General features: G+C 23.7%; 59 protein-coding genes, 12 tRNA genes, 1 other RNA gene and 1 riboswitch (1 of these 73 cut by a window edge). Of the genes, 10 read left to right on the top strand and 62 right to left on the bottom strand.

Translation table 4 applies throughout. From position 1 onward, the window contains the following. Nucleotides 1-165 precede the first annotated feature (165 nt). From gpmI to AACL05_RS06835, 7 genes are all read right to left on the bottom strand, one after another. Nucleotides 166-1,701, bottom strand: a complete 1,536-nt coding sequence (gene gpmI / locus AACL05_RS06805) for a 2,3-bisphosphoglycerate-independent phosphoglycerate mutase (RefSeq protein WP_338985924.1) — start codon at nt 1,699-1,701, stop codon at nt 166-168. Between the two features lie 17 nt (nt 1,702-1,718). Further along, nucleotides 1,719-3,095 (bottom strand): hypothetical protein, encoded by a 1,377-nt coding sequence (locus tag AACL05_RS06810; RefSeq protein ID WP_338960988.1) that lies wholly within the window; start codon nt 3,093-3,095, stop codon nt 1,719-1,721. A gap of 41 nt (nt 3,096-3,136) precedes the next feature. After that, complete coding sequence (tpiA, locus tag AACL05_RS06815) at nt 3,137-3,886, bottom strand: triose-phosphate isomerase (RefSeq protein WP_338960991.1); 750 nt, start codon at nt 3,884-3,886, stop codon at nt 3,137-3,139. 16 nt (nt 3,887-3,902) lie between these two features. Beyond that, on the bottom strand, nt 3,903-4,652 hold the full coding sequence (nagB, locus tag AACL05_RS06820; protein ID WP_338960994.1) for a glucosamine-6-phosphate deaminase: 750 nt from the start codon (nt 4,650-4,652) through the stop codon (nt 3,903-3,905). Nucleotides 4,653-4,679: 27 nt separating this feature from the next. Continuing rightward, nucleotides 4,680-5,873 (bottom strand): N-acetylglucosamine-6-phosphate deacetylase, encoded by a 1,194-nt coding sequence (gene nagA / locus AACL05_RS06825; protein WP_338960997.1) that lies wholly within the window; start codon nt 5,871-5,873, stop codon nt 4,680-4,682. 131 nt (nt 5,874-6,004) lie between these two features. Further along, nucleotides 6,005-6,080: transfer RNA gene (locus AACL05_RS06830), tRNA-Phe, on the bottom strand. 96 nt (nt 6,081-6,176) lie between these two features. After that, the gene (locus AACL05_RS06835) at nt 6,177-6,629 is read right to left on the bottom strand and encodes a hypothetical protein (RefSeq protein ID WP_338985925.1); all 453 of its coding nucleotides are present in this window, start codon (nt 6,627-6,629) and stop codon (nt 6,177-6,179) included. 326 nt (nt 6,630-6,955) lie between these two features. On the opposite strand from AACL05_RS06835, the gene AACL05_RS06840 reads away from it, so the two are divergent. Then, nucleotides 6,956-7,906, top strand: coding sequence for an IS30 family transposase (locus AACL05_RS06840; RefSeq protein ID WP_338960236.1), 951 nt, complete (start codon nt 6,956-6,958; stop codon nt 7,904-7,906). 200 nt (nt 7,907-8,106) lie between these two features. On the opposite strand, the gene AACL05_RS06845 is transcribed toward AACL05_RS06840, so the two are convergent. From AACL05_RS06845 to AACL05_RS06860, 4 genes are all read right to left on the bottom strand, one after another. Then, a complete protein-coding gene (locus tag AACL05_RS06845) occupies nt 8,107-8,496 on the bottom strand; it encodes a hypothetical protein (RefSeq protein ID WP_338961002.1) in 390 nt (129 codons plus the stop codon). 114 nt (nt 8,497-8,610) lie between these two features. Next, on the bottom strand, nt 8,611-8,997 hold the full coding sequence (locus AACL05_RS06850) for a hypothetical protein (protein ID WP_338985926.1): 387 nt from the start codon (nt 8,995-8,997) through the stop codon (nt 8,611-8,613). Nucleotides 8,998-9,068: 71 nt separating this feature from the next. Continuing rightward, a complete protein-coding gene (locus AACL05_RS06855) occupies nt 9,069-9,404 on the bottom strand; it encodes a hypothetical protein (RefSeq protein ID WP_338985927.1) in 336 nt (111 codons plus the stop codon). 241 nt (nt 9,405-9,645) lie between these two features. Beyond that, nucleotides 9,646-11,013, bottom strand: coding sequence for a hypothetical protein (locus tag AACL05_RS06860; RefSeq protein ID WP_338961010.1), 1,368 nt, complete (start codon nt 11,011-11,013; stop codon nt 9,646-9,648). A gap of 422 nt (nt 11,014-11,435) precedes the next feature. Here AACL05_RS06860 and AACL05_RS06865 point away from each other — a divergent pair, with 422 nt between their 5' ends. After that, nucleotides 11,436-11,687 carry an ankyrin repeat domain-containing protein gene (locus AACL05_RS06865; RefSeq protein ID WP_338985929.1) on the top strand — a complete coding sequence of 84 codons (252 nt, stop codon included), beginning with the start codon at nt 11,436-11,438 and terminating at the stop codon, nt 11,685-11,687. A 67-nt stretch (nt 11,688-11,754) separates the two neighbouring features. Further along, nucleotides 11,755-11,889, top strand: a complete 135-nt coding sequence (locus AACL05_RS06870; RefSeq protein ID WP_338961014.1) for a hypothetical protein — start codon at nt 11,755-11,757, stop codon at nt 11,887-11,889. A 6-nt stretch (nt 11,890-11,895) separates the two neighbouring features. Here the strand turns inward: AACL05_RS06870 and AACL05_RS06875 are convergent, their stop codons facing one another. The 27 genes from AACL05_RS06875 to smpB form a co-directional block, all read right to left on the bottom strand. Continuing rightward, on the bottom strand, nt 11,896-12,531 hold the full coding sequence (locus tag AACL05_RS06875; protein WP_281749123.1) for a hypothetical protein: 636 nt from the start codon (nt 12,529-12,531) through the stop codon (nt 11,896-11,898). An 88-nt stretch (nt 12,532-12,619) separates the two neighbouring features. After that, complete coding sequence (locus AACL05_RS06880) at nt 12,620-14,107, bottom strand: VWA domain-containing protein (RefSeq protein WP_338961017.1); 1,488 nt, start codon at nt 14,105-14,107, stop codon at nt 12,620-12,622. 14 nt (nt 14,108-14,121) lie between these two features. Next, entirely contained in the window at nt 14,122-15,699 is a 1,578-nt protein-coding gene (locus tag AACL05_RS06885) for an AAA family ATPase (protein ID WP_338961019.1), read from the bottom strand. Nucleotides 15,700-15,721: 22 nt separating this feature from the next. After that, nucleotides 15,722-16,342 carry a hypothetical protein gene (locus tag AACL05_RS06890; protein ID WP_281749118.1) on the bottom strand — a complete coding sequence of 207 codons (621 nt, stop codon included), beginning with the start codon at nt 16,340-16,342 and terminating at the stop codon, nt 15,722-15,724. A gap of 330 nt (nt 16,343-16,672) precedes the next feature. After that, complete coding sequence (locus tag AACL05_RS06895) at nt 16,673-17,134, bottom strand: hypothetical protein (protein WP_338961022.1); 462 nt, start codon at nt 17,132-17,134, stop codon at nt 16,673-16,675. A gap of 234 nt (nt 17,135-17,368) precedes the next feature. Next, complete coding sequence (locus tag AACL05_RS06900) at nt 17,369-18,994, bottom strand: hypothetical protein (RefSeq protein ID WP_338961024.1); 1,626 nt, start codon at nt 18,992-18,994, stop codon at nt 17,369-17,371. Nucleotides 18,995-19,016: 22 nt separating this feature from the next. Then, entirely contained in the window at nt 19,017-19,628 is a 612-nt protein-coding gene (locus AACL05_RS06905; protein ID WP_338961026.1) for a hypothetical protein, read from the bottom strand. A gap of 229 nt (nt 19,629-19,857) precedes the next feature. Beyond that, on the bottom strand, nt 19,858-20,712 hold the full coding sequence (locus AACL05_RS06910) for a hypothetical protein (RefSeq protein WP_338961028.1): 855 nt from the start codon (nt 20,710-20,712) through the stop codon (nt 19,858-19,860). A gap of 7 nt (nt 20,713-20,719) precedes the next feature. After that, nucleotides 20,720-20,878: a hypothetical protein gene (locus AACL05_RS06915; RefSeq protein ID WP_338961030.1), complete on the bottom strand. Its 159-nt coding sequence runs from the start codon at nt 20,876-20,878 to the stop codon at nt 20,720-20,722. Nucleotides 20,879-21,109: 231 nt separating this feature from the next. Next, a tRNA-Asp gene (locus AACL05_RS06920) sits at nt 21,110-21,185 on the bottom strand. A 1-nt stretch (nt 21,186) separates the two neighbouring features. Further along, nucleotides 21,187-21,261 (bottom strand) — tRNA-Met (locus tag AACL05_RS06925). Between the two features lie 21 nt (nt 21,262-21,282). Continuing rightward, nucleotides 21,283-21,372: transfer RNA gene (locus tag AACL05_RS06930), tRNA-Ser, on the bottom strand. Between the two features lie 13 nt (nt 21,373-21,385). After that, nucleotides 21,386-21,462 (bottom strand) — tRNA-Ile (locus AACL05_RS06935). A gap of 7 nt (nt 21,463-21,469) precedes the next feature. Further along, nucleotides 21,470-21,546 (bottom strand) — tRNA-Met (locus AACL05_RS06940). A gap of 34 nt (nt 21,547-21,580) precedes the next feature. Continuing rightward, nucleotides 21,581-21,656, bottom strand: a tRNA-Ala gene (locus tag AACL05_RS06945). A 13-nt stretch (nt 21,657-21,669) separates the two neighbouring features. Continuing rightward, nucleotides 21,670-21,746: transfer RNA gene (locus AACL05_RS06950), tRNA-Pro, on the bottom strand. Between the two features lies 1 nt (nt 21,747). After that, a tRNA-Arg gene (locus AACL05_RS06955) sits at nt 21,748-21,824 on the bottom strand. Nucleotides 21,825-21,949: 125 nt separating this feature from the next. Next, nucleotides 21,950-22,025, bottom strand: a tRNA-Cys gene (locus AACL05_RS06960). A gap of 169 nt (nt 22,026-22,194) precedes the next feature. Beyond that, nucleotides 22,195-23,145 (bottom strand): IS30 family transposase, encoded by a 951-nt coding sequence (locus AACL05_RS06965; protein ID WP_338960236.1) that lies wholly within the window; start codon nt 23,143-23,145, stop codon nt 22,195-22,197. 157 nt (nt 23,146-23,302) lie between these two features. After that, nucleotides 23,303-23,719, bottom strand: a transfer-messenger RNA (tmRNA) gene (ssrA, locus tag AACL05_RS06970). 96 nt (nt 23,720-23,815) lie between these two features. Continuing rightward, nucleotides 23,816-24,250, bottom strand: coding sequence for a BspA family leucine-rich repeat surface protein (locus tag AACL05_RS06975; protein ID WP_338961032.1), 435 nt, complete (start codon nt 24,248-24,250; stop codon nt 23,816-23,818). Next, complete coding sequence (locus AACL05_RS06980) at nt 24,251-24,598, bottom strand: hypothetical protein (RefSeq protein ID WP_338961034.1); 348 nt, start codon at nt 24,596-24,598, stop codon at nt 24,251-24,253. Nucleotides 24,599-24,973: 375 nt separating this feature from the next. Continuing rightward, complete coding sequence (locus AACL05_RS06985) at nt 24,974-25,711, bottom strand: WD40 repeat domain-containing protein (RefSeq protein WP_338961037.1); 738 nt, start codon at nt 25,709-25,711, stop codon at nt 24,974-24,976. Continuing rightward, nucleotides 25,711-26,214, bottom strand: a complete 504-nt coding sequence (locus tag AACL05_RS06990; protein ID WP_338961039.1) for a hypothetical protein — start codon at nt 26,212-26,214, stop codon at nt 25,711-25,713. The genes AACL05_RS06985 and AACL05_RS06990 overlap by 1 nt, the downstream gene beginning before the upstream one ends. A 148-nt stretch (nt 26,215-26,362) precedes the next feature. Then, on the bottom strand, nt 26,363-26,932 hold the full coding sequence (locus tag AACL05_RS06995; RefSeq protein WP_338961042.1) for a hypothetical protein: 570 nt from the start codon (nt 26,930-26,932) through the stop codon (nt 26,363-26,365). A gap of 11 nt (nt 26,933-26,943) precedes the next feature. Further along, nucleotides 26,944-27,612 (bottom strand): hypothetical protein, encoded by a 669-nt coding sequence (locus AACL05_RS07000; RefSeq protein ID WP_338961044.1) that lies wholly within the window; start codon nt 27,610-27,612, stop codon nt 26,944-26,946. Nucleotides 27,613-27,638: 26 nt separating this feature from the next. After that, a complete protein-coding gene (gene smpB, locus AACL05_RS07005) occupies nt 27,639-28,070 on the bottom strand; it encodes an SsrA-binding protein (RefSeq protein WP_338961046.1) in 432 nt (143 codons plus the stop codon). 276 nt (nt 28,071-28,346) lie between these two features. Here smpB and AACL05_RS07010 point away from each other — a divergent pair, with 276 nt between their 5' ends. Then, a complete protein-coding gene (locus AACL05_RS07010) occupies nt 28,347-28,739 on the top strand; it encodes a hypothetical protein (RefSeq protein ID WP_338961048.1) in 393 nt (130 codons plus the stop codon). Here the strand turns inward: AACL05_RS07010 and AACL05_RS07015 are convergent, their stop codons facing one another. From AACL05_RS07015 to AACL05_RS07035, 5 genes are all read right to left on the bottom strand, one after another. Continuing rightward, nucleotides 28,740-29,354, bottom strand: coding sequence for a hypothetical protein (locus AACL05_RS07015; protein WP_338961050.1), 615 nt, complete (start codon nt 29,352-29,354; stop codon nt 28,740-28,742). Next, complete coding sequence (gene rnr / locus AACL05_RS07020) at nt 29,327-31,603, bottom strand: ribonuclease R (RefSeq protein ID WP_338961053.1); 2,277 nt, start codon at nt 31,601-31,603, stop codon at nt 29,327-29,329. The genes AACL05_RS07015 and rnr overlap by 28 nt, the downstream gene beginning before the upstream one ends. A 106-nt stretch (nt 31,604-31,709) precedes the next feature. Continuing rightward, complete coding sequence (gene secG, locus AACL05_RS07025; RefSeq protein WP_338961056.1) at nt 31,710-31,973, bottom strand: preprotein translocase subunit SecG; 264 nt, start codon at nt 31,971-31,973, stop codon at nt 31,710-31,712. A 364-nt stretch (nt 31,974-32,337) separates the two neighbouring features. Further along, nucleotides 32,338-33,963 (bottom strand): hypothetical protein, encoded by a 1,626-nt coding sequence (locus tag AACL05_RS07030; RefSeq protein ID WP_338985931.1) that lies wholly within the window; start codon nt 33,961-33,963, stop codon nt 32,338-32,340. Then, nucleotides 33,900-34,148, bottom strand: coding sequence for a hypothetical protein (locus tag AACL05_RS07035; RefSeq protein WP_338975855.1), 249 nt, complete (start codon nt 34,146-34,148; stop codon nt 33,900-33,902). Before AACL05_RS07035 ends, AACL05_RS07030 begins: the two co-directional genes overlap by 64 nt. A gap of 635 nt (nt 34,149-34,783) precedes the next feature. On the opposite strand from AACL05_RS07035, the gene AACL05_RS07040 reads away from it, so the two are divergent. Then, the gene (locus AACL05_RS07040; RefSeq protein ID WP_338961060.1) at nt 34,784-35,665 is read left to right on the top strand and encodes a DegV family protein; all 882 of its coding nucleotides are present in this window, start codon (nt 34,784-34,786) and stop codon (nt 35,663-35,665) included. 49 nt (nt 35,666-35,714) lie between these two features. Here the strand turns inward: AACL05_RS07040 and AACL05_RS07045 are convergent. The 16 genes from AACL05_RS07045 to AACL05_RS07120 all read right to left on the bottom strand — a co-directional run bounded on the left by AACL05_RS07045 (nt 35,715) and on the right by AACL05_RS07120 (nt 51,386). Next, nucleotides 35,715-35,789: transfer RNA gene (locus tag AACL05_RS07045), tRNA-Trp, on the bottom strand. A 59-nt stretch (nt 35,790-35,848) separates the two neighbouring features. After that, complete coding sequence (locus tag AACL05_RS07050) at nt 35,849-36,310, bottom strand: Fur family transcriptional regulator (RefSeq protein ID WP_281748950.1); 462 nt, start codon at nt 36,308-36,310, stop codon at nt 35,849-35,851. 25 nt (nt 36,311-36,335) lie between these two features. Next, nucleotides 36,336-36,590 carry an acyl carrier protein gene (locus AACL05_RS07055; RefSeq protein ID WP_338961063.1) on the bottom strand — a complete coding sequence of 85 codons (255 nt, stop codon included), beginning with the start codon at nt 36,588-36,590 and terminating at the stop codon, nt 36,336-36,338. A gap of 60 nt (nt 36,591-36,650) precedes the next feature. Beyond that, nucleotides 36,651-37,124, bottom strand: a complete 474-nt coding sequence (locus AACL05_RS07060) for a hypothetical protein (RefSeq protein WP_338961065.1) — start codon at nt 37,122-37,124, stop codon at nt 36,651-36,653. A gap of 1 nt (nt 37,125) precedes the next feature. After that, complete coding sequence (locus tag AACL05_RS07065; protein WP_338985932.1) at nt 37,126-38,517, bottom strand: hypothetical protein; 1,392 nt, start codon at nt 38,515-38,517, stop codon at nt 37,126-37,128. A gap of 9 nt (nt 38,518-38,526) precedes the next feature. Next, complete coding sequence (locus AACL05_RS07070) at nt 38,527-38,883, bottom strand: MG284/MPN403 family protein (protein ID WP_338961069.1); 357 nt, start codon at nt 38,881-38,883, stop codon at nt 38,527-38,529. A 75-nt stretch (nt 38,884-38,958) separates the two neighbouring features. Beyond that, nucleotides 38,959-40,410: a proline--tRNA ligase gene (gene proS, locus AACL05_RS07075; protein ID WP_338961071.1), complete on the bottom strand. Its 1,452-nt coding sequence runs from the start codon at nt 40,408-40,410 to the stop codon at nt 38,959-38,961. Between the two features lie 6 nt (nt 40,411-40,416). After that, complete coding sequence (locus AACL05_RS07080) at nt 40,417-42,201, bottom strand: hypothetical protein (protein ID WP_338961072.1); 1,785 nt, start codon at nt 42,199-42,201, stop codon at nt 40,417-40,419. Between the two features lie 14 nt (nt 42,202-42,215). After that, entirely contained in the window at nt 42,216-42,917 is a 702-nt protein-coding gene (locus AACL05_RS07085) for an acetyltransferase (protein WP_338961074.1), read from the bottom strand. Nucleotides 42,918-42,967: 50 nt separating this feature from the next. Continuing rightward, nucleotides 42,968-44,491 carry a cardiolipin synthase gene (gene cls, locus AACL05_RS07090; RefSeq protein ID WP_338961075.1) on the bottom strand — a complete coding sequence of 508 codons (1,524 nt, stop codon included), beginning with the start codon at nt 44,489-44,491 and terminating at the stop codon, nt 42,968-42,970. 101 nt (nt 44,492-44,592) lie between these two features. Continuing rightward, nucleotides 44,593-44,683, bottom strand: a tRNA-Ser gene (locus tag AACL05_RS07095). A gap of 201 nt (nt 44,684-44,884) precedes the next feature. Further along, nucleotides 44,885-47,491, bottom strand: a complete 2,607-nt coding sequence (gene nrdE / locus AACL05_RS07100; RefSeq protein WP_281748958.1) for a class 1b ribonucleoside-diphosphate reductase subunit alpha — start codon at nt 47,489-47,491, stop codon at nt 44,885-44,887. 18 nt (nt 47,492-47,509) lie between these two features. Continuing rightward, nucleotides 47,510-48,529: a class 1b ribonucleoside-diphosphate reductase subunit beta gene (gene nrdF, locus AACL05_RS07105; RefSeq protein ID WP_252319910.1), complete on the bottom strand. Its 1,020-nt coding sequence runs from the start codon at nt 48,527-48,529 to the stop codon at nt 47,510-47,512. A gap of 157 nt (nt 48,530-48,686) precedes the next feature. Continuing rightward, nucleotides 48,687-48,852: riboswitch (cobalamin riboswitch) on the bottom strand. A 189-nt stretch (nt 48,853-49,041) separates the two neighbouring features. Then, nucleotides 49,042-49,635 carry a dephospho-CoA kinase gene (gene coaE, locus AACL05_RS07110; protein WP_338985933.1) on the bottom strand — a complete coding sequence of 198 codons (594 nt, stop codon included), beginning with the start codon at nt 49,633-49,635 and terminating at the stop codon, nt 49,042-49,044. A 10-nt stretch (nt 49,636-49,645) separates the two neighbouring features. After that, entirely contained in the window at nt 49,646-50,584 is a 939-nt protein-coding gene (tsaD, locus tag AACL05_RS07115) for a tRNA (adenosine(37)-N6)-threonylcarbamoyltransferase complex transferase subunit TsaD (RefSeq protein ID WP_338961077.1), read from the bottom strand. Beyond that, a complete protein-coding gene (locus AACL05_RS07120) occupies nt 50,559-51,386 on the bottom strand; it encodes a purine-nucleoside phosphorylase (RefSeq protein ID WP_286642056.1) in 828 nt (275 codons plus the stop codon). Before AACL05_RS07120 ends, tsaD begins: the two co-directional genes overlap by 26 nt. A gap of 284 nt (nt 51,387-51,670) precedes the next feature. Between AACL05_RS07120 and AACL05_RS07125 the strand changes: the two genes are divergently transcribed. Both AACL05_RS07125 and AACL05_RS07130 read left to right on the top strand, forming a co-directional pair. After that, nucleotides 51,671-51,895 (top strand): hypothetical protein, encoded by a 225-nt coding sequence (locus tag AACL05_RS07125; RefSeq protein WP_338961078.1) that lies wholly within the window; start codon nt 51,671-51,673, stop codon nt 51,893-51,895. Between the two features lie 110 nt (nt 51,896-52,005). After that, nucleotides 52,006-52,191: a hypothetical protein gene (locus AACL05_RS07130; protein WP_338961079.1), complete on the top strand. Its 186-nt coding sequence runs from the start codon at nt 52,006-52,008 to the stop codon at nt 52,189-52,191. Nucleotides 52,192-52,707: 516 nt separating this feature from the next. Here AACL05_RS07130 and AACL05_RS07135 read toward each other — a convergent pair. Next, entirely contained in the window at nt 52,708-53,868 is a 1,161-nt protein-coding gene (locus AACL05_RS07135) for an Mbov_0401 family ICE element transposase-like protein (RefSeq protein WP_338961082.1), read from the bottom strand. A 73-nt stretch (nt 53,869-53,941) separates the two neighbouring features. On the opposite strand from AACL05_RS07135, the gene AACL05_RS07140 reads away from it, so the two are divergent. Then, nucleotides 53,942-55,465 (top strand): hypothetical protein, encoded by a 1,524-nt coding sequence (locus AACL05_RS07140; protein WP_338985934.1) that lies wholly within the window; start codon nt 53,942-53,944, stop codon nt 55,463-55,465. A 12-nt stretch (nt 55,466-55,477) separates the two neighbouring features. Here AACL05_RS07140 and AACL05_RS07145 read toward each other — a convergent pair whose 3' ends face one another. Beyond that, a complete protein-coding gene (locus AACL05_RS07145; protein ID WP_338960236.1) occupies nt 55,478-56,428 on the bottom strand; it encodes an IS30 family transposase in 951 nt (316 codons plus the stop codon). A gap of 453 nt (nt 56,429-56,881) precedes the next feature. Here AACL05_RS07145 and AACL05_RS07150 point away from each other — a divergent pair, with 453 nt between their 5' ends. Both AACL05_RS07150 and AACL05_RS07155 read left to right on the top strand, forming a co-directional pair. Continuing rightward, nucleotides 56,882-57,070 (top strand): hypothetical protein, encoded by a 189-nt coding sequence (locus AACL05_RS07150; RefSeq protein WP_338961085.1) that lies wholly within the window; start codon nt 56,882-56,884, stop codon nt 57,068-57,070. Next, nucleotides 57,030-57,176 carry a hypothetical protein gene (locus AACL05_RS07155; RefSeq protein ID WP_338961086.1) on the top strand — a complete coding sequence of 49 codons (147 nt, stop codon included), beginning with the start codon at nt 57,030-57,032 and terminating at the stop codon, nt 57,174-57,176. Before AACL05_RS07150 ends, AACL05_RS07155 begins: the two co-directional genes overlap by 41 nt. Here the strand turns inward: AACL05_RS07155 and AACL05_RS07160 are convergent. Continuing rightward, nucleotides 57,173-57,671, bottom strand: partial view of a hypothetical protein gene (locus tag AACL05_RS07160; protein ID WP_338985936.1) — the 3' portion only. The gene runs 1,529 nt beyond the window's last position; only the last 499 of its 2,028 coding nucleotides appear in the window; its start codon lies off the right edge, out of view; the stop codon is at nt 57,173-57,175. The genes AACL05_RS07155 and AACL05_RS07160 overlap by 4 nt on opposite strands.

Raw genomic sequence — 57,671 nt, forward strand, 5'->3', positions numbered from 1 at the left:
ATGTATAAATTTCCAAAATATAAAAACTAAATATAATAAACCCCTTATATTTATTTAAAAAAAATAAAAGGGGAAACACTATATTTAATTCATATATCTATATTTTAATACTTTTATATTCTTAAAACAAGCACTTATCAATAAAAAGAAAAAATCAATATATTTTTATTTAATAATTAAAGACTCACTTGTCATAACAGTTGGTTTAACTAAACCCAAAACGTCTAATAGCGTTGGAGCAATATTTGCTAAGCAACCACCTGATTTTAATTTTAATCCTGTTTTACAAAAAATAAATGGTACTGGTTGCGATGTATGTTTTTTATTAGGATTACCCTCTTTATCAATCATGATTTCAGCATTACCATGATCAGCAGTAATCATTAAAATACCATTCACTTTTTTTATTGCTTGATACAATTTTCCAAGACATTCATCAATAACATCAATGGCAGCAATGGTAGCATTTAAAACACCAGTATGACCAACCATATCTGGATTAGCAAAATTTAAAACCATAACATCATATATGTTTTTAGAAATTTCACTTTCTAAACGAGTAGTAATTTCGCGAGCACTCATTTCTGGTTTTAAGTCATAAGTTGCTACTTTTGGTGAAGGAATTAAAATTCTTGTTGATAGTGGATATTCAACATCAACACCACCATCAAAAAAATAAGTTACGTGTGCATATTTTTCAGTTTCAGCAATTCGTAATTGATGATATTGATTTTTACTTAATCATTCCCCTAAAGCATCAAGCATTGATATAGATGGAAAAATAACACCTTGTGGTTTAACACTTTTAGCATATTCCATCATTGAAATAAAAAAAGTATTTTTTAATGTTGGTATTTTCATACTAATATTAAAATCATATTTATTATTTGTTAATGCTGATGCTAATTGAATTGCACGATCAGGACGAAAATTAGCAAAAATAATGCTATCGTTATTAGTAATATTGCCATTATTAATTTCAGAATTATAAGCAGGCATAATAAATTCATCATTACGACCAGCACTATATTCTGCATTAACATAAGCAATAGGATCAATAAATGAAGCGCCTTCATGATTAACTATTACATCATATGCTATTTTTAAACGATCTCAACGTTTATCGCGATCCATAGCATAATATCTTCCTGAAATAGTAGCAAGCATACCAACACCTAATTGTTTCATAGTTTTTAATAACTGTTCAATATAAATTTTAGAAATATCAGCTTTTGTATCACGACCATCTAAAATAGCATGAACATAAACATTCTTAAAATTTTGTTGTTTAGCAATTTCTAATAATGCCAAAATATGATTAATATGAGCATGTACTCCACCATCACTTAGTAAACCAATAATATGAACATTACTATTATTTTTTTTGGCATGATTAATTGCTGACAATATTGTTTCATTTTTAAAAAATGTTTTATCATTTATTGACTTATTAATTAATGTTAATGACTGATAAATTACTCTACCGGCACCAATTTGTAAATGTCCAACTTCAGAGTTGCCCATTTGTCCTTCTGGTAAACCAACTACAAGGCCAGAAGCTGAAACTTCAGTATGCGGATAAGTTTTTAATAAATAATCCAAATTAGGTTTTGTTGCAGAACTAATGGCATTAGTTGCACTAGATTTTGCAATACCAAAACCATCTAAAATACATAGTAATATTGGTTGTTTTGTTTTCATAAATTTCACCTCATATTTTATTTAATAACTTGCAACTGATGTTTAAAATTATCAGATTTAAAAATAGTAATCATTTTAGTAATAAAATCAGTAATACATTGATAATGAACAGTACTCAAAATAACAATATCTTTTTTAAAGACTATTTTAATAGATTGCTTTTTAGTAATTTTAGTAATTATTGTTTTTAAATCACAAATTGATTTTAAATCTTCACTTAATAAAATAACCATACTAGGATTATCACTAATATTATTAGAAAGAAATAAAATAGTATTACTACTATTAGCTAATAAATTGTGTCCTTTAATTTCCATTAAATTATAATCTAATAAATCATTATTAAAAGAATAATGAGTAATTTTCAAATTATCAATGACTTCTGAATAATAACCATAAGCAAAAGTCTGCGATAAATTTTCTAATATATCTTGAGATACTATCCGCCATTTTGAAAATGACTTCAATAGTTCTTTATGAATTTTTTGTAATTGTCATAAATCTTGATAATTAGTAATATTAGTTATCGGTGCTATTGGTTGAATATTTTCAGGCTGATTAATTGCTCTAATTTTTTTATTAATAGCATTAATAGCAATAATGATTGGTTTTTTAGCATTAATAAAAAAGTTTTCAATTCGTTGTTTATTACCTGCTATTAATGTTATTTTTCGCTGATCTTTATTAGTTTTAATAGCAACAACTGCTATTTTTTGCAAATTAATAATTTCTTGTAATTCAACTTCATTAAATTTTTTTAAATAACTATATTCTTTTTTATTTTGCAATAAAATTAACTGTTCTAATGATAATTTTTGTTCTAATAAAGAATTAATGATACATTCACTTTGCAATATTTGTTTTCTATTTATCTTTAAATTATTAAGAACAACAATAAAATTTTGTTCAGTAATAGAAATAGAACTAAAATTAGAAGTTTTATAATTTAATTGTTTCATCAAACTATTTGTAAATAATTTAGCACCAATTTTATTATTAACTAATGATTGATGATGACTTTCATTGATGGTTAAATATAATGGAATATCGTTAATAACGATTGGTCCACTATTAACTTTAACTAAATGAATATAAGTATTAGGAATAAGAGTATTATTAACATCAATTACTTCACCAGTAAAATATTCATTAGTAATAATACCTTTGTCACTAACAATACTATCACTACTAGAAGCAAAAATAGTTTTAGTACAAATAATAAAGCCAATTTGTTCTAATTGATTAGTGTCTTCACCATTTTTACTAAACAATGCTAAAATTTCTGACTTATTCCTAAAAGCATTGACAAAAGTGGTTGCCGGAAAGGCACGATGTTTAATTTTTTTTGTTAGTTTTGTTCACATACTTTTAATTTGTATCTTTGATAATTCCATGTTTAGTTAACTCCTTATTTTTATTAGTAATTTAAATAGAGTTAAATTAGTAAATCAAAAAAAGATTGTGGTACTAATGAAGCACCTCCAACTAATGCACCATCAATGTCAGGTTCAGAAAGTATTAATTTAATATTATCGGGTTTTACTGAACCACCATACTGAATACGTACTTGTTCTGCAACATTTTTATTATATAATTCACTAATAAATTCACGAATCATTTTACAAACCGTTTGAGCTTGTTGAGCTGTTGCTGTTTTACCAGTACCAATTGCTCATATTGGCTCATAGGCAATTACTAACTTAGCAATATTTTCTACTTTAATATTTTTTAATGCTAACTTAATTTGATTTTTAATTACTTCATTAGTCTTTTTATTTTCATATTGGTTTAAAGTTTCACCACAACATAAAATTGGTATAATATTAGCATTAAATAGTGAATGTAATTTTTTATTTATTGGTTCATCTACTTCATTAAAATACATTCTGCGTTCAGAATGACCAATAATAACATGACTAACCATCATATCTTTTAGCATCTTAATTGAAATTTCACCAGTATATGCACCTTCGGTTTCATAATGACAATTTTGAGCTGCAATAATTAAAGCAGAAGTTTTATTCATTTTTAATAAAGGTAAATTAGTAAAACTAGCTGCTATTCCATAATCATATTTAATAGTTTTAGTTTTTAATAATTTATTAAATTCATTTAAAAAAAATTGAGTTTCTTCTATATTTTTATACATTTTTCAATTTCCAATAATAATCTTTTTACGTTCCATTTGTTTCTCCTTTAAGTTAATTTTTTTTTGATATAGTTGGCTTTAATAATGTTGCTGCTTCTTCATCAATAATAATTGTAACATCATCATGATTTTGTAAAAAAGTACATGGATAATTTGGAGAAACTTTACCTTCAACTAACTCTCGAATAGCTTGTGCTTTATTAGTTCCTGTAGCAATTAAAACAATCAATTTAGCTTGTAAAATAGTATGAATACCCATCGTAACAGCTTTGGTTGGTACATCTTCAACTTTAGAAAAAAATCTTTTATTAGCTTCAATTGTTTCTTTAGTTAAATTAACAACATGTGTTTTACTACTTGCAAGAGTACCTGGTTCATTAAAAGCAATATGACCATTAGTACCTAAGCCCAATATTTGTAAATCAATTGGTCCTTTTTCTTTTAATAATTTTTCATACTCTTCCACATTTTGGTCTAAATCACCAATACCTTTAGGAACATACGTATTTTTTAAATTAAGACTTTTAATATGATTAAATAATTGATGATTCATAAAATAACGATAACTTTTTACATGATCTGGAGTTAAACCAACATATTCATCTAAATTAAATGTTACGACTTTTGATCAATCTCTTTTGTTATTTTTTGCATCTGCTATTAATAAATCATATGTTTCAATTGGACTACTTCCCGTTACCAATCCTAAAATAGCATTTGGTTTAACTTTAATAATATCAATAATAATTTTACTTAATAATTGAGCAACCTCAGTTTTATCTTTTAAAATAATTAATTTCATAATTTAAAAACCCCTTACATTACTTACTTATTCTTGCTGATATGCAATTTTTCCTTCACATATTGTTAAAAAAATATCATTATTCTTAGTTAATACAATAATATCTGCTAATTTACCAATAACAATATCACCCGTTTTATTTGCAATTCCTACTTGTTTAGCACTATTATAAGAAGCCATTTTGATGCAATCTTGTCAATTATTATTAGTAATTTTTAATAAATTTTTAAAACCAGCAATCATTGTTGCAATGCTGCCTGCTAATTTTCCGGTTGCTTCAACAGTAACCTTACTATTACTTTTAATGACAGGTAATGGTCCCAATAAATACTTACCATCAGGCTGTCCTTTCGCACTCATGGCATCAGTAATCATACAAATTCCATCGGCACCTTTAATTTTATATGTTATTGCTAAAATATCAATATCAACATGAATTCCATCACAAATTAACTCAGTAACTAATTGATCATAATATAATGATGCCGGAACAACACCAGGATCACGATGATTATAGGGGCTCATTGCATTATAAAGATGGGTAATATGCGTTAAACCACATTCAACAGTTTTAGTTATTTCTTTAAAAGTAGCATTACTATGACCAACACTAGGAATAATGTTATTTTTAATTAATGAAGAAATAAAATTTGAATTTTTATTATTTAAATTAGGATCTATCTCAGGAGCATAACCAATAAATTTTAAATTTTTGTTACTAATTATATTTCAAGATTTTACTAAATTAAGATCAGGAACATGAAGTAATGACGGAGTATGTGCTCCTTTTTGTAATTCTGAGATAAAAGGTCCTTCTAAATATGCACCAATAATTCGTGCCTTGTTACCTTTATTTTCTGTTTTCATATACTTAGCAAATACTGAAAGAACATTATCAATTTCTTTTTTGCTGGCAGTAACTGTTGCATAACAAAACTTTGTTACTCCCTCTTTTGGAACTAATTTTGCAAAATTATTAATTGATTCAATGGTACCATCCATTAAACTATAGCCATAACCTCCATGTACATGTAAATCAATAAAACCAGGTATTATTGTTTGATTATGACAATCAATAACCTGAGCATCTTGAAATTCATAATTATACTTTCCTTCATTAATTTGGAAAATTAAATTATCTTTAATTACTAAAAAACCATTATTTATTATTTTCTTAATGCTAATTATTTTCGCATTATTTAAAACTAAAATTTTAGACACTAATACCCTTCTTTCTAGAATTATTAATTGTTTAAAATTGCTAATGACACTATTATACCTAAAATTTTAACTTAAACCTAAATCTAAGAAAAATAATTAAAAAAAGGCTTAATTGCCTATATTTTAAATAATGGTGGCTCGAAGCGGATTCGAACCACTGACACTTCGCTCTTCAGGCGAATGCTCTACCAACTGAGCTACCGAGCCGTTACCTATACAATAATAGCATATAAAAGTAAAAAATAACAAGGGGTTAAAACTTATTTTTTAATTTATTTAAATATATATTTATTTTTTTACTAATTATCTTCTAATTACATATCTTCTTCAACAAGGTTTTTCAGTTTTTGGCATTAAGTAATTTGAGTCTCTTCTAATTTCTTCTTTTCAATTATTATTTGATAAATCAGTAGACTCATTTTCTTTAGCAATATTTGTTTGTAAAAATATATTATTACCAATAATATTTAATGATTCACTTCTTTGAAATTCATGATCACTACATACATCATTTACTAAACTTTTGACAATCTCACATAATTTTTTACAAGTATCTAATATCAATTTATATTTTTCTTTACCTTTTCATTTTTCAATTAATGATTCACAATTTTCAATAAATTTATCCTGTCATTCTTTAAACTCTTCGGAATTAATTGTCTTAGTTAAATCACCATCACAATAATAAGTTAATATTTCTTTTCAAACATTACGTCATACTTTTCTCATATTATTATGAGGAGTTTTAACTTTCAATTTTTTAATCAAAAAATCAAAATCTTGAATTTTATTTCTTCTTCAACAATTTAATAATGCAGTAATAATCGGAATTACTAATTGTTTATTATTTATTTTTTCTATTATTTCTTGTTTTTTATTTTCAAGATCTTCTAATCTAGTTATACGTTCTTTTTCTAATTCTTGTAAAATATTAAAATACTCTTGATATTCTTTTATTGCTTGTGAATATATTATTAAGCTGAGTTATACTTGTAAGTGCAAGTAAATAAAATTGCAAAAAATTCTCATATAAAAATTTCATAATGCTAAATTTAGTTTAGAAAAAAGTAAGGAGTTTTTATATGAGTTATAAACATCTTGGCATAGATGAAAGGATTTATATTGAGAATCAATTGAAATTTAAATTTAAAATTAGTGAAATAGCTAAAAATCTTAATCGAAGTATTAGTACTATTATTCGAGAAATTAATAGAAATAAAGATAATAATCATTATTTTTCATTAATTGCACAAAATAAAGCTGAAAATCGAAAACAATCACATATTAGTTTTCATAAGTTTAAAAATAAGAATTTAGTAAAATATGTACAACAAAAATTACTATTAGGTTGATCACCTGAACAAATTTATGGCAGAATTAAAAATTTTCATAAAGAGTGAGTTATTAGTTTTAAAACAATTTATACTTGAATTTATTTTGGAATGCTTGATAAAGTTACTAGTAAAAATTTAAGAAGAAAAGGTAAAAAACGAAAATCTAAAGAAAATCGTGGCAAGTTTAATGGTAAATCAATTAAAGAACGAGATATAAATGTTAATGATCGTATAACACTTGGTCATTGAGAAGGAGATACTATAGTATCATCACGAGGTAAAAGCAAATCATGTTTAATAACTTTAGTTGAAAGAGTATCACGATTTACTTTAGCAATATTAGTTAAAAACAGAACTACTAAAGTTATTAATAAAAATGTTAGTTATTATTTATCAATTCTTCCTAAAAACATTGTTAAAACTATTACTTTTGATCGTGGCAAAGAATTTTCAAATTGACAACAACTTGAAAAAAATTTAGATATAAAAATTTATTTTGCCAATCCATATTCACCTTGACAAAGAGGTACTAATGAAAATACTAATGGTTTAATTAGAGAAAAATTTCCTAAAAAATTTATTTTTTCAAAAACTAATAAAAATGAAGTTCATAAATTTATATTGTCTTTAAACCAAAGACCAAGAAAAATACTAAATTATCTTTCACCAATCGAATATTTGGATAGAAAAATAATTTAGTTGCACTTACCTTTACAATTTAGCTTAATTTAATTATTACTTCTCATTTGTTTATAAGTTTAATATCCATTTTAATCATTCTTTCCATTAGTTCAAATATATCTCTTATAACCCACTATTTAATCCGATAATTTATTTATGTTTTATAAATAAATTCAATATATATATATATAATTTTAATAATTTATTTTATTAATAACTTATGCTACAACTGTTTGTTTAGGAGAATGAAAGTCAATATCCATATCAATATTAATACTTTCACCGAAACTATCACTTGACTCACTAATGCCGCTTTCAGAAACAAGACATGTATCAGAATCTAATTGAGATGATAATGATTTATCATCATTAATAACTTTAATTTTGTATTTTTTTTGAAATTCAATATTTTTTAAAACATCTTTAAATAAAGTTACTGCAAAATTACTAATTAACTCTACTTTTAAACTATTAAATCCAAGATTTTTAATTACTTTTTCACATGTAGCAACAAATTCGACTTTTCACACTTCATATTCAGAAAACTTTAAATTTTTAGATTTTTTTTGTTCTAAATAAAATGCTAATAGTTTAGAAGATAAATCCAATTCTGCTTTTTTAAGCGCTGACTTATCTAGTGATTTAGTATAAAGATCTTTAAATTTTTTAAAAAAAATTCTTTTTCTGCAATCTTTTCACCTAATTTAATTTCTCAATTTTTGTTACTTTTTTAACTGTCTACATTTTCAAATCTTATAAAATCATATGTTTTTTATTTTTCGTAATTTCATATTATTTTTTTCTATTTTATCTGTAATAACTTTTATTTTTAAATCAATTTCTTTTAAAACCAATTCTTGATTATCTTTTAGATTATTATATTGTTCATTAACTAATTTATAACTGGCAAATGCTACTTGAAAACTTAATATTTCTTTACTATTAATTGTTTCATAAATAAATTTTTCCATTAAATTTTTTACTTTTATAACTTCCAATTCATGTTTGTTTTGAAAAGTTTCATCACGAAATACATCTAAAAATAAAGTTTGTACTGTATTAGTTATTATTTTAATATTTTCTAAATCAAATCCTTGTAATTCATTCATTTTTATATTAGCAAATTCAATAAATATATTTGCTCATTGTTTATATTCATAAAAATATAATCTTTTACCATTTAAAGAATTATCATCAAAATATAAGGATAATATTTTCCAATAAATATTATGTTCAGCAAATCGTAATTTTTTTCTGCTAAACTTCTTTTTGTTTTTAAAAATTGAATATTTTTTGACAAAAATCATTTTCTGATTTTATTTTTTAAATTTAATTCTCTATTATTGTTTGAATTTATAAAAGCATTATATCTATTTAAACAACTATAATATTGTTTTAAAATTTCATTTAAATCATTAAAAGATTTATTATATTTTTTCATTTGTTCATCTTTTTTTGCTTCTTTAATAAATTTTTCTGCTTTTTCTTCATTAAATAAGAAATCTAACTCTGACACTTAAATCTCTCCTTAACATATTTAATTTGTTTTTAATTAATATTGTTTGCTAATGAATTATATAAAAATAATAAAAAGCCACACTAATAAATTTAATTTATTAACGGGCTTAATTTTACAAATATATAATTCCTAAAAATAATACACCTATTATAATCATTTGTAAAGGGAAAATTATTATTAAAATCATAATTTATTTCTATTTTATACAATATATTTTGTTAAAATAAAAAAATAAACTTTACATATTAAATGGTCTATTTTCTAAATTTGTTACTACACTAGAGGTATTATTAATCAAACTTATATTTTCAGGAAAATCTTTTTCATTAATAACTATGATTGCCACTTCTTCTTGAAATTCTTTATTTGTAACAATATTTTTTTTAAAATTTTGAAGAATTTCAATAAAATTACTTAAATTTTTAAATTTCTCGCGTTCTGTAATATAAAATCTCTGGTTTTTACATACTTTAATAAAGTTATCTATTCATTTTTGAAATTCTTCATTTTTTATTTCTTTATTATGATTTGTTTCTTTTAAATATAAAATTAAAATAAGATTTCATATACCACGAATTGCAAAAATAAATTTAGAATGTTTATATTCTTCAATTAATTTAAGTGTATTAATTATTTCTTCTATTGCTACTAATTCAACTTCCATTTTTGATAAAGAAAAAGTATTATTTTTATTTTCTTTCTTTTTAATTTTATTTTTATATTGTTCATTTCTTTCAAGTAATTCTTTTGATATCTTTGTGACTGTATCAATAGTCTCTCTTATTTCATTTCTTTTAAGAAGAAACAATTTATAATCAACCAGTATATCGTATTTTTTAATAATTGATATTTCTCTAATATATTTTGGTATTTTTTTGGTAAAAATAGGTAATTGTTCCATATACGTTTTAAATATTTTAGTATTTATAATTTCAAGTGCATCATTAAAAAGATTAAAAGATATTACATCTTCTATTTCTAATTTAGACTTTTCTTTTTCAATATTTAAATTATATTTTCTTTGAAAAGTTTCATCACGAAATACATCTAAAAATAAAGTTTGTACTGCATCAGTTATTATTTTAATATTTTCTAAATCAATTCCTTCAAGTTCATTCATTCTTATATTAGCAAATTCAATAAATATCTTTGCTCATTGTTCATATTCAGAAAAATCTAACGTTTTGCCTTCTATAGTAGTATCATTAAAATATAATAACAATATTTTTAAATAAATAATATGTTCCATTTCCCGTTTTGGTGCATTATCACGTAGTTCTAATAAAATATTATGTATTTCTTCCAACATATTTGCTTTCTTTTCTAAGTTTTTTATTAAAAACATTTTTTTATTATTTTCCTTTTTTAAAAAATAGAATTTAATTTTTTTATTATCAGGAACTGTTTCTGTTCTTAATTGTTCTCTAATTTTTTCTTTATTTTTTAAAAATTCATCTAAATCATAAAAAAAATTCATATATTGACATTCACCATTTAATATGATTTCTTTATAATCATTAAAAAAAATCTTTATTTCATCACTATTTTTTAGTAAAATAAGAAATTTGTTTATTCTTTCTTTTTGTAAATGTTCTAATCTTGGCATTAAAATTTCTCCTCATAATAATGTTAATTTAAAATATAAATTATAATATTAAAAAACCTTATTAATAAATAAATCTATTAAAAGGCTAATTTTGCAAATATTATAATTACTATTGATAATACACTACTATAAAATAATAATTAAAATCAAACTATACAAAATACTTATTTTATAATCATTTATTTATATTCTTTAAATTATTTTTAATTAAATATTCAAAACCTTAAAAATACAAAAAAGCATATTAATTGATAGATTAAAAAAATAAATTATAATTTTATTAATTTAATAATTGTTTATTCCTATTATAGATATTTCTATAATAGGATTTTTATTAAATTACTAAAAAAAGGAGCATTAAAAGATATGACTAAAAATGAGAAATTAATGATTGCTATTGAAGAAGGTAATTTAAAAAAACTATGAAATTAGTAAAAAATGGCGCCAATGTCAATTATAGAAACTTTAAATATTCCATTTGTAAAAAACTTACCGGTAAAGTGACTTCTTATCCAGATAAAAATACTAGTGGTAATACTCCATTAATGAAAGCCGCCAAAAAAGGATATTTAAATATAGTTAAATTTTTACTAGAAAATAACGCTGATATTAATCATACAAATCAAAATGGTAAAACTGCCCTAATCCTAATTGCTGATAATAATAATATATAGGGAGTTAAGTTTCTAATAGAAAATGGTGCTAAAATTGAATGTATAGATAATTTTTGAGAATCTAGAAGTGAAAGAATATTTACAATCATGAATTTTAAACTCAAGTAAAAATGAAATAAATTCACCTAACTCTAGTAATCAACCAACAACAAATATCAAAAAAACAAAGTTTGCTAATGATCTAATTAAAAATCTAAAATAACTTTTATTATTTCTTAGTTTTAATATTTCTAACTTCTTTTAATTGTTTTTTTAACGTTTTTAATTGCAATTGTAAATCTTCATATGATGGTAAATCATCACTTTTAATTTCTTCTTTTTTGTTTTTACTATAATCATTAGTTTTTTTTGATAATTGTGGAGGATTAACTCATAAATTTTTTAAGCCATATCAAAAAATAGTAAGTAAACTTAAACCAATACCTGCTCAAGGAATTGTTCATAAATCTTTAAAAGGAATAGTTTGAAAATTTCTAATATTAAAGTAATTAAAAAGTACTAATACAAAAAGTATCAATACTAAGGTTATTAATAACATGTGTATAGCAAAAACTGATCTTGAAAAAGGTTTTTTAATAAAAATTAATGGTATTAAATAAGTTAAATTAAAAATCAATAATGTTCCAAAAGTATATAAAGAAACTATACTATCACTAGTCATTAATTGTTTATAAAAACTACTAGTGATTGGTTCTTTATTAACGATTAAAGTAATAATAATAGCAATATTATTTTTTAATGGAACACCCCAATTAAATAATGGAAAAATTGATAAACTAATTGTTACTGTTAAAACACTAATAATAACTAATGTTTTACTTAAAATTAAATTATTTTTTTTCATATTATCCATCTCTCATTATCAGTTTATTTTTTCACTCTAATAATATTTTATCATTATTAAAGCAAAAAATAACTATCAAAAATTAAAATTAAGATTTATTTTTAGTTTTAGCTAAATTTAATGCAATTTTTCGCGCAGCAAATGGATCACGAGGATCATAATGTCAATAATTAGTAAAATATTTTTTAAAATTATTAGGTAATGTTGAAGAATCAATATTAATAGCATGAAAACGATTAGCTTTTGCTTTTAGTTGTAACATTAAATTAATATTATTTTTAGTAATATTAGCAGATAAAAAATCAGAAACTACCAATAAGTCTGCATTATGATATGTCTTAGATTGCATAATTGTTAAAGCATGACTAATAGCTGGATTAATATTAGTATGTCCTTTAAAACTATGACCTAAAAAATGAATTAGATTGGGAATTGATGAAACTAAATTAGATAAGTCATAAGTTTCAAATTTACCAGAAAAATTAATCATATAGCACGGTCTTTTTTCTTGTAAAGCAATTTTACTAATAGCCAGCGCAATTGATTTTGCAATAATTTCTGGACTATGACTCATTGATTTAGATGTATCAATGCATAAGATAAAAGGGCCTTCACTTTCGGGAATTGGTACTTCTACAACTTCTTCAACAAGATGTTCAGTGGCAACTAAATCCATTGATTCAAACTCTGTAATTGCTAACTTTTCTTCAACAAATTTTTTATAAAAAATGGCATTTAACTCTGGAATAGCAAAATTAACTAATTCTAATGGTAATAAATGTTCTAAATCTTTACCCTCGGTAATTCCTACTATTTCTTCAGGCCATTTTCCTAATGGCTTTAATTCATATTCAATTTGTACTTTTTGATGAATCTGCTTTTCTGTTAAACCTGAAATTCCTTTTCAACGACCAAGTAGTCTAGCAATTTCAATAATAGCTGGATTCTTATTTAAAATTTCACCATATTGTATAATAGTATTTAAATTAATTTTTTTAAAATCATTTAAATCTCCTTCTCAAAATCGTCCAAAAAAATTTCAAGCAAAACCAATAATATGCCTTACTTCATTAATAATTTTAATATTATTACTTCACATTGTTAAATACTTTTGACGCATTTGCATAGTTTCAAATAACTTATAATTTACAATTCTTTGAACAATTAAACTTTCTCAATGTCTTGTAAAATTATCAAAAGTTAATTTACTATTAAGTTTACGATCCTTAAATTTTTCTTGAAAATAATGAAAATAATTAATCATTAGTGAATCAAGAGTTTTTGCCCTAGTGTAAATTTCTTGTCAATTATTTTTTAATCTATCAATACCATTAATCATAACTCAGAAATATAATCGTAATTCTCTTTTAATGATGGGACTAATAACAATATTTTTACTTTTTTCTAAAACTTCATTTAAATAAAAATGACTAATTTGTTGAACAAATTCCGGAGCTAATCAAGCAAAATTTCTTTTAAATCAAGCAAAACTACTTAAATTTGTTTCTGATAAAGACATTTTTTTTAATTTGGTTTCTAAAATTTGTGAAACATGGGATTCAATTAATTCTTCCATACTAATCACCTATTTTAATTAACATCAGAATTATTATTAGTGTCATTAACATTTGGGATAGTTATTGGTGAATCTTCAGTTAGTGATTCTGATGAAAGACTCTTTTCGGTTTCTGCTTCAGGTATTTGTGAAATTTTATCAAAAAATGCCATTTCTAATAGTGATTTAAATTGTTCATCAAAAAATATAGAATTAGTTTTACTTAAACGATGATATTCTTGTTCAAAATGTACTTTTAATTCATTAATTTGTTGCTTTAAATCTTTAATTTGACTATTAATATTTCCAAATTGTGATTTACTATCAGTATTAGTTAATTCAACTTGAATTATAGAATTATTTGTAATATTTATTAATTCACTAGAATTCTTTAATTGTAGTTCAAACTTCTGATTACCTTCCATTTTACTTAAACTTTTACCATAAAATAATTGAATATTATGACTTTTTTTATTACGTCGTAATAATAACTGAAAATCCTTTCTACTAATAAAACAAATTGGAAATTCATCACTATGTCATAATAAACGATAATATATACCTTTAATTTCTTCAGAAAATGGATTGGAGTAAATAGATGGTTGATTTTGACTATCTTTAATGTTTTCGGCATTATTACTTAATGTTTCCAATTCACTTTCCAGTTCAATCTGATTTTGTTTTAATGTGTAAGTTAAATCTTCACAATATGCTTCATTGAAAAGTTTTGTATATTCTTTTTCTTGATCTTCATTATCTCAAATACAGTAAGGAATAATCAATAAATCAGGCTTATCAGTAGTTGTTCTGCCATTATAATAAGCTGAAGCTTTTATTAATTTTGCAATTTTTTTTCATCTTCGATCAGAAATGTAAGCTTTACCATTAGTTGCTTCTGTTAAAATTTTACGAAAACGAGAAATAAAACTTAATGTTTCTTTGCTTAAAGTAACAGTAGTTTCCAATTCTTTTAATCACTTTTCATATTCAGATGTTTTAATTTGTAATTCAAGCGGAACTTTTACTTCTAAACTAGTAATACTTTCTAGCATATCATTAAAATTTTCTTCATTAGTTAAACCATAAACTATCATTCTAATAATAAAACGATCAAATAAAGGTTCTAAACCTTTACCGCTTTCTGGTAACTCATTGGAAGCTGAAATTAATAGTTTTAATGGTACTTTGATATCAACACCACCATTACGAAAGATTTTTTCATTAATAATAGTTAGTAAAGTATTTTGAATTGAAGGGCCTGCTTTTCAAATTTCATCCAAAAAAGCAATATCAACAGCAGGTAAATATTGATCAATAATTCTTACATAGTTACCTTTTAATAAATCTTTGATTGAGATTGGTCCAAAAATTTCTTCTGGAGTAGAAAAACGATTCATTAAATATTCAAAATTTCGCCCATCATGAAACGCATATTTAATTCGTCGTGAAATTAATGATTTAGCAATTCCTGGTAATCCTAATAAAAATATTGATTCTCCTGATAATAACGCCAAAATAGCAAGTTTAAAAACAGTTTCTTTTTCATAAACATCAGCGCTAATTACTTTAATTAATTGTTCAATTCGCTTAGAAAGTAAACTATCTGTATTCATTATATTCTCCTTTACTTATTATTTATTCGACACTTAATTCTCTTCTTACATCATCACTTTTAACAATTAATAAACAAGCAGCAATTAATCATAAAACAGTTATTAATAAAACAATAATCATAAATATTGGAACTTCTGCAGAAACAGTTTCATTTACTAATCCATTAACCACTAACAAAATTGTACAAAATACTTCTAAAACTATAAAATAAGCAATTGCTAAAATAATATAAACAATTGATCATCCAAACATAGCACTAGCAGTGCGACCAATCGCTACTGGTAAATAAAATATAAAATTAAATCCCAGAGTTATAATTAAAAATATATAAATTATATAAGTTGGGTTCATGTTACTACCTTTATTACTCAAAATTTGATTAACCAAATTGTTAGCTAAAAAATAAGAAAAAATTAAATGAAAACATGAAACTGTAAGTAACAAAATACGAGCAATATTTTCCATTTTTGAACTTCAATACATTCTTTTAAATTTAATACTATCACTTAATAACGGATTATAAGTAGTAAAACGTTGTTCTTCAATATCTTTAAATGATTGATTATCATTATTTGATTTGATAATACTATTATCAACATTTGACAATGGAGTATTTTTTAAGTCATCTTTTTTTTCTTCCATATATCTAACACCCCTTATTTTTTATTTATATTATAACTTATTTTAGGTATTAAAACTTAATAATAGTATCTGATATAAATCAAAATTATAAGCGTTTAATTTTACAAAATTATTAAATAAACATATTATCAAATTTAAATTTATTTTTTTAAGATATAATATGACAAAATTAAAAAACAAAAAAATAATTATTTAACTTTGACCATCCAAAATTAAATAATTATTAAAAATATTTTTTAAATAAATAAGAAATTATAAATCAATATATAAAATAAAATATTTTGTTGATTCACTAAAGATAATACTTAATATATTTTAAAAACAAAATACCTAATGAACATAATAACTGTTAATTATTTCACATTTTTGGATTGCATCTCAAAAATTATTATTTTTTATTTTTACTTTTAAACCAATAATTAAAAAAGTTAATGCAATAGTAAAAAATCCAAAAATTGGAGTTAAAATTATACAAAAAATAACTCCAATTTGTAACTGAACTCAATCATAATAACCATCATAATTATGAATTACTGATAAACATATATTTTCTTCAGAATGATTTAAAATATAATTTACACTCATATAATTTAATAAACTAAATCCATTTGTTATTTCTAGTGTTATTTCTATAATAAGTCTTTTTTCTTTATATAATTTAAGATTTTCAAAAAAACTTTTATCAAAACTTGAAAAACCAATTAACATTAAACCAATTACCATAATTAAAATAGTTAAAATAAATAAAAATAAGGTTGCTAATTTTAATTTTTTATATTTTTGCAATATCATTTATAATTTTCCTTTCAAAATAAAAACCCATTTGCTTTTATCTCAACAAACAATGGGTTAGAAACTACTATATTATTTATATTTTTTATACATAAGAATAATAACAAATTTATATTAATTTTACAATTAATAACCTATATAATTAAAACTATTTTATATAAGTAGTATGAATATTAAATTATAGTTATCAAAATTTAACCCATTTTCATAAAATCAACACTTATTTTTAAGTATTTAAATTCACTTTACTTTAAAAGTAAAATTAAAACTATGAGGTTTGGGAACATAGCCACTGCTTGTCAAATCTTTTCCAATATGAAATCTAATTTTTTTAATATCATCAGTCTTAATAATATCAGTTGCCTTTAATGATAAATTATTACCATCAATATCTAAAAAAGTAAAAGCAGTTAACTCATCAATTTGCACATTTAAAGCTTTAACAAAATATCCTTTAAAAGTAGCAAGTGATTTAATAACAAGATTTCAATTAATATTTGGATCAACCGTCGAATCAGGATAATCTAATAAGAAAAAAGTAGAATTATTTTTTGCAAATTGATACATTTCTTGTCAATATTTATTTTCTAAAAAAGTTTCTAGATCACCAATATTAACATAATCATTAACATTAATATTTTCAATACTATTATTTATTGAATTTGAAAAACCAAAATAATAACTCAATTCCTTATATTTAAAATGATTACCACTATTATCACTAGTCAATAATACATGTGGAGGACTATATTTTATTAATGATTCATCACTATCTACTTCTTCTTGTACCATACTAAAAGGAACAAAATCAATAGGCTTAACTTTAAAATAATCAATAACCCCTTCAATACTTGTTGGTTTTAACTCAATGAAATCATAAACAACATTTGGATTAGAAACATATGTTATATAAAAAGGCTTTAATGGAAAATTTGAAGAATATGAATAAAGGTTAACATATTCTTTGGAACTACTCACAGCATTACCAACATAATTTAATTCGGGATGATGAACTAATTCAAAATATGGTTTAATAGTATCTACATCATTAAAGTCAATATCTGGTAAAGGAATTGTTGATATTATTGGATAAAGATGAGTAGTACTAGCAAATTCTTCTTCATAATCATTAATAAATTTATTAATTTCATCTTCGATTGTTTTATAAACAACAGTATTATCAATTTTATCCGCATAATAAAAATTAGTTGGTAAATAACCATGTGTTCATTGTTCTTGCAAATAATCACTACCATTTGGAAATTTTCCTGAAATATGTTTACTAAATTTTCCTTCAAATTGATTAAACATCATAAATTTTTCATAAAATTTAGCAGTATTTTTAATTAATGCAATTACTGGTATTTTAAATTCAATAAATGAAGATTGTAACTTTAATTTTAAATCAAATTTAGTAACACCATCAGTTTGAATTAAACTCTTATCTAATTCATCATTACTATTAGGTTTATAAAAAGTGAAATCATAATTAGTAATATTAGTTGGAAAAAAACTATCTCATCAAGATTCTTTTATTAATAAATCAAAAACTTGTTTTTTTGATTCTTCTTCAAAAAATGGCAAACGTAAATTTTTATTACTACTATCAATTGGAACATCATTCATATCAACAACAATTGATTCTTCTGGAATATTTTGTTTAAAATAACCAATATTAAAAGCACTCTGCATAGCAAGAGCAATAAAAAAAGTACTAATTGCTAAACCAATTATCATAATTAAAGAAATAGTTATTGTCAGAAAAGTTTTTTTTACTTTTACTGGTTCTACTTTACCAGTAACGTATTTAGTAATATTATTTAGTTTTCTTCAATCATCATTATCTTTCTTTTTAGCCATATATTATTCACCTAAATTTCCATTATCTAAAACTTAATTCATACATTTTAATAATACTTTTAATTAAATATTTTTTATTTTCAATAGTATTTAATCATCAATGCAAAATAGCAATTCATCATAATAAGAGTGCTATAACCGCGAAAATCAATACTGTGATTCGATAAGGACTGTCACTATAAGAAAATATAAAAAAACTAATACCAATAATTATTAAATTAACAATAGAACCAAATATTAAAAAAAATAAACAACTTAAACCAATACCTCTAATAGTTTTAGATAAAAAAACGGGTAAAATCATAATTAAAATTATAAAAGCAAATAAAACAGTAACTAACATTGCTACTACTTTTAATATTGCACTTTGAAAAACTGGTGCTGATGGTATACCAGGAAGATTAGCAACCAATTGACCAAAACCAATGCCATTAAAAAAAATCAAACCAATTCAAAAAATTTGAATAATTAAAATAAATATTCGCGAAAAACCATCACCAAGACTAGTAAAATAAACTCTTGTTAAATTTAAATCTAATAATGAAGGTAAAGGAGTTTCCTTTAATTTCTTTAACTCTTTTTGACCAATAAGATTACTTGTAATTAAAAATTGTTTATCTAATGATTTATCCATATCTTTCACCCATCCTATAAAATAATTATAATGCATTTTATTTAAAAACTATATAGTTAACTTATATCCAAATTTTAAATCTATAAAATAATTAAATTATTATTTTAAAATAAATACAAACATAATTAATAATATCTATTTTAACTACAAGTAATATGAAAAATAAACAATAATTTTCAATAGTTATTGTTTATTTTAATAATATAGTATTGTTTAAATATTTTTTTGATTATATGGAGTGTCCAGAAATACTTACACTTGCTAAGTGTGACTGAGAATCTGATAAATCTATTGAATTTATTTGTTTTCACTTATCAACTTGATTATTTAGACTTTCTATATTTTCATCACATACAGATTGTAATTCAATATTATCCATAATTAATATTTCTTCTTCATTATTTATATTTATTAATTCTTGTGATTTATTTGCATTATTTCTTTCTAAGTTATTATTTGATTTAAAATTAGTTCTAATTTTTTTAAAAATAAAACCTATTAAGCCTCCAACTAAACAAAGAGGTAAAATAGGTAAAATTCAAAAAGACATTGAAACTAATTTATTGTTTTCAACTTGATCTGACTCTAATTTAAATGTTGCCAATTGTTCTTGATTAAATCATGAAATTTGTTCTTCTGACAATTCTGCTTTTTGTATTGGAGTTAATAACAAAATTTGTTCTAATGATAATGATTGAATTTGTTTTGGACGAAATGCTTGAATTTGTTTTGGACTAAATGCTTGAATTTGTTCTCTTGTCAATGACTGAATTTGTTTTGGACTAAATGCTTGTATTTGTTCTGGTGTAAATTCTGAAATTTGTTTTTTTGTTAATAATTGAATTTGGTGACTAGTATACATTTCTAAATTCAAACGAGTTGAACGTTTTTTTCTATTTAAACTTAATGAAGTTACTTTTATTGGTTTTAATGTAAATGTTTGAAATTGTGCTTTTGTGAAATGTGGTATTTGTTTGGCTGTAAATGCTTGAATTTGTTTTTTATTAAACACTTTAATATGTTTTTGGGTAAATTCTTGTATTTGTTCTGCCGTTAGTAACTGCAGTTGTTCTTTAGAACTCATTTCAATATTATATAAAAAATTTAATGATAAATATATTTTTTAAAATTGGTTCATTGATACCATTTTCTAATGTTAATGCATTATTCACTGGTATCAATGTCTCAACATTATTGCTACTTATAATACTTGAAGATGAGTTATTAAAGTTTAATAAATTGTTTGGCATATTTTTGCTCCTTTTTAAAAATTAAAAACTATTATAAAGTAATAGTTAAATTTAAATAAAATTATATTGATTATTTAAATTATACGTGTATTTTAATATTTTTAATTTACTTAATCAATCAAAAACTTTCTTCCATAATGAATAAAATAATTATTAATTACAACAATAAAAAAAGAGTAAGACCTTTTACTTACTCTCTAAATTAATACTGCTTATGTTTTATTTTCTAAATGGCGGTCTTGACGGGGATCGAACCCGCGATCTCCTCCGTGACAGGGAGGCGTATTAACCACTTTACCACAAGACCGTGGTTGCGGAGACTGGATTTGAACCAATGATCTTCGGATTATGAGCCCGACGGGATACCACTTCCCCACTCCGCGATGTATAAAATTTAATAATAATGGAGGAGGCTGAGGGATTCGAACCCTCGAGCACTTGCGCACTGACAGTTTTCAAGACTGTTCCCTTCAACCGGACTTGGGTAAGCCTCCGAGTATTTAAGTATGGTGGACCCTATCGGATTCGAACCAATGCTCGCCCGGTTATGAGCCGGGAGCTTTAACCAACTAAGCTAAGGGTCCTAGACTATGGTAGCGGGGATGGGACTCAAACCCATGGCCTCTCGGGTATGAACCGAACGCTCTAATCAACTGAGCTACCTCGCCAGTTTTAGTTTAAATATTTAAACCGATATATAAATGGTGGACCCTATCGGGATCGAACCGACCACCTCCTGCGTGCAAGGCAGGCGCTCTACCAAATGAGCTAAGGGCCCTTGTTTTTAATAATGGTCGGGAAGACAGGATTCGAACCTGCGACCTCTCGGTCCCAAACCGAGCGCTCTACCAAGCTGAGCCACATCCCGATGGTGCGCCTGGCAGGACTTGAACCCACAACCTTTTGATCCGTAGTCAAACGATCTATCCAATTGATCTACAGGCGCATTTAATTACTAAAATTTATAGTAACTCATAAATTTATAGTAACTCATTAAATCATTAAACCTAATCAATTATAACTTATTAAAAGTAATATTTACAAGTATATTTGCAAATATTATTAATATTTTGGAGGAGCCGATCGGATTCGAACCGACGATCAAAGTTTTGCAGACTTATGCCTTAAACCACTTGGCCACGGCTCCAAATATAATTAAAAAAATTTAAAGACTTTTCAATATTACCAAGACTAGTTACTATTTGCAACTTGTTTTACAATATTATTCATAAAATATTAAATATTTTTTTATTATTTATTTCACTAATTAAAATCTTATAAAGTTATTTATAGCTAAATTGTAAAGGTAAGTGCAACTAAATTATTTTTCTATCCAAATATTCGATTGGTGAAAGATAATTTAGTATTTTTCTTGGTCTTTGGTTTAAAGACAATATAAATTTATGAACTTCATTTTTATTAGTTTTTGAAAAAATAAATTTTTTAGGAAATTTTTCTCTAATTAAACCATTAGTATTTTCATTAGTACCTCTTTGTCAAGGTGAATATGGATTGGCAAAATAAATTTTTATATCTAAATTTTTTTCAAGTTGTTGTCAATTTGAAAATTCTTTGCCACGATCAAAAGTAATAGTTTTAACAATGTTTTTAGGAAGAATTGATAAATAATAACTAACATTTTTATTAATAACTTTAGTAGTTCTGTTTTTAACTAATATTGCTAAAGTAAATCGTGATACTCTTTCAACTAAAGTTATTAAACATGATTTGCTTTTACCTCGTGATGATACTATAGTATCTCCTTCTCAATGACCAAGTGTTATACGATCATTAACATTTATATCTCGTTCTTTAATTGATTTACCATTAAACTTGCCACGATTTTCTTTAGATTTTCGTTTTTTACCTTTTCTTCTTAAATTTTTACTAGTAACTTTATCAAGCATTCCAAAATAAATTCAAGTATAAATTGTTTTAAAACTAATAACTCACTCTTTATGAAAATTTTTAATTCTGCCATAAATTTGTTCAGGTGATCAACCTAATAGTAATTTTTGTTGTACATATTTTACTAAATTCTTATTTTTAAACTTATGAAAACTAATATGTGATTGTTTTCGATTTTCAGCTTTATTTTGTGCAATTAATGAAAAATAATGATTATTATCTTTATTTCTATTAATTTCTCGAATAATAGTACTAATACTTCGATTAAGATTTTTAGCTATTTCACTAATTTTAAATTTAAATTTCAATTGATTCTCAATATAAATCCTTTCATCTATGCCAAGATGTTTATAACTCATATAAAAACTCCTTACTTTTTTCTAAACTAAATTTAGCATTATGAAATTTTTATATGAGAATTTTTTGCAATTTTATTTACTTGCACTTACAAGTATAACTCAGCATAATTAATTATTAAATTAAATAATAAAAAAGCACAATTGTGCATTTAATTTATGGTGGAGATGGCGGGGATCGAACCCGCGTCCAAAAGTTAACTGACTAACTGTATCTACAGTTTAGTATAATTTAGAAAAATCACTATTTAATAATAAATTATACGAAATTATGAATAGCTAGTTAATGGAAATTCGAAAAAATTTATTAACATCATTTTTTCTAGTTTATCCTTATGATACGTTACTAATATTGATAAACTAGCTATTAGCAACGGTAGTATTTACTTCTTAAGTAATTAAGCAGGTAAAACTGCTTGATTTCCTAAACCAAATCCAAAGTTGTTTAACTTTGTTGTGAATCAGTTAGGTACTACGATTTTAGTTTGTTTTCCGGTTATGAAACCTCGTAGTATTATGGTCTACCAAACCACTGCCACAATTAGTTGTTCACTCCTGTCGAAACCAGAACATCCCCGTTAATATTATACATTACTTTCTAATATAAAGCAATTTTTGGTTTTCTTAAAAATTACTAACAATTCTTTCAAATTTTCATCATAAATTATAAAATCTAAAAATTAAAATTTGGCAATTTATCAATGCTATTACTAATTCGAGAATTAATAGCAAAATTATCATGAATTATTACTTTTGAAACATTTCATTGTGATAAATTTTGATCAAACGTTATTGCACCAGCAAACATAGAATGCATAGTTATTACATTTGAAACATCTCAACCCGAAATATCTTGATTAAATTTTCTTGCACCAGCAAACAAACCATACATATCTGTCACTTTATTTACATTTCAACTTGAAATATTTTGATCAAAAGCATGTGCATTAAAAAACATACCTCTCATAATTTTTACTTTTTCTACTCTTCAAACTGAAATATTCTGATTAAATGAAGTTGCATATGCAAACATATCACTCATATCTGTAACATTTGAAACATCTCAACCCGAAATATCTTGATTAAATGATGAAGCACTTTGAAACATCTATTTTGTACTTGTTATTTCTGATGGTAACTGATCTGGTACTTTTTGAATTGTTTTTGGCATTTTAACAGCTTGAATTTCTCCAATTTTATTTTCATAAAATCCAATTTGAACAATTTCAGTAGTTTTTATATCTGATAAGTCTATTTTACTAGTTGTTTGCTCTTTTCCATTACTATTAACGTAAATTGTATCTTGTTGTTGTATTATTGTATATTTATAACGATTTGATTGTCTATTTGAATTTGGTGATTTAGGTAATAAAATTTTTGGATTAGATTGTAATTTTATTTTCTTTTCTTTTTCATTTTCTTCCTCGTTTTTTGCTTCTATATCAGAAGTATACAAAATACCAGCAGTGGCTCCACCAACTAAAGTAGTACCACCAACAATGCAGTAATAATTTTCTTTTTTTTACTTTTTTCAGACATAAAAAAACCTCTCTTAAATTCTTAATTTTTTTATAATGGCATGACCATATTTTATATAATTTTATGTAATAAAGTATTTAATATGCTTAAATTTTATTTCAATAGTGATTTGTTAAAACATTTTAAAAATATTAAAAAAAATAAAAATCCCACTTCATAATTACATTTTATTTATGGTCTAAAAAATAATCATGAAATAGGTTATTTTATTATTTATTATATTAAATTCAATATTAAATCATATATAAATAGTTTTCTATAAAACTAAGAAATATTTTTATATATTAATATTTTAATTAAAATTTCAGGCTTTATATAAAATTCCTTGAGAACCACCAGCATAAATTGAACCATCTGGACCAACAGTTAAGGCAAAAATATGATCATTAGTATTTTTTATTCCAGATAATTCAGAAAATGAATCTTGCTGTGCTAATTTTTTATATACTTTATTTGAATCAATACTAGCATATAAATCATTATTTTTATCTAAGAGTAAACGTTTAATCTCATGATTTGGATTCGTTTCTAAAATTGCATTATACGTTCTATTTTTAATTTTATATACATTGCCAATTCAAGAACCAGCATAAACAATATTATCATTATCAACTACTAAACTACTTATCTGATTAGCATCTGATCTTTGCTCAAAAATCCTAAATTGACCACTAATTCCATCGGTTTTATAAATCTTACCACCATAATTAACACCAGCATAAATTGAACCATCTGGACCAATTGCTAAACTTCTAATATAATCTCCATTTGTCCCAGAAATCAAACTAACATTACCAGTTTGACCAATACTATATACACCAATGTCATTACCAGCATAAACAATACCAGTTGTTTTATTAATTGTTAAGCATGAAATTCAACGTGGTGAATTTTCTGATAATATAATTTTTGAAAAATTATGGATACCATCACTTTTATAAACTGCACCATTATCACTACCAACATAAACATTATCTTCGGCATCAACCACTAAATTTCTAAGAATTGAACCTCTTTCTATTTCTAACATTAACTCCAATCCCGTTGGTGTAAGCTTATAAACTTTATCTTCTTGTGTCCTAAAATATTACCTTGTGAATCAACACCCAAATCATAAATATTTTCATATGCTAATTTTTGAGGAACAAAATTAATAATATTATATTGTAAAGTTACTTCACCTACATAGTTATTCTTACCAATGATCGTAACAGAACTTACACTATATTTTTTAATATCAAAATTTTCAATAGTTAGTAATGCAGCTTTTTTATTTACTTCTTTAATTCCTATTAATAAACTCATTTTAGATGGCATTAGATCTTTTCCACTATTAACTTTTCCCAAATTATATTCAGTAATGATACCAGCTAAGTCAATTGCACTATATTGTTTTTCTAAAATTGTTTTATTTTTAATATTATTATTTTCAAATTTAGTTTTTTGTGAAGTTGTTTTTAAAACATCCTCAGTTAAATTTCCTATGGTTGTTGATAATGTTAAAGCACCTACTGCTGCTAATAATGTTTTCATATTAAAAACCTCCTTTTTATTTTTATAATTAATTTATAGAAACATTAAATTAATTATAAAAATAAAAAATAATTATAAATTAAATTTTAAAAAGAAACTACAAGTATTTTAATAATTAACACTTTAAATATAATATCTAAAAATAAACTTATTTTGTAATTAAAACATGATGCTTTTCTGTCACTCAATAATTTGAAGAAAATAACGTAATAAATATTAAACTAATAACAGTTAATAACGCAATACTATTACCAATATAAAACATTATTTCGTTATTTAAAGTAATTAAATTATAATTAATAAAACTATCGAGTAAATCAACACTACAAGTTAAAATAGCTATACATGATGCATAAATTCCTGTGATAGGCATTAATTGTCGATAATTTCAATCTAAAACCAAACTATATACAACAAAACTACAAATACCAAAAGCAATATTGGATAAAATTTGTGAAATCAAAACTGCGTAAATATTATTAGTTACTAAACTAACCATAATACTTACTATATAAATCCCAAAACCAAAATATAAAGCAATATTAGCACTGAAAAAATAATATAATCATCATCCCAATAAAAAAACACCAATTACTTGTGGCAAAGTAGTAAATAAAGTTTTATAAACATGCCATCTTTGATCAATATTACTTATTCTATAATTAAAAAATTGAGAATTCATTAAATAATAAATTAAATAAATAGTTAATCCAAACATAATTAAAATTATTATTTTTCATCGTGCATACCCATATTTTTTGGATCTTCTCGTAAAAGAAAAGACATGAAAAAAGTCAAAATGAAAAAACACAAAGCAGCAATAATGAAATAACTGATTTTTGAAATTGTAATAGTTGAAATATTAAACGTAAGCATATTAATTGGTATAATAATTAAACTTGCCAATAATCCCGGAACAATAAGTATAGTAAAAGTTAAAAAAGCATGTGATTTTACAAAATATTGTTCATTGAACATTAATTCATGAACTCCCAATGATGCAGTACTCATTCCTAACGAAATATTTAACAAAATCAAAGATCATAAATTTGGTACAATTAAAACTAAACAGCAAGTAACCAAAAGTCAACTATGCATTCATCAAATATACAACTTTCTTTTTTTAAATTTTGCAGTAAAAAAAGTAGCTGGTATAGCAAAAATAATTACAGTAAGCGAAATAATCACTGTAATACTAATTGCTTCAGTTACTAAATTAGTTAATGATAAAACTAAAAAATTATTAATAGCTTTTAAACTATTAATACCAAGATAAAGAAAAAAATAATAACTAATAAATAATCATTGCCACTTATTTATCTTTTGCTTAAAAAGAAAAAATAAATAAAAACTTGTAAATAAACAAAAGATTATTAAGAAAGGTAATCATATTATCATAGTTTTTTCCTTTCTTAATTAAATTATTATTTTTTGATTTGTCTTACTGCATCACGATTTTTAATGGTCTCTCTTTTATCATAATTTTTTTTACCACGAGCCAATGCTATTTCTAACTTTGCTCTACTTTTACTATTTAAATATATCATTGTTGGAACAACAGTTAAATTTTTTTGCTTTTGTTCTTGTTGAATTTTTTTAATTTCACGAGCATTTAAAAGTAATTTTCTTTTTCTTAATGGATCAAGTATATAACTAGTAGTAAATTTATAAGTATTAATGTTCATATTAATAATATAAGCTTCATTATTACTAAAAGTTACATAACTATCCTGTAAAGATACATTACCTAAACGAATTGATTTAATTTCAGAACCAGTCAAAACAATTCCCACTTCTAATTTTTCTAATAATTCATAATTAAAGTACGCTTTTTTATTTTTTGCAATTATTTTCATTGTTTCCACCATTATTTTCATAAACTTTATAATTAGATTATATAATAATAATTTCATAAATATCGAAATACTTACTTAAATTTGTTTTTTATTAAGAACATGCTATAATCTAATGAAGGTTAGATTAATCAATAGTTTTTCTAGCAATGATTAATGTAAAATTAAACATAAAATTAATATTTGTTGTATAGCGACCCAAGAAATAGATTTTATATTTGTTTTACGGGTTTTTGTTAATTTTATATATTAATAAACAACTGAAAGGAGTCTAAGGACATGGCAGGAGAGTTAAATACTAAAGTAACAACAGTAAAAAATAGTCAATTTTATCAAGGCGATTTGGGTTTTGATAAAAATAATAATGATAAAGTAATTATTTATAAAATTTTAACTGGTAAAAAACTTGAGGTTTGTAAAATTATTATTGATGAACAAAATCATATTTTAAAAATTTCTACTAAAACGGAAATTATTAATGAAGATGAATTTGAAATTTACACATTTGCTTTAGAAGCAGATACTGCTGATTTTATCTTAAAACTTATTGCTAAAAATCAAATTAATGTTGAAATTAATTATGCATTTATAAATAATATTGAAGATTCTTATAATATATCTGAATTAGACTCATTAGAAGAAAAAAAGAGAAAAATTAGGAAACTTTTTTAACTATTTATAAATTTCTTCTCAATTATAAACTGAACCATAACACAAAGCTTTAATTTTAAAATCATTGTTATTATTGATAATTTCTAAAATAGTTTGGGCAATAGAAATCCCTGAGGCAACTATATCATCAATAATAATAATGTTTTTTTTATTAAAAAAATTAATATATTTAGGTAATAAATGAATCTTATTAGTAATTTCCGTTTGTCTTTCGCTAACTTTTAATTTATTTTCTCAAAATTTACGGTAGTTATCAACTTGGAAAATATTATTAATAAATAATATTTTATAATTTAATTTTTTTTTAATAATTTTAACTAATTCAATTATTACTAATTCTAAACTACTAACTGAAGTAGGTTTTTTTGGCATCATAATAAAATAATCTAAATTTTCAAACAAATTAAATTTTTGACCAACTTCAAATAAATTAGTTGCTAATCTTATTACAATATTTTGTTCAATATTTACTTGCTTAATTAAGTTATAATCTTCATTAACTCATAATAAATCCGGATATTGTTTTAAACCTGGCGATTTAAAATAATTATAATAATAGCATTCAATGTTAAGATTGCTTTGTTGAATTAATCTTTTTTGCCCTTGTATTTTCATTTTTTTACTCCATTTTTCTTTTCACTTTTATTTTTTTTAACTTTACCATTTAGTTTTATCTTTTTTCTATATTTAAAATTATTTGCTTTATACATTTTTGATGATTGATTATTATTATTTTTATCACGGTTTTTATTTTGCTGACCATTTTCTTCTAAAATAAAATCAATAGTTCTAGCAACTTTATTTGCACTTTTTACAAGAACACTGACCTTTTGACCAAGAGCATACTGTTTTCGTTTTCTTTCACCAAACAAAATCATTGCTTTTTCATTAAAAATATAATAATCATCAGTCATATCTGCAATTCTAATTAAACCCTCAATTGTATTATCTAACTCAACAAATAATCCAAAACCAGTTACACTAGAAATTATACCTTCAAATTTATGACCAATAAATTGCATCATGTATTCTGCTTTTTTCATTTGATCTACAGCTCGTTCACACTCTAATGCTTTTAATTCCATATTACTAGATTGCTCAGCAGCTCAATTAGTAAAACTTTGATATTTCTCAATTATTTTAGCATTTATTTCTCTTTTAACTATATATTGACGCAATAAACGATGAACTATTAAATCGGGATAACGTCTAATTGGCGAAGTAAAATGTGTATAATAATCACTAGCAAGTCCAAAATGGCCAATACATTTATTAGTATACTGTGCTTTTTCCATACTTCTTAATAATAAAGTTGATAAAACTTGAAATGTTGGTAATTGTTTTAAAGAATTTAATAATAATTGTAAATCTTTTGAACTAATATTTGTGATTTTTGGATTTAATTTAATACCCATTAATTTCAGAATTGTAACCATTTGATGCATTTTTTTAGAACGAGGATGTTCATGAACACGATAAATAAAAGGTAATTTCATATCAAATACAGTTTTAGTAACTACTTCATTAGCTCTAATCATAAAACTTTCAATTAATTTTTCAGCGATATCACGAGTTCTTAAAATAATATCAGTTACTTCTCCATTATCGTTAATAATTGTTTTTGCTTCATTAATTTCAAAATCAATTACTCCAGCATCTTGTTTAAACTTTCATAAAATTTGGTGCAATTCTTTTGCTTTTAGTAACATTTCTCAAATTTGTGGATGTGTTTTAATAAAATTTGGATTTTTACCATTATATCCATCATTTACTTCGTCATAATTCATTCTTCTTGCTGATTTCATAAATGCCTGATAAATTTTATGTTTTACTGTTAAACCATTCTTATCAATTTCCATATCACAAACCATACATAAACGTTCTACTTGTTCATTTAAAGAACAAATACCATTTGATAACTGCGTTGGTAACATAGGAATAACACGATCTGCTAAGTAAACAGATGTACCACGAGTAAATGCCTCTTCATCTAAAGGACTATTTTCTGTTACATAATGACTAACATCAGCAATAGCTACAATTAAACGATAATTACCATTAACTAGTTTAGTAACACAAATAGCATCATCAAAATCTTTAGCATCTTTACCATCAATTGTAACTAATAACTCTTTAGTCAAATCAATACGACCAATTTTATCTAATTCTAAAACTGTTAATGGCACCTTATCTGTTGCTGTTAATGTTTCAACATCAAATTGTGCTTTAATACCAATTTCATAAATAACAACTAAAATATCAACACCAGGATCATTAATATTACCCAAGATTTTAGTAATAGTAACATTAAAAATATTTTGTTCAAAATTTTTAATTTTTGCAACAACAATATTATTTTCTAACGCTTTATCGGGGTTTAAAATATTAACTTCATACTGTTGTAACTTTGCATTTTGAATTAATAATGTTTTTACTTTCGTATCTGCATTAACAATAACAGTACCAACAAGAAGATTAGTATCACGTTTAATAATTTTTAATACTACAGCCTCATCATTCTGATTATTAATTTTTACTAACTTACATAATACTTCATCATTATTTAACGCATTATTTATGTTTTTTATATTAACGTAATATTCTTCTTCACTATTTAATAATTTAACAAATCCAAATCCTTTTTTAGTAATTTGAATTTTGCCAATAAATAAATTATTATTTTTTAGCATATAAAATTGTTGTTCTTTATTTTCCAAAATAATTTCACTATTTTTCAATTCTTCTAAATCAGCAATAAGTTCTTGCTGTTGATGATGATTAGTAATATTAAGTTTCACTGTTAAATCAACCGTTGATAAAGGTGTAATACTATTTTGTAACTCATTAATAATCTCTTGCTTCATTTCAATCAATCCCAACTTTATCCTAATTATATAATTAATTATAATCTATCTTTTAAAATTTATAAAAAGGCACACTAAAATGTGCCTTTTTATAAAATAATTATCATTAATTTATAACTCCAATAGTATTAATAATAATTCTTACTATTATTGCCATAGTAAATAACGATATACCTAATACTAAAGTGGCAATAGAAAATAACTTACTTCAACCACGTTCTTTAGTACTAGCAAATAATTCTTGATTACCCCCACTTAAAGCACCAAGTCCATTATGATTTTTTTTACCTTGTAATAAACCTAAAATTACTAATAATATAGCGATAATTAAGGCAATAATTTCAAAAGCAAAAATAATGTTTTGACTCATTTTGTCACTTCCACTTCTTTATAATATTATTAATTTTACACTTAATTTTACTAAAAATAAAAAAATTTCATAATTATTATTATGACTTATTCCAAAATTAAAATTTTAATTATGAAATAAGCCTAATATGTTATGTTTTATAATTCTTTTATAGGAAAAATTTATTAACTTTATTCTGGTTCAATTTCTAAGTAATTTCCAACAGCATTTGTTACAATCTTTCATCCATGTTGATTTGTCATCATATAAAAAATGTTTATTTCTAAAAAATTATTATACATAACTTTAACTAAATTTTTTAAATTACTATCACTTAAACTATTTGCTAAGGTTCCTATAAATTGCGGAAATTTAGTAATTTCACTTAAAATTTTTTTTCAAAAAGTTGATACTCATCTTTATTATCTTGATAAATTTCTGCTAATCTTATTCACATATCATTACTAATACCTAATTTAATTTTGCTTGATTCTATATATTGTGGAGTTTTATTGTCTAAAGGTACGTAATATTTTTCTATTTTATTATATTGATTATGGGAATTGATATCAGCATTATGAGCATGGGATCAATTATACGCTAAATATGCTATTCCACCAACTATAATTACTCCACCCACAACTCATCCAATAGGTCCTCCTTCAATCATAACAGATGCACCACCTTCAACAACCTCTTCGCCAATAGCAATGGCTCCTTCCTCACTAATTTCTAATAAAGGCACCGCTTCTTCTGTTTCAACTACTGTTGTAGTTTGTGGCGAACTTATTCATTTAACAACTTTATATGCAGGTGGAATACTCATAGTTGTGGTAGTGGCTAGACCTTTTAATAAATATTCATTTTTATTAGGTGTTATAAAAACGATTCCGTATTTATGCAATTCAACAATTTTTTCAAATTGTGCTCAACTAGCATCAGTAAAATGTTGTCCATAAATTTCTATTAGTTTTTTTCTTGCATTATTTTTACTTTCTGTAGATGTGGTGTGATAAATATCTAATAATTTTTGATCAATAATTTGTGTTTTTAAAATATCACACTTTGGTTTCTGATTTGTTCTAGAGTCTGTACTTTGATTACTGTGTTGATTTCTATTTCTAGAACTAGTTCCAATGTTAAAAGATTGTTCAGATGTTGATGGCAAAACAGCGCTTCCACCTGCTGAAGGTGAAGGGGTTGTTGTTGTAGTGGTGTGCGAATTACTTGGTCTATAATTTGATATATCTTCAAGGGTAGTAAAAGTAACACTAAAATCACAATCATAAATAATATTCAAATTTTGTGTAAATATTATACTGTTTGGACGAAACATATGTGATAATGGAATTATTAATGTAGTTGAAGTTAAAAATGGAGAGAAGTCTATACCAGCCGCAAAATCGAAATGAAAAACTAAATCAGGATTTAATTCTCATAATCTCTCCATAATAGTACTCGGATCATTACGTCTAATTTGTCCTAAATTAGTATTTCTAAGTAAAGTTGATAATCTTACGCTTTGTTCATTAATAGTAAAAGTTACATTTAAATCACTATCAAAAACAATATGAGGATTATTCTGTTGAAAATCATAAACATTTTCTGATAAAATTTGAAAATTATTTATGCCTATAGGATGTCTATTTGTAAAACTAGGATAACGTAAATGCAAATCGGGATTTAAAAAATTTAGTCTCTCTATTATTGTTAATGGTGCATTATCTAACAATTCTCCTAACTCAGTTCTAATAAGAATACTTGATAATGTTAATCTTTGAGGTGTAAAGTTAATAGTAAAATTTAAATTTTTTGGAATATTTCTTACGGGATTTTGATCGTAAATGTTAATACCAGCATGCACTGTTGCATTAATATTTGTAATGTTTTTAAATTCAATATTTTCTAAAAAATCTTCTCTAGATAAAATTGGATGATTAATTTCTCTTAATCTTTGAATAATATGTTGTTTATCATTCGATTCAATTTGACCAATATTAATTGTTGTCATTGTTTTTTGTAAACTTGGTGGAGTTTGCCTTTTAACTTTTTTTTTGTAGAATTTACTCTTTCATCTTTTTCTTCTAATTCATTTTCTATTTCAGTTTCTATTTTAGTTAAAGTACCACTTTCAGCAGGAATACCACTAGTTAATGCAGTTGATGCAATGATTGTTTTAATAATTTTCTTTTTCATAATATAACCCTCTCTTTAAATCTTTAAATTTTTCATAGTGTAATCATTTTATATGATTTATGAAATAAAACAGATTTGATATAAAAATATCGGGGTTTTAGAAATTTAAAATATATTCTTTGATAATTAGAAAAAACACAACATATTGATTTATATCATTAATATTTTCATCAACATTTCAATATTGATTTGAGTTTTTAAGTAGTCATTCATTTATTTGGATTTTTTTATTTTTATTACTTAATGAGTTTTATTTTTTAACTTTTTTAATAAATTTTTCTTGATTTTTAAAAAGTAATATGCTGATAGTTTTGGTTTAATATATTTTGTTAGATATTTAATTATTTTTTTCCGTCATTAATAATTTTTAATTTTGAAAAAATATTTAATTTATTAATAAAATCCTTTCATGTCAAAACTGGTGTTAATTATATAACCAATTGTTTTTAGAATACATTCAGTTTTTTTAAAATTAATGTTCTGGTAAAAAATCTAAGAAACAAGAATAAATCATTCCAAAAACAACATATTAACTATTTTATATATCTTTCAACGATGAAAGTCCATTTTTAAGTAAAAAATATATGTTATAATTTAATAAATAAGTAAAAAATATTATAGTTAGGGTGAGAAAATTGAAAAAAAAAATTGGTATTGTTGCTGATTCCTCTTCAGGATTTTCAATTAAAGATTTAAAAGAAATGAATATTGGATTTTGTCCATTATTAATCACTTTTAGTGATGATACAACTATTACTGATGACCCTAACATTCTAAAGGATGAAGAATTCTATAATAGAATAGTTCATGAAAAACAATCTGCCAAAACTTCGCAAACACCACTTGGTCAAATGAGTATAATTTGAGAAGATGCTTTAACTAAATTTGAAAAGATTATTTTTATTCCTTTATCAAAAGGGTTATCAGGTCAATATAACACTGCTACTATGTTATCAAAAGAATCTAATTTTAAAGATAAAGTTTTTGTTTTTGATAGTAATGGTGTTTCAGTTATTAACTGACTATTAGTTAAAAAAGCATATCAAATGTCACTTAACGAAAAAAATAATGTTAATGATATTATAGACGCACTAAAATTAATAAGAGATAACTATATAGCATTTATTTTACCTTATGATTTAAATTATTTAGTTCGTGGTGGTAGAATTTCAAAATCAGCAGCAGCCTTAGCTACTATGTTAAAAATAACTCCAATTTTATCTTTTGACGGAACCATTGATAAATTTGATAAAACAAGAACATGAGATAAAGCTATTAAAAATACTCTTAAAGAAATTAATAAAAATAAAAAAATAGAAAGTATTACTCTTTTTTACATTATTCATGCTTTTGCTGAGGCAAAAGAAATAGAAAAAGTTACAAAATTTGTTAAAGATTATGGCATTAAAAACGTCAAAACTATTAATTTAGCAAATGTAATTTGTGCTCATACAGGAATTGGAACCTTCAGTTTTGTTGCTTTTAATTTAGATAAAGATAAATTACCAAAATTATAATAATTAAAAATCACTTTTATGAGAAACATTTAAAAGTGATTTTTAATAATGGCAGGGGTGGCAGGACTCGAACCCACAACACTCGGATCTGAAGGCCGATGTTCTACCATTGAACTACACCCCTAAAATATTTAATTTAAATAATACATGTTCAATTTTACGCGAAAGAAGTTTTAAGTTCAATTAAAATTTCATTTTTTTTATTTTTAATTCACATTTATCACAAATTCCATGAATTTCTAACTTATAATGTGAAAAATAAAAATTATTTTTAATCGCTAATTTTTCAAGTTTTTCTTCTTGTAATGGTGAAATTTGTTGTTTATCTTCGAAAGAGGCATGAATAATTTTATTACAAAAATTACAAATAATATGAACGGTATTTTCTGATAGTTCATAAATTATTTGTTTTCCTTCAAAAACATTAGCATGAATAATATGTTCTGTCATTAATAAATCAATAGTATTATAAATACTCATAATATTAATATTATCATTACCTTCTTTTGTTAAAAAACTAATAATATCATTAATACTAACATGTTGCTTAAGCGTTAATACTTTAATAACTGCTTTACGAACATCAGTTAAACGATAGTCTTTATCTTTCAACTTTTGGATAATATTTTCAAAATTTTTATTCATACTAATCTCCTGATAAAATATAATATTACTTTTTTTTATTTTCTGCTGATTCTAATCTCTCAATTTCATTTATTAAATCTTGAACTGTTTTTGTTTGTAAATCTAGTAATTTATTATCATCAATTTTTACATGATGCTCTTCTTCTAATTTAAGAACAATCATTACTAATCCAAGAGAGTCAATTTTTATATCTTTAAATTTAGTTTTCGGTGTAATTTTTTCTTTAATCTCTGGATAATCCTCTTTAACAATTTTATGAATTTCACTTAAAATATTCATAAATTCACTCCTAATTTAAATCATTTTTATTAATAGTTATACTTAGTATAACATAGAGCATTAAATTTTATTTGTTATTTTAAAATATCATTCTAAATAATCTAGTTTTAAATTAGTATTATATTCAACTCATACAGCATTATTTAAAATATTAAAATGAAAAATAAAATTATTAATTTTTCATTGTGGAAATGTTTTAATAATTAACTTTAAAAATATGTATTGAAATAAATCTTGATTAAATTGTATTTTATATATAATCTGTGACTGATTTGCTAAGATAGTACTATTTTTATCTAAAATAATTGTAATACTTTCATTTAATTTTTTAATATCAATAGCTTCTACAACTATCTCTGGATTTAAATTTTCTTTTTTATCATCTACGGTCTCTAATTCTACATCATATTCTTTTACCATTTCATTTAAATTTTTATTAGTTGAAAAATTTTTGATAATAAAAAATAATATAATACTTAATGTAATAGTGATAGTAATAATTAAAATGCTAATTTGTAACTTACGTATAAACATTTTATACCTTTATTTGACTATGTATTAAATACTTATAATCAATAAAACTAAAGTTATCACTACTATAAAATTTTAATATTTCATTGTAAGTTAAACTAAAATTAGTAGCTGCCACTCAATTTTCACTATTATTTCTTATTAATTTTTTAATAAAAATAGAATGATATGGACCACCAATAATTGGTTCACTACTTTCTTCAATAAATTTTAAATTAATATCATATTTAAAAAAGGTTTGAAAATAAAATGGAATATTTATATTAAAGTGAAAATCTTCAAATCTTGGTAAGTCAAATTGATTTTTTCCTATTTCATCATTCAATACTATTTTATTTACAATGCTATTATAAATAGTGCTATAAAATTCTAAATAATATTCATCAATATTTTTTTTATTACGTAATAAAAAAGCTGGTATTTTATTATTTTGATAAAATTTTGATAGATTTTCATTAATATTTAATGATGTATTTTGTTGTAAATCAAAATTATTATTAAATATTAATATTTTACGTAATATTGTTTCTTTATCATTATATCAATCTTTTACTTTTGGAAAATGCGATACTAGATAACGTTTTATTTTTATTGGCACTATATTTGCAGTATTAATATTATTACCAGAAAACTTAAAAACCTCATCTAATCTTGATTTTCCACCAACTATCATGTTCTTCATAATCGTTTTAGAAAAAATATGATAAAATCCTTTATCAGAGAAATTTGTCGTTAAAATAATGGGATTTTTAATTTCTAAATTAAAATTTGTTGTAATAAACATTTTTGGTTTAATTTGTAATTGATACTGTGGATTACTATTAAAATAAAAACTAAGTGATCCATAATTATGTTTATTATTAATATGACGAATTTCCTTTAAATTACTAGGTTTTTTACAATTAAAACTATAATTTAAAATATTTACATTATCTTTTTTAATTGCTATTGCTGGTAAAATTATCTTATAAGTTTTCATAACCATATGCAAAAAAGAAATATCAGCATATGGACCAAGTTTATTATTTTCAAGTAATTCTAAATATGAAAAAGTAAGAAATACTCACTTAATTGATTTAGATATCACAAGTTGTCCACTTGCTTGCTTAATACTACTATAATTCAAATCATATTGAAACGTTACATCGTCAAGTAATCCTTCACTTGGTTCTTTGTTAATATCAAAATCATAACTATATGCTTCTACAATTTGAAGTTCAATATAATAATAACTGCTTTTTTGCAAAGTTTGGATCGGAAAGCCAACCACTGTAAATCTTGGAATTAAAAATAATTCTTTTTCATAAATGGGGCTGTTTTTTACATCACTTGTTAAATTCATCTTTTGTTCTAAAAAAGTACGCGAATTCAATAAATCAATGCTATTAATATTCATTTTATATCCTTAAATTAAATATAAGTATAAAAAACGCTTAATAGCCGTTTTTTCTAATTTTTCATATTCTTTGATATGATAATATTTTTTTCATCAATTTTTATTTGATTTAACTAAGAACGTTCTAATAATATAACTATATTCATTTTTTGGTAATAATGCTAAAACTGTATCAACAATTTGCACATGTTTTTCATAATTTTTTAAATCCTTATTTATCACTATCTTATTAGCATAGTGAACACTATCCTCTTTCAAAACATAATTTTCTTTAAAATTATTATTTGCTAATGTTAATTTTGCTTGTTCATATTTAACAAAAATAGCAGCAATTAGTTGCTTATCAGCACTTATTTGTTCTTTCATTATTATCACCTCAATAATAATTTAAAAACAAATAATTATTTTTCCTCTATTTTATTTCTATTTAACTTACTAATTTTAATATGATCTTGCAAAATAAGTTCAGACACTATTAAGAGTTTGACACTTAAAACAATTACTTGGTTTTTTATACGGTTCTAAAGGAATACAACGTGATGTTGTACCAGTTAAACTTTTAATTTCTTCTTCACACTTTATTTGATCACAAAAAGGTACAATAAAGAAACCTTTATGAATTTTAACTAATTTATGATATTCATTAAAATCTGTTAATTCTTTTAAACTTGTATTTAATTTTTTTTGTGAACTATTAAATAAATCTTTATTTAATTTATTTAATTGATTAATAATAGTTGTTACTAATAATTTTTCATTATTAATTTCAACATCAATAGTATCTAAATTATGACGTAAAATTAATTTAATTACTTGGTTTTCAATTTCTTGCTCACCAATTGCAATAGTAATTGGAATACCTTTAATTTGACTTTCACTTTTCTTATAAGAAAAACTTTTATTATCTTCATTTATTAATACTCGGAAATGAGAACTTAAAATTTTAAATATTCTTTCAACAGTTATTTTAACTTTATCACTTTTAGGTGATAAATTTAAAAGCATAATCTGATGCGGTGCAATTGTAGATGGCAATACTAAACCTAGATCATCGCTATGTGCCATAATTAAAGCACCAATTAATCTTGTCGATACACCTCATGATGTTTGATATCCTAATTCTTGTTTATTGTCTTTATTGCTAAATTTAATATTAAATACCTTTGTGAACTCTTGGCCAAAATAATGACTAGTACCGGCTTGTAATGCTTGTCCATCTTGCATCATAGTTTCAATTGTATATGTCATTTTTGCCCCAGCAAAACGTTCGTGAATTGTTTTTGCACCAACAATAACTTTAATTGCTAATTGTTGTTCAACAAAATCAGCATACAACTTAATCATTTTTAATGTAAAGTTTTTTGCTTCTTCATCGTTATTATGCATTGTATGTCCTTCTTGTCATAAAAATTCACTAGTTCTTAAGAATGGTTTTGTATTTTTTTCTCATCTAACAACATTGCATCATTGATTATATAATAATGGTAATTGTTTATATGAACTAATTATTTTTGAAAAATGACGACAAAATAAAACTTCTGAAGTAGGACGAATAATTAGTTCCTCTGATAATTGATTATTTCCAACTTTAGTTACAGTTGCACATTCTGGTGCAAAACCCTCAATATGATCTTTTTCAACTTGAAATGCTTTTTGACTAATTAAAAGTGGTAACATTACATTTTCAATATTTAAAATTTTAAATTTTTGATTTAATAAATGTTGAATATTTTCTCAAATTGCATATCCGCGAGGACGAAAAATAATGGTACCGGCTGCCGAACCATTTTCTGCACCATAATCACAAAGTTCTGCTTGCTTAATAACATCAGTATATCATTTGGCAAAATCAATCTCTCTTGCTGTAATATTTTTATTCTTTGCATTATTCATAATAATCTATTCACCTTTCGTTGATTGACTTTTATGTCATTTCCAATAATTTGGATAATTTAAAGCATCTAGCACTTTATTTGCTTGTTCTGATTCTAATACTTTTCCTAGTAAATAGTCAACCTTTAATCCTTTTAAAACAATAATTTCAGGAACATTAATAATACCACGAGCTAAAATATTTTTAATACCTAAAATTCTTAAATAATGCAAACAAATAATAACATCAATATATTTACTAAAACTAAAAGTAACTTGTTCTAATAAATTAGAAGTTAAAACTACATAATCAGGCTTAAAATGATTAATTAATTTAAAATTATCAATATGACGTAAATCATGAGTAAAAGAAATTTTTATTTTATTACTACGAATAGTTTTAATAATTGAATCATACTTATTCCAACTATTAATTTCACCAATATCTTGAAAATCAAAAATTAAATCACAATTTTCAAAAAGATTTTTTCTCTTATTAACAAGAGCAATCAACTTTGTTAAAATAGTTTTATCTTGTAACTCAATTAAACTAACAGGAAGAATAAGGTTTTTTTCTTGTTTTAATTTCGCAAATTTTTCAAATGTTTGAATAAATAAAGGTTCATTTACTTTTCATCACAATCCTGAATCTTGAATATTACGCATCAAAACAATAAACGAAACATAATAAGAGTTTTTAACAAAATTTCATCAAGCATAGTAACAATTTGGCTCATTTGAATTATCACTTTTATACACTGGTCTAATACTAACACTTAATAATTTTTCCATTTGCTCTGATTGTAGAAGCGAATAATGATTATAATCAGGATAATTTAAAATATCATTTGTCTTCAATTTAATTTCAATTAAGTCTCTACTTTGTACTACTTCTAATTGATTCTTATCAATAATTTTATTATATAATATATAAACATTTGAAGCATCAGTTTTTACTGAAGCATAAACACATAATATTTGACTTTGAATCTGCAAATAACTACTTTTTTCTACTAAATTACGTTTAATATAACTATTTATTTTTTTTTGGAATCGATATAAATTTATTTTCTTATTTCTAGAATAAATTAAAAACTGACCATCATAATATTTACAAATAATAGTATTATCTAATCCTAAAGTTATTTTACTATAATATGAAATTAATAACTCCATTCGTTCAATATTATTAACAGTTAAAATATTTTCTAATGCTAAATAATTTTTTATTTTTATTAAAATCATATATTCAAATTGACTATTTATTTTTTTATTATATTTTTTTTGACTAAAATTATCTAAAATAGTTTGCACAAAAACTGACTTTACCACTGTTAACTCATTTTGTTGTAAAATAATTGCTTGTGAAATAGCAAAACGATTATAACGAATATTACTTTGCATTTGACCATACAAAACTTTATTATTATTATCAAAATAATCAATTGATAAATCATAAACAATAACTTTACTTCCTAATTGAAAGGAAACCGAAAAATGACACGACTCAAATGGAACTTTATTCACTAATAAATCTTGAATAAAAATTTCAATTTTTACTTTAGTTTTACGATTCATCATTGATTTAAATACAAACAATGAAATTCTTTTTTTACGATTTAAAACTTCTAAGCGTTCAGAAAAAGTAATAATTTCATTTTTTAAATCAATTTTCAATGGAACTAAACTTAACAAATCACCATGGATAACATTATAATATTGATTATTACGATGATTTAAACGCATAAATAAAATAATTATTATTGTCATAAAAGGAATTAAAGCAATAATTACAATTGCAGATCAACGCATAATTTTACCTCCATTTAATCAAAGCCTAAAGTAATATTACCATTATTTCCTTGGAAAAGTTTTAACTTTAGTCTTTGATTATCAATATATAATTTAGCTAAACGAAACATTTTGCGATCTTTAACCAAAATTCAATCAATAGCTTCAACAGGAATTGTTTCATATATTTGAACACGATTAGTATCAACATTTAAACCTCAATCTTTAACAGTGTTTTGAAATAATTTATGAATATCAACAGAAATAATAGCTATTTTATTAACATCAACATTTTGCTCTGCACATCACTTTCAAAAAAAATGACGTGTTGAATTACCTAACTCTAATTCTAAATAAGTAGCATGTTCTAAATAAGTTCAAACAATATATTCTTGCTTTGGCAATAATTTAATTTGTGAAGAAGGTTTAATTCCTTGTTCTAATATTAATGTAATGTTACTAACATCAGTATAAAAAAATAAATTAAAAATATTTTTATTTTCTAAATGTTTAATAATTTGAATAGTTGATCTTCTTCTAAAATTTAAAAAAATATTATTGCGCTTTTTATTATTCGTTAAAGTAGAAGATTTATTAGTTTTTTTTTGTTTTTTAAACCTATTAAAAAAAGGAGTTTTTTTTTCATTGTCTTCTGATAATTTAGAAATATCCAAATTAGGTTGATTTTCATCACTAAAATATTCTTTAATTTTTTTAATTCGTCGACTTCAACCCATAAATTATGACCACCTTATTATTAATATTTACCTAATTATACTAAATTTTTTTAAAATAATGGTGCTAAAATTCTAAGCAATAATAAAAATACACCCCGATAGGCAAAACTACGATGTAGTAGTGGATTACTAATAATTAAACTAGAATGAATAAAATCTTTTTCAAATGAAGCAGATAAATCACTATTTGTTTTACTATCATAAACAATTACTAAAGTTTGATGGTCTGAATAAAGACTACGATAATCAAGATTAGTTGAACCAATAATAGTAATATCATCATCAAAAATACCAGACTTAGAATGGTTAAAAACATTATTATATTCATAAATTTTAACACCTGACTCAATCAATGAATCATAATAAGTTCTTGACATATCTAATGATAAAAATTTATCAGTAATTCCGGGTAATGATAATCTAACATCAACACCAGAATAAGCACTATTACGCAATGCAGTAATTAAATCGCTAGTTGGAATTAAATAAGGAGTACTAATTCAAACTCGCTTTTTAGCATTACTAATAAATTTAATAAATAAATCTTTTTGAATTGTTTCTTTAGTAATCGGTCCATCATCAATTACTTGGACAATAATATTATTTTTAATTTTTATTTCAGATTTTTCAGCACTAATATCAAGAATATTACCAGTAATAAAATGCCAATCTTGTCTAAATATTAAATCAATTGATTTAACAGCTTCACCGACAATTCTAATTTGGGTATCTCTTCAAAAGCCATACTTTGCAGAAAGATAAATATAGTTATCTGCTAAGTTAACTCCACCAGCATAGCCAATATTCCCATCAATAATGATATCTTTACGATGATTACGAAAATTATAATTTCCTGTCATAAATGGTAATCTAACTGGTGAAAATTTATGAATAATAATTCCCATTTTTTTCATTTTTCATATTTTATATTTAGATAAACTAAAATATGAACCAACAGCATCATAAATCATATAAACTTTAACTCCTGCTTCAATCCTTGCTTTTAAAACATTAATAATTACTTCTAATAGTTCCCCTTCACCAAGAATAAAATAATTAATAAAAATATAACTTTTTGCTTGTTTTAAATCTTCAATTAATTTAACAAATTTATTAGGACCATTATTTAAAATTTGAACATCAGTATTATTATAAAATGGTCGATGAGAAATTCTTGTTGTATAGTTAAATAAAGATAAAGTATCATCACTCAAAGTTATTTTTTTTGATTCTAAAATTGAATTAGCAAAAGTTCAATCTTCTTGGGTATAAAAATAACTATTTGTTTTTAAATAAGCTTTTTGTTTTCGTCGATAACGATAAGGACGACCAAAAGTTCAATATAAAAAAATACCGATGATTGGCAAACATAAGGTAACCATAATTCATGATAGTTTTGCATCTTGCATACGATTGGTAATAAAAATAATAATACCAGTTAAAATAGTTAAAGTAATAATTATCATCAAAATAATTCATGAATATTTAATATAATTAAATATAACGAAAACTATTGTTGCAATCAAAGCAATATATAAGATTAATGATAAAAGTAAGTTTACTCGTTTACGCATGATTTCTCCTTAATATAAAGAGTTCTTTATTAAATTATATCTAATTATTAATAAATTTATTATTTAAAAGTAAAAAAAAGCAATTAATGCTTTTTAAATAATGGCGGAATGGGAGAGATTCGAACTCTCGCGACAGTTTCCCGTCCTAACTGATTAGCAATCAGTCCTCTTCAGCCTCTTGAGTACCACTCCAAAGTTATAATAATTATTTTTTTTACAATTATTATTATAACTTTAATTTTAAAATTTACTATGTATTTTTTAATTTTTTTTTAAAAATCCTATATTCCAAAATAAAATTTCACTATTTTTTAAATTAAATAAATAATATATTACTAAATTTGTTACAAATTTATTTATTACTTGAAACCACTATTCAATAATTTAATTAATTTATACAACACAAACATTGCATTGATAATTTTCACTATCCTCTAAAACCTCTTGACGAATACGAACATAATAAATTGATGAACAACCTTTTTTAAAGGCTCTAATATAAGCTTTATTTAAATCACGAGTTGTCGCTTTATCAGTAATAAATAAAGTTAAAGAAATTGCTTGATCAACGTGTTGTTGTGCTGCTGCTACAATATCAATAATTGGATTAGGGCCTAATTCATATCCACCTGCAGTGTAATATGCTAAATTATTATCATCAATCTTATAAGCAGGAACATAAACACGACCTAATTTCCCTTCTTTTCGTACCTCAACAGGAGCAACTACCGGTTGTAGACTTGGTGTACATGAAGATAAATAACTAATTGAACCAGTGGGTGCTACTGCCATTAAATGTGAATTAGCCAATCCTGTTTCTTTAATTTTTATTACTAATTCTTTTCATTGCTTCTGAGTTGGAATCATAATGTTATATTTTGCAAATAATTCTTGTATTTTTTTTGTTTCAGGAGTTCATTTATCTGACTGACATTTTATATATTTATCAAAATATGAACCATCAGCAAATTTTGAATTTTTAAATCCACTAAAACTTCCAAATTTTAATGCTAATTTATTTGAAGCACTAAAAGCATGATAAGCCATAACATAAAAGAAAATATTAGTAAAATCAATTGCTTCTTTTGAATCATAAAAAATATGATTTGTTGCTAAAAATCCATGTAAATTCATAGCGCCTAAACCCAAAGCATGATTTTTTTTATTTCCATATGCAACTGATGGAGCACTAGAAAAATCACTACTTCTTGATACATGGTCTAATGAATGAATTGCTTGAAAAATAACCTCACCAAATTCACTTCCACTTTCCATTACTTTTGCAATATTAATACTTCCTAAATTACAACTAATATCTTCACCAATTTCTTTAAAACTTAAATCACTATTAAATTCACTAGCTGTACTTACTTGAATAATTTCACTGCACAAATTACTCATAACAATTCTACCAGGATGAGCATTATTTTTATTTACTGTATCATCAAATAATAAATAAGGATATCCACTTTCAAAATGTAATTCAGCAATCATTTGAAATAATTTGCGAGCACTAATAAAATTTTTACTAATATCAGGGTTTTTTAACATATTATAATACTCTTTAGTAATAGAAATATCTGTCATTGCTTTACCATAAACTTTTGCAATATCATAAGGACTAAAAAGTGCCATCTGTTCATTATTTTTTGCTAATTCAAAAGTAATATCAGGAATAACTACTCCTAAAGACATTGATTTAATACGAATTTTTTCATCTGCATTTTCACGCTTTGAATCTAAAAATAACATAATATCTGGATGATGAACATTTAAATAAACTGCCCCAGCACCTTGTCTTTGACCTAGTTGATTAGCATATGAAAATGAATCTTCAAGAATTTTCATAACCGGGATAACCCCTGTTGCTTGATTTTTAATATTTTTAATTGGCGCTCCAAATTCTCTTAAATTTGTTAAACACAAAGCAACTCCACCACCACGTTTTGATAACTGTAATGAAGTAGTAATAGCTCGAGCAATTGATTCCATGTTATCTTCAATTCGTAAAAGATAACATGAAGTGTATTCACCTCTTTGTTTTTTCCCTGCATTTAAAAATGTGGGAGTAGCTGGTTGAAATCTACCAGACATAATTTGTCTTAAAATTTTACTAGCATGTTCAATATTACCATCTGCAAAAAATAAACTATTCATAACAACTCTATCTTCATAATTTTCTAAATATTGTTTACCATTAAAACTTTTTAAAGCATAAGAATTATAAAATTTTAAAATACCCATAAAACTTGTAAACTGATAATTAAAACTGTATGCTTCATTTGTTAATCGTTCAATTTCCGTAATTGAATATTTATTAATTATTGTTTCATCATAATATTGATTTTTTACTAAATATTCTATTCTTTCTTTAACGGTTTTAAAAAGCAATAAATTTGGTTTAATATGATTTTTCATATAAGATTGTGCTGCTTGCAAATCAAATTGTGCATTATTAGTAGTTTTTGCTCTAGCATTTAAAGTAACATATTCATCACTTTCTAAAGTTCCAGATAAAGTATTTATTTCATTAGTATTTTTTTTATCTTTATCTCAAAAATCTACTAATATATTTTTTATTGTTGATACATCATTTTGAGTTCCTAATAATTCAAATTGAAATAATAGTGGGACATTTAATTTTTTTGAAAGAATTGGCCCAGCAATTGCAAAAGTATCACCAAAATTAGTATTCCCCGACGCAATAACACCACGACAAAAATTACGATTTTGCTTATTATTTAAAAATTTAATTACCTGTTTAGGAACTGCCCCTTCTTTAATATCACCACCCCCACTATATGTTGGTGTTATTAACACATAATCTTTATCAACTAAAATTTCCTCTTGTAAATCGTGAGGAATTCTTGAATTTAAAACCTCTAATTTTTGAATAAAACGATGAGTATTATTTGACAAAGAAGAAAAATAAACAACATGAATTTTTCCTTCTGGCTTTAATATTTTTTGGTTTGAAACTTTTACAACATCATTATGCATTTTTTTACTCCTTTAAAATTAAAATTCTCAATCTTCATCTTGCGTTTCTACAGTAATGCCCATTACATAAGATGAACCATTACCTGAAAAGAAATCGTGATTTTCATCAGCTCGAGCTGATAATTGATTAAAAATTTCCGGTTTAATTCTTGTTTGTTCTTCACTAAAAGGTGAATCATATCCTAAATTTTGTAAAAACTTACCAGCATTATATAAACTAAACTTAATAGCGTCTTCAGCTAAATTAAATTCTTGATATAATTCTGTCAAATATTGCTTTTCTAAATCAATTAATTTAAACAATAAATCAAATACAAATTTTTTCATTTCTTCTTGTTTTTCTTTTGGTAATTTTTCAACTTTTCTTTGATATTTATAGCCACTATAATAATTATGAATAACTTTATCACGTAAAATTAATCTAATAATATCTGAAGTATTAGGTAATTTACTACGAGCAGATAAATAAAATGGTAAATAAAAACCACCATATAATAAAAAACCTGGCATTAAAGCGGCAGCTACTTTCGATTTTAAAGGATCATCACTTGTATAATAAGGAATTAGTGCACGTGCTCTGGCTTGTAAACTTTCATTATTAATTACTCACTCATGAGCAGATTCAATCTGCTCACTAGAACATAAAGTTGAAAAAATTGTTCCGTATGATCGAGCATGAACTGCTACCATAAAAGCAAAATTTGTATAAATAACTTGTTCATGATCAGTTAAAGAATTAGGTATTTGTGCAATATCACCAACCGTTGCCTGAATTGTATCTAATAAAGTTAAACCTGTAAATGTTCTTGTTATTAACTCTTGTCATTTTGGATTTAATGTTTTTCAAGAAGTCAAGTCATTAGAAACAGGAATTTTTTCTGGTAACCAAAAATTTTGAGTAATACGATTTCAAACTTCTAAATCTTTTTCATCATTGATTACATTTCAATTTACAGATCGCATTTTTCCATTAAAATTTTTCATAATATACTCTAATGGTGACTGTGATTGTTGAAAATATTTGTTATCTTTTGCCATTTATTATTACCCCTCTACTTAATTACACAACTAAAAACATCCCCTATATTATATAAAGGATGTTGTCATTATTAAAAATTACTTTATTAAAATTACAAATATTAAAAAATAAAAGTAATTATTAAAAATAATCATTAATTCACACCCAGGAATATAATATCACTTAAAAAATTAGACCGGTCTACTGGCTTAGCTTCATTTTACTTGTTACCCTTCTCAAAGTTTTATCTTCAATGGTTTTGTAACGTTCATCAACATCACAGTTGCTGGGGCAGCAAAGAATTCTCATCTTTTTCCCGAACATCTAAAGTTCCTTGTTATTTAGTTGTATAAATATTCTACTACAAGAAAAACAATTTTGGTAATTTATAAATACATTACTATGTATTTTTTTAACCTCAACTATTTTAAAATTATTATTAATTTTTTTATTATGAAAATTTTCATTTTAATATACAAAAATAATTTAATATATTTTACTATTGTTTTTTAAAGTAAAAAAACATTAATCTTTATACTTTATTTGTTAATAATTTTTTTTCAACTTTTTGTAATTGTTTAATAAAATCATTAATAGTGCCGTTATTTTTAATAATAAAATCAATATCTTTATTTAAAATTAAATATTTTTTTTGTTGATTTAATAGTGAAATAACTTGTAAATCATTAACATTATCACGTTCTTTTATTCGTTGGATTTTTTTATCTTCCTCAGCCTCAATTAAAAGAATTTTATCAACTAATAAATTTAAATTTGCATTAAATAATACTGCACAATCAATAACAATTAATTCTTGGTGTATTTTATTACGAATAATATCTTCTTCAACAATTTTTACCATTTTTGGTCAAATAATATTTTCTAATTTACGTAAAATATGAGGGTGTTGAAACGCTTCATACCGTAATTTTATTTTATTAATTGTTTTATCACTATTAATAAAAGTATTACCGAATTCATTAATTAATGCTTTTTTTGTTTCTTTTAGTGTATAAATATGTTTAACAACTTTATCAACAAAAATAACATACGCACCTTTATTTTGAAAAAAATTTGTAGCGGTTGTCTTACCTACTCCCGCTTCACCAATAATACCAATAATCATGAGTTCACCCTTACTTATGTTCAATTTGATAACTTGCAAGAATACCAATCATTGCTGCATTATCAGTACAGTATTCTAATTTTGGAACAATTATTTTTAAATTTGGATATTTATTTTTTAAATCTAATACTGCTAATCTTAATTGCTGATTAGCACTAACTCCTCCTGATAAAACTAAAGTTTTTGGATTATGTTTTTTTAATGCTAATTCAATTTTATTAATTAACACTTGAATAACTGTTGTTTGAAAAGAAGCTGCAAAATTATTAAATTGTAACTTACCTTTTTCTTTATTTATCAAATTAGCACATGCTGATTTTAAACCACTAAAACTAAAATCTAAACTATTATCATTTTTAGGTAATGGTAATTTATAAGTTGGCTTTCCCAATTTAGCACTTCGTTCAATTTCAGGACCACCGGGATATTTTAAACCTAACATTCTTGCAACTTTATCATAACATTCACCAACAGCATCATCTAATGTTTGACCAAGTATAGTGAAATTTAAATGTTCATTTGCCAACATCAACTGTGTATGACCACCACTAACTAATAAACCAAGTACTGGAAATTCTCATTCATTATTAATTAAAGAAGCATACAAATGTCCATACAAATGATTACATGGAAGCAATGGCTTTTCTAAATAAGCAGCAATAGTTTCTGCTATAATTTTACCTACATGTAAACAACTAGCAAGACCAGGAGTATTAGTATAAGCAATAAAATCAATATCCATAATTGAAATGTTAGATTTTTCAATTGCTGTTTGTAAGACAGTAGCAATATTTTCACTATGAGCTCGTGCTGCTAATTCTGGAACAACACCACCATATTGTTGATGAAGCTTAATTTGTGAAGCAATAATATTACTTAAAACATTTTTATCTTTAATAACAGCAACACTAGTTTCATCACAACTAGTTTCTATTGCTAAGATTATCATCAATATCCTCTTCTTTATAATAAGCAACTGCTGATTCTAAAGCTAAAATCATCATTTTTTTAAAACTAGTTTCGCGTAATGTTGCTGAAATTGATTCACCGGTAATAAAAGAATCAGAAATTGTTAATAAACAAGCAGCATTTTTTTCTAAATGTTTTGCATTAGCAAATAAAGCAAAAGATTCCATTTCTACTGCTAAGCATTTGCTAATTAAAGGATTAGTTTTATAATCATTATCATTAATACGATAAAATACATCACTTGAATGAATTAAACCTGATCTTAAATTTATTTTTTCACTTACTATATACGAAGAATTTTCATTTTTTTGCTGATCAAATTCATTATCAATTTTTTGTGCCACTTTATTAATAATTTTGCTAATATTACCAACAGATTCAATTTGATTTTCATCAATATTAGCAGCATATTTAGCGAAAGTAGATTCACTATATACTTTAGTAGTATTAATAATATCATAAACTTTAACATCTTTTTGATATGAACCAGCACTACCAACACGAATAATACAGTCAACATCATAAAATTTAAATAACTCATATGAATATATACCAATTGAAGGCATACCCATACCACTAGCAGCAATAGTAATATTATATCCTTTATATTTTCCAGTAAACATTAGCATATTACGAACATTATTTACTTGTTTTCAATCTTGTAAAAAATTAGAAGCAATGAATTGAGCACGTAATGGATCGCCTGGCATAATTACTACTTTTGCAATTTGATCACGAGCAGCTTTAATATGAGCTGTTGGAATTTTTTCTTTATTTTCCATATATTCTCCTTTTTTTAAATAATAATAGTTATTATAATATATTGTTAATTTAGTAACAACATTAATATTTTTAATGACTGGTTTTTTATTTTAAAAATTAAATTTAATTTTATAACTTTTCATACTAATTAAAGAAAATAAAAAATAATCTAAAAAAGTTTAATCAACACCTTTTTAGTTTTTTTAGTATAATTTATTAAAACTAAATAATGTTTAGTTTATAAAAAACTCATTACTTTATTTTAAAGTAATGAGTTTTTATTTTAAAAAGGTGGGAAACATAAATGTTTAAAAATTTAACTAAAGGAAATAAAAAAGAAATAGAAGAATGCCAAAGAAAAATGAAAAATTCTTCTGAAAATCAAAAATATTTACAACAAAAAATATATTTTGAATGAGAAAAATTAGATAAAATAAATTGGATAACAGAAGCAGAACGAGTAGTTGAAACAAATAATATTATAAAACCATTAGAACAAAAATTACGAAAAGAAGAAAAAAATGAATAAATAATTATAAACAAATAGAAGTAATAAAAAATAGACCATATTGTCAAGAAGAAAGAAAACAACGAGAAGCATTAAAAAGTCAAGAATTTGCAAAATTAAAACATGTACGTATGAATGAACCATCTATTTATCATGATGGAACTTTTGGTATAGTTTTTGATACAGTTTTAAAAACTGGTGAAAAGTTAAAAGGTTCATGGAATGAAACTAATAAAATCAAAATTAATGAAACACCTAGTTGTTCTCAATGAGAAAGAAGGGCAAATAGCAATCCATATAGTTCTCCATTTAAATAAGTTTTTATATTTAAAAATAACTAATCTCATTAATGAGATTAGTTATTTTTTATTTCTATCATAAACTAAACACTTATTGCATTTATTTTTAAATGACTTAAAATATAATTAACTTCTTAAACTTAAGAAGTTATTGGGGAAAAACAAATAAAGGAGAACTTAATGAAAATATTAATCAAAACATTAAGTGTTTTAACGCTTGCAACAACCACAGGTATTGGGAGCGTACCGATGTTGTCAATAATATTCAAATTTGTCTTTAAATTATAGGTTTAGACGAGAATAATTTTGACTTCAATATGCAATTGTATGTTAATCTTAACACTTGAAAAATATTAGTCAATAATAATACTTAATTTTATAACTCAAAAATTCTTATTAAAATTAATTTTAATAAGTTTTTAATATGTTATAATGTAATAAAGTCCTTTAAGATAAACCGTATACCGTTATGATTACTAAGCGTATGTAAAGTACGTGGTCTCTTAGGCAAATCCCTAAATTAGGGATTTTTAATTATAATAATTGTATTACTGTATTTATTTGATAGCATTTAAAATTAACCATTTTTGTATACATATCAATGTTATAGGTTCTATCACCAATCATATGCTTTAAAATTTGTTTAATATTTGTTTCAGTAAAGCAACCAATATTTTCAACTAGTGCTTGGTTTAATACACCATCTTTTGCATTAATAAAATAACCAACTTTTAATTTTTTATATTGCAAAGTTAATGATTGTAAAAAATCAATTAATTCATAATATTGACCTTTTTCAAATAAATTTATTGCATTTTGATAGTGTAATTTAGCAATTTTATTTTTTCTTCTTCCAGCCATTATACCAAGAAATAAAACATGAAAAGCATGGAATTTATCTAAAATAAATTTAGCATTTAAAATTGTAGCAGTTTTTCTAATTCATTTTGCGCTATCTCCACAAACTACTAAATTTGCTTGTTCAAAATTTTCAAAAAATAAATTACCATATTTTTCAATTAATTTTGCAGTTTTTTCAGCACCAATTTCTGTTTTTGATACTCTTATTTTACATGCCGCTCTTTTATTAATTAATTTTCCATTTTTCTTTTTACCAGTACAAAATACTATTAATCTCATAGAACATTTTTTACAATTTTTAGTATTGTGTTTTTCATTAAACTTAAATTTTCTATGACCATCATCAATATTTATATATAAAGTTTGATTTGGTTGTAATACTATTTTAGGAATATTAACTTTTGGTAATTCAAATTTTTGATATGTTCTGCAAACTGTACTATTACTTATTAAATCTTCAATAAAAGTATCACAAACATCACGATACTTTTTATCATCAGCAAAATATTTTAAAATTTGTTTAATAACATCTGGTGCTAATTTACTATACTTTTTAACACCAAGATAGTTATCTAGCAATGAAACAAATTCCTTTTTTTGTGTTTTTGGGTTATAATGTATACAAATACGTCGTTTATAATTTAATAAACCTTTTTTTGTTTTTAATTTTCTTTTTCTAAATCTATATGATTTATATTCAGATTTATTACATGTACTTCATAAATAATCATCTATTTCTTTAAATAATTCTTCTGTTTGTTGTAAATTTAATTCATCTTGATTAAAATAGTGTTTGTCTCAATCAAAATGATTTACGAATGGTAGTTTTAACATTTTTAATGTTCCTTTCAAAATTTTGTTTGTTAATAATTTAATTGTATTGTTTATAAAAATTAGGGAGTAAAATATGGCTTTTATTAGTAGTTATGCACAACTGAATAAAAAATATAATCTTAATTTTAGTGATAATAATTATGGTTTTAGTTGAGATATTTTTAAAGCATTTGTTGGTGATGAATGAGCAGAATATTTTACTACTAATTGTTTTTATCGTTTTATACCAACAGCACGTGGAACAAGAAAAACATGAAACTGCTTAGCATTTGATTTATTTATATGTTGTAATTTTAGTGATAGTAGTGTTCAAGAAGTAAGACGCTATGAAAATACTCATAATGAAACTACAATTGGCGCTTTAATGAATGTTTGTCAAGTTTTATTAGATGAATATAATATTAATTTATTACCTAATAATCCACATGGTATTAAATGAAAAATAACTAAGGATGGTGGTTGTATTATTTTTCCTAATAATCAACAAATTGACTTTATTGGTTATACTAATGGTAATAAGATTTTTGGAAAAGAAGCAGGTGGTTCAAGTTTTTTAGGTTCAAGAACAGATGAAATTATTATGGCAGAAGAAAAAGAAACATTAACTGAAAAGCAATTAACATATCGATATGAACGTTTACAAAACTCTATGTTTAGAAGTAATCGTATTAAAGTATCAAAAGAACCTATTAAAGAATGAAGTTGAACGTTTATTGATAAAAATATATATAGTCCTAATTTTGGAAAAAAGATTACTCGCTTTTTTTATAAAAGTTTCTTTATTACTTTTACATGTAATCCTTATGATAAATATCATCCATTTTATTTAAAATACTGTACGCCATTTTTACCATTAAATGATAAAGTGATGGAAAATCTTAAAAAAAATGGCAAAATTTATTATGAAAATCAAGATATGTTTAGTGGTTTAGGTTTATTTGTTTTAAGATTTACTATTCAACCATTTTGAAATAAATTACCAGATATTCAAAAAAGAACATTATTAGAAATGAAAAAAAGTAATCCTGATGAATTTAATACTGTTTTTTATGGTTTTGAATTTTTAGATAGTGATGCAACAATTTTCCCATTTCAAAAAACTGTAAAGTGCTGACAACCATATGATTTAAAAGAATTTTATAATTCAAAAAAAGATATGTATAAATTTGATTTTTATTCAGTTGGTGTGGATTGAGCAACTGGTCATAAAGACCATACTGTATTTATAGTAGTGGGTTTTAAAGAATATAATAATACTGGTTATTATGATGCTTATATTATTTGTGAATTAGTAGTTACTCCAAATCATTTTATAAATGAAAATGAAAAAATTAATGCTTATGTTAATGAAATTTTAGGATTAATTGATAATTTTGAAAATTTTGAACAAGCAATTTATTTTTATGATGATAAAGCACGAACTGCCATTGATTGATTAAATCAAAAATTAATAGATGAACATAATACTATTTTAATCACACAAACTGCTATTAAACATGCTTCAAATTTAAATCAAGAAGCAGGATTAACTAATAGAGTAGTTTGAATGAGAAACATTATGAGTTATGGAAACTTTTATGCAAATGCTAAATTGTAAAGGTAAGTGCAACTAAATTATTTTTCTATCCAAATATTCGATTGGTGAAAGATAATTTAGTATTTTTCTTGGTCTTTGGTTTAAAGACAATATAAATTTATGAACTTCATTTTTATTAGTTTTTGAAAAAATAAATTTTTTAGGAAATTTTTCTCTAATTAAACCATTAGTATTTTCATTAGTACCTCTTTGTCAAGGTGAATATGGATTGGCAAAATAAATTTTTATATCTAAATTTTTTTCAAGTTGTTGTCAATTTGAAAATTCTTTGCCACGATCAAAAGTAATAGTTTTAACAATGTTTTTAGGAAGAATTGATAAATAATAACTAACATTTTTATTAATAACTTTAGTAGTTCTGTTTTTAACTAATATTGCTAAAGTAAATCGTGATACTCTTTCAACTAAAGTTATTAAACATGATTTGCTTTTACCTCGTGATGATACTATAGTATCTCCTTCTCAATGACCAAGTGTTATACGATCATTAACATTTATATCTCGTTCTTTAATTGATTTACCATTAAACTTACCACGATTTTCTTTAGATTTTCGTTTTTTACCTTTTCTTCTTAAATTTTTACTAGTAACTTTATCAAGCATTCCAAAATAAATTCAAGTATAAATTGTTTTAAAACTAATAACTCACTCTTTATGAAAATTTTTAATTCTGCCATAAATTTGTTCAGGTGATCAACCTAATAGTAATTTTTGTTGTACATATTTTACTAAATTCTTATTTTTAAACTTATGAAAACTAATATGTGATTGTTTTCGATTTTCAGCTTTATTTTGTGCAATTAATGAAAAATAATGATTATTATCTTTATTTCTATTAATTTCTCGAATAATAGTACTAATACTTCGATTAAGATTTTTAGCTATTTCACTAATTTTAAATTTAAATTTCAATTGATTCTCAATATAAATCCTTTCATCTATGCCAAGATGTTTATAACTCATATAAAAACTCCTTACTTTTTTCTAAACTAAATTTAGCATTATGAAATTTTTATATGAGAATTTTTTGCAATTTTATTTACTTGCACTTACAAGTATAACTCAGCAAATAAAAATGATTTACCAAAGACTACTCAATGTTTAGAAGAATTACGTTATGACCAAACCAAAACTAACATTCCAGACAAAAATATGTACCAAGACCCATATGATGCTTTATTTTATGCACTGTATCCATATAAAAATGTAATTAGGGGTAAAAATAATGCTACTGTGAAAAAAAGCATCTTCACATTTGCCATATAATAAACAATTTAAATATAGTTAATAGTATAGGTATCACAAAATAAACGACTTTAATTTAGGCGTTATTTTGCATTTAAAAGCATACTTGTAAAAATAATCAAAAATAGTACAATTTATAAATAAAATCAAGGAAAAAAGGAGTAATTTAATATGAAAACATGAATAAAAACAAATTTAAGTAAAATAACATTAGCATTAGCACTAACTGGTGCAGTAAGTGGAGTAACTGGTTTAATAATTGGTTCAATATCACATCATAAAACTAATGATTTACAATATTATTTAGGACATCAGTATAATGTTTACTGGGGGGGCTGGAACAACTATATGGTCACATAAAACAAATGATAAACATAAAATAGAATTACATTTTGACATTAGACCAGAAAATAGTGATGACATAAAATGGGATGGTGTTTATCCTGAAGGATATTTTGATAATTAAATTTCTAAATTTATATAAGAAATATTTTCATTATATTTATCAAATAAATTAATATTTTGTAAGTTTATTTCTTGTTTATCAGTAATTAAAATAAAATCATAATTACCAGCACCAAATATACCGCTAATTTCAATCCGATTTAAATTATTAATCGGATTTTCTATTTGTAATTCAAATTCACTAGTATTATCAATTTGTGCAATTTCTTTATAAAATTCTAATTTAGAAAATAATTGAGATTTATTTGAACCGTATAAATTTAAAGCATTTTTAATTTTACTTTTATCAATAATTGCTCTTGTAAAGTATTTTCCATATTCACCATTACCTAATGTTCAGTCAGCAGGAATTAATGAAGGTATATTATTACTTTCTAATTCGTTTGTAATAGATAATCAATTAAATTGATTATCATCAAGTTTAAATAATTCATTTTGACTAATATCATTATTTTTTAATTTAATATTATTTATATCTATAAAATCAAAATATGCA

The organism is Spiroplasma endosymbiont of Thecophora atra (genome assembly GCF_964019735.1).
GTDB lineage: Bacteria > Bacillota_I > Bacilli_A > Mycoplasmatales > VBWQ01 > Spiroplasma_E > Spiroplasma_E ixodetis_A.